Annotated in this window: 42 protein-coding genes and 3 pseudogenes (1 of these 45 running past the window's edge); 16 read left to right on the top strand and 29 right to left on the bottom strand. The window is 60.9% G+C overall.

Translation table 11 applies throughout. From position 1 onward, the window contains the following. On the bottom strand, positions 1–271 hold a 271-nt coding region (locus AEQ63_RS06075; RefSeq protein ID WP_152972332.1), incomplete at its 3' end, for a hypothetical protein. Between the two features lie 393 nt (positions 272–664). On the opposite strand from AEQ63_RS06075, the gene AEQ63_RS06080 reads away from it, so the two are divergent. After that, the gene (locus AEQ63_RS06080) at positions 665–1183 is read left to right on the top strand and encodes a GNAT family N-acetyltransferase (protein WP_064362158.1); all 519 of its coding nucleotides are present in this window, start codon (positions 665–667) and stop codon (positions 1181–1183) included. Between the two features lies 1 nt (position 1184). Here AEQ63_RS06080 and AEQ63_RS06085 read toward each other — a convergent pair whose 3' ends face one another. After that, positions 1185–1877 (bottom strand): aspartate/glutamate racemase family protein, encoded by a 693-nt coding sequence (locus tag AEQ63_RS06085; RefSeq protein WP_064362160.1) that lies wholly within the window; start codon positions 1875–1877, stop codon positions 1185–1187. 136 nt (positions 1878–2013) lie between these two features. On the opposite strand from AEQ63_RS06085, the gene AEQ63_RS06090 reads away from it, so the two are divergent. From AEQ63_RS06090 to AEQ63_RS06100, 3 genes are all read left to right on the top strand, one after another. Continuing rightward, on the top strand, positions 2014–2505 hold the full coding sequence (locus AEQ63_RS06090) for a hypothetical protein (RefSeq protein WP_042609846.1): 492 nt from the start codon (positions 2014–2016) through the stop codon (positions 2503–2505). Between the two features lie 408 nt (positions 2506–2913). Beyond that, positions 2914–3888: a hypothetical protein gene (locus AEQ63_RS06095; RefSeq protein ID WP_064362161.1), complete on the top strand. Its 975-nt coding sequence runs from the start codon at positions 2914–2916 to the stop codon at positions 3886–3888. A gap of 129 nt (positions 3889–4017) precedes the next feature. Continuing rightward, a complete protein-coding gene (locus AEQ63_RS06100; protein ID WP_064362163.1) occupies positions 4018–4695 on the top strand; it encodes a DUF3313 domain-containing protein in 678 nt (225 codons plus the stop codon). Between the two features lie 158 nt (positions 4696–4853). On the opposite strand, the pseudogene AEQ63_RS28925 reads toward AEQ63_RS06100, so the two are convergent. Beyond that, positions 4854–4940: pseudogene (locus AEQ63_RS28925) on the bottom strand (YciI family protein); the annotation flags it as partial. Positions 4941–5183: 243 nt separating this feature from the next. Here AEQ63_RS28925 and tpx point away from each other — a divergent pair. The 7 genes from tpx to AEQ63_RS06135 all read left to right on the top strand — a co-directional run bounded on the left by tpx (position 5184) and on the right by AEQ63_RS06135 (position 18450). Continuing rightward, entirely contained in the window at positions 5184–5684 is a 501-nt protein-coding gene (gene tpx / locus AEQ63_RS06105) for a thiol peroxidase (RefSeq protein WP_039760445.1), read from the top strand. Between the two features lie 174 nt (positions 5685–5858). Beyond that, a complete protein-coding gene (locus tag AEQ63_RS06110; RefSeq protein WP_064362164.1) occupies positions 5859–7163 on the top strand; it encodes an MdtA/MuxA family multidrug efflux RND transporter periplasmic adaptor subunit in 1305 nt (434 codons plus the stop codon). Next, positions 7160–10261 carry an MdtB/MuxB family multidrug efflux RND transporter permease subunit gene (locus tag AEQ63_RS06115; protein WP_042609850.1) on the top strand — a complete coding sequence of 1034 codons (3102 nt, stop codon included), beginning with the start codon at positions 7160–7162 and terminating at the stop codon, positions 10259–10261. Before AEQ63_RS06110 ends, AEQ63_RS06115 begins: the two co-directional genes overlap by 4 nt. Positions 10262–10403: 142 nt before the next feature. Beyond that, the gene (locus AEQ63_RS06120) at positions 10404–13511 is read left to right on the top strand and encodes an efflux RND transporter permease subunit (RefSeq protein ID WP_064362166.1); all 3108 of its coding nucleotides are present in this window, start codon (positions 10404–10406) and stop codon (positions 13509–13511) included. Further along, positions 13508–14977, top strand: a complete 1470-nt coding sequence (locus AEQ63_RS06125; protein ID WP_064362168.1) for an efflux transporter outer membrane subunit — start codon at positions 13508–13510, stop codon at positions 14975–14977. Before AEQ63_RS06120 ends, AEQ63_RS06125 begins: the two co-directional genes overlap by 4 nt. 401 nt (positions 14978–15378) lie before the next feature. Then, positions 15379–17460 carry a putative bifunctional diguanylate cyclase/phosphodiesterase gene (locus AEQ63_RS06130; protein ID WP_064362171.1) on the top strand — a complete coding sequence of 694 codons (2082 nt, stop codon included), beginning with the start codon at positions 15379–15381 and terminating at the stop codon, positions 17458–17460. 243 nt (positions 17461–17703) lie between these two features. Beyond that, positions 17704–18450: an SDR family oxidoreductase gene (locus AEQ63_RS06135; RefSeq protein ID WP_064362173.1), complete on the top strand. Its 747-nt coding sequence runs from the start codon at positions 17704–17706 to the stop codon at positions 18448–18450. A 125-nt stretch (positions 18451–18575) separates the two neighbouring features. Here the strand turns inward: AEQ63_RS06135 and mapR are convergent, their stop codons facing one another. From mapR to AEQ63_RS06150, 3 genes are all read right to left on the bottom strand, one after another. After that, positions 18576–19985 (bottom strand): GntR family transcriptional regulator MpaR, encoded by a 1410-nt coding sequence (gene mapR, locus AEQ63_RS06140; RefSeq protein ID WP_064362175.1) that lies wholly within the window; start codon positions 19983–19985, stop codon positions 18576–18578. Between the two features lie 238 nt (positions 19986–20223). Beyond that, positions 20224–21654 (bottom strand): cytochrome c oxidase accessory protein CcoG, encoded by a 1431-nt coding sequence (gene ccoG, locus AEQ63_RS06145; RefSeq protein WP_064362177.1) that lies wholly within the window; start codon positions 21652–21654, stop codon positions 20224–20226. A 195-nt stretch (positions 21655–21849) separates the two neighbouring features. Then, entirely contained in the window at positions 21850–22098 is a 249-nt protein-coding gene (locus AEQ63_RS06150) for a DUF3203 family protein (protein WP_064362179.1), read from the bottom strand. 124 nt (positions 22099–22222) lie between these two features. Here AEQ63_RS06150 and AEQ63_RS06155 point away from each other — a divergent pair, with 124 nt between their 5' ends. Continuing rightward, on the top strand, positions 22223–22735 hold the full coding sequence (locus AEQ63_RS06155; RefSeq protein WP_042609858.1) for an MgtC/SapB family protein: 513 nt from the start codon (positions 22223–22225) through the stop codon (positions 22733–22735). Positions 22736–22856: 121 nt separating this feature from the next. Here the strand turns inward: AEQ63_RS06155 and AEQ63_RS28735 are convergent, their stop codons facing one another. Further along, positions 22857–23015 carry a hypothetical protein gene (locus tag AEQ63_RS28735; RefSeq protein ID WP_165839195.1) on the bottom strand — a complete coding sequence of 53 codons (159 nt, stop codon included), beginning with the start codon at positions 23013–23015 and terminating at the stop codon, positions 22857–22859. A gap of 217 nt (positions 23016–23232) precedes the next feature. Between AEQ63_RS28735 and AEQ63_RS06160 the strand changes: the two genes are divergently transcribed. From AEQ63_RS06160 to glgB, 3 genes are all read left to right on the top strand, one after another. Next, entirely contained in the window at positions 23233–25230 is a 1998-nt protein-coding gene (locus AEQ63_RS06160) for an alpha-1,4-glucan--maltose-1-phosphate maltosyltransferase (RefSeq protein ID WP_064362180.1), read from the top strand. A gap of 178 nt (positions 25231–25408) precedes the next feature. Further along, a complete protein-coding gene (gene treS, locus AEQ63_RS06165; RefSeq protein WP_064362182.1) occupies positions 25409–28750 on the top strand; it encodes a maltose alpha-D-glucosyltransferase in 3342 nt (1113 codons plus the stop codon). 2 nt (positions 28751–28752) lie between these two features. Further along, on the top strand, positions 28753–30984 hold the full coding sequence (gene glgB / locus AEQ63_RS06170; RefSeq protein ID WP_064362184.1) for a 1,4-alpha-glucan branching protein GlgB: 2232 nt from the start codon (positions 28753–28755) through the stop codon (positions 30982–30984). A gap of 116 nt (positions 30985–31100) precedes the next feature. Here the strand turns inward: glgB and AEQ63_RS06175 are convergent, their stop codons facing one another. The 19 genes and pseudogenes from AEQ63_RS06175 to AEQ63_RS29255 form a co-directional block, all read right to left on the bottom strand. Beyond that, positions 31101–32153: an autotransporter outer membrane beta-barrel domain-containing protein gene (locus tag AEQ63_RS06175; RefSeq protein WP_064362186.1), complete on the bottom strand. Its 1053-nt coding sequence runs from the start codon at positions 32151–32153 to the stop codon at positions 31101–31103. Positions 32154–32532: 379 nt separating this feature from the next. Further along, a complete protein-coding gene (locus tag AEQ63_RS06180) occupies positions 32533–33315 on the bottom strand; it encodes an endonuclease/exonuclease/phosphatase family protein (RefSeq protein ID WP_016774637.1) in 783 nt (260 codons plus the stop codon). 188 nt (positions 33316–33503) lie between these two features. Continuing rightward, positions 33504–34262 (bottom strand): PIG-L deacetylase family protein, encoded by a 759-nt coding sequence (locus AEQ63_RS06185; protein ID WP_042609864.1) that lies wholly within the window; start codon positions 34260–34262, stop codon positions 33504–33506. 178 nt (positions 34263–34440) lie between these two features. Next, a complete protein-coding gene (locus tag AEQ63_RS06190) occupies positions 34441–35100 on the bottom strand; it encodes a glycosyltransferase (protein WP_042609865.1) in 660 nt (219 codons plus the stop codon). Next, positions 35097–35696, bottom strand: a complete 600-nt coding sequence (locus tag AEQ63_RS06195; protein WP_064362188.1) for an SAM-dependent methyltransferase — start codon at positions 35694–35696, stop codon at positions 35097–35099. Before AEQ63_RS06195 ends, AEQ63_RS06190 begins: the two co-directional genes overlap by 4 nt. Next, positions 35693–36451 (bottom strand): PIG-L deacetylase family protein, encoded by a 759-nt coding sequence (locus AEQ63_RS06200; protein ID WP_042609867.1) that lies wholly within the window; start codon positions 36449–36451, stop codon positions 35693–35695. The genes AEQ63_RS06195 and AEQ63_RS06200 overlap by 4 nt, the downstream gene beginning before the upstream one ends. Next, a complete protein-coding gene (locus AEQ63_RS06205) occupies positions 36448–37446 on the bottom strand; it encodes an acyl-CoA dehydrogenase (protein WP_064362190.1) in 999 nt (332 codons plus the stop codon). The genes AEQ63_RS06200 and AEQ63_RS06205 overlap by 4 nt, the downstream gene beginning before the upstream one ends. A gap of 1 nt (position 37447) precedes the next feature. Next, positions 37448–39607, bottom strand: a complete 2160-nt coding sequence (gene glgX / locus AEQ63_RS06210; protein WP_064362192.1) for a glycogen debranching protein GlgX — start codon at positions 39605–39607, stop codon at positions 37448–37450. A 242-nt stretch (positions 39608–39849) separates the two neighbouring features. Further along, positions 39850–40197 carry a DUF2934 domain-containing protein gene (locus AEQ63_RS06215; RefSeq protein ID WP_064362193.1) on the bottom strand — a complete coding sequence of 116 codons (348 nt, stop codon included), beginning with the start codon at positions 40195–40197 and terminating at the stop codon, positions 39850–39852. A 21-nt stretch (positions 40198–40218) separates the two neighbouring features. Continuing rightward, a complete protein-coding gene (locus AEQ63_RS06220) occupies positions 40219–42993 on the bottom strand; it encodes a malto-oligosyltrehalose synthase (protein WP_064362195.1) in 2775 nt (924 codons plus the stop codon). Beyond that, positions 42990–45068: a 4-alpha-glucanotransferase gene (gene malQ / locus AEQ63_RS06225; RefSeq protein WP_064362197.1), complete on the bottom strand. Its 2079-nt coding sequence runs from the start codon at positions 45066–45068 to the stop codon at positions 42990–42992. Before malQ ends, AEQ63_RS06220 begins: the two co-directional genes overlap by 4 nt. Beyond that, complete coding sequence (treZ, locus tag AEQ63_RS06230; protein WP_064362199.1) at positions 45065–46867, bottom strand: malto-oligosyltrehalose trehalohydrolase; 1803 nt, start codon at positions 46865–46867, stop codon at positions 45065–45067. The genes malQ and treZ overlap by 4 nt, the downstream gene beginning before the upstream one ends. A 17-nt stretch (positions 46868–46884) precedes the next feature. Beyond that, the gene (glgA, locus tag AEQ63_RS06235) at positions 46885–48471 is read right to left on the bottom strand and encodes a glycogen synthase GlgA (RefSeq protein ID WP_042609874.1); all 1587 of its coding nucleotides are present in this window, start codon (positions 48469–48471) and stop codon (positions 46885–46887) included. A gap of 590 nt (positions 48472–49061) precedes the next feature. After that, entirely contained in the window at positions 49062–50015 is a 954-nt protein-coding gene (locus AEQ63_RS06240; protein ID WP_064362201.1) for a D-2-hydroxyacid dehydrogenase family protein, read from the bottom strand. A gap of 12 nt (positions 50016–50027) precedes the next feature. Next, a complete protein-coding gene (locus tag AEQ63_RS06245; protein ID WP_064362203.1) occupies positions 50028–51074 on the bottom strand; it encodes an alpha/beta fold hydrolase in 1047 nt (348 codons plus the stop codon). A gap of 86 nt (positions 51075–51160) precedes the next feature. Further along, positions 51161–51595: a YqaA family protein gene (locus AEQ63_RS06250; protein WP_064362205.1), complete on the bottom strand. Its 435-nt coding sequence runs from the start codon at positions 51593–51595 to the stop codon at positions 51161–51163. Further along, on the bottom strand, positions 51595–52041 hold the full coding sequence (locus tag AEQ63_RS06255) for a DUF411 domain-containing protein (RefSeq protein WP_042609878.1): 447 nt from the start codon (positions 52039–52041) through the stop codon (positions 51595–51597). Before AEQ63_RS06255 ends, AEQ63_RS06250 begins: the two co-directional genes overlap by 1 nt. Positions 52042–52253: 212 nt before the next feature. Continuing rightward, positions 52254–52781, bottom strand: a pseudogene (locus AEQ63_RS29250) (methyl-accepting chemotaxis protein); the annotation flags it as partial. Positions 52782–53114: 333 nt separating this feature from the next. Beyond that, a pseudogene (locus AEQ63_RS29255) lies at positions 53115–54245 on the bottom strand (HAMP domain-containing protein); the annotation flags it as partial. A gap of 353 nt (positions 54246–54598) precedes the next feature. On the opposite strand from AEQ63_RS29255, the gene AEQ63_RS06265 reads away from it, so the two are divergent. Beyond that, positions 54599–55126 (top strand): hypothetical protein, encoded by a 528-nt coding sequence (locus tag AEQ63_RS06265; protein WP_042609880.1) that lies wholly within the window; start codon positions 54599–54601, stop codon positions 55124–55126. 45 nt (positions 55127–55171) lie between these two features. Here the strand turns inward: AEQ63_RS06265 and AEQ63_RS06270 are convergent, their stop codons facing one another. The 3 genes in view from AEQ63_RS06270 to AEQ63_RS06280 are tightly spaced (at most 44 nt apart) and all read right to left on the bottom strand, a layout consistent with a single transcriptional unit that may run on beyond the window. Continuing rightward, the gene (locus AEQ63_RS06270; protein WP_064362209.1) at positions 55172–56107 is read right to left on the bottom strand and encodes a GNAT family N-acetyltransferase; all 936 of its coding nucleotides are present in this window, start codon (positions 56105–56107) and stop codon (positions 55172–55174) included. Further along, complete coding sequence (locus tag AEQ63_RS06275; RefSeq protein ID WP_177330589.1) at positions 56076–57386, bottom strand: phenylacetate--CoA ligase family protein; 1311 nt, start codon at positions 57384–57386, stop codon at positions 56076–56078. The genes AEQ63_RS06270 and AEQ63_RS06275 overlap by 32 nt, the downstream gene beginning before the upstream one ends. Before the next feature lie 44 nt (positions 57387–57430). Further along, positions 57431–57671, bottom strand: partial view of an aldehyde dehydrogenase family protein gene (locus AEQ63_RS06280; protein ID WP_064362211.1) — the 3' portion only. Its footprint extends 2162 nt past the window's final position; 241 of the gene's 2403 nt are visible here — the last part of the coding sequence; the start codon falls outside the window, past its right edge — the gene reads right to left on this strand; its stop codon occupies positions 57431–57433.

Consider the following 57671-nt stretch of genomic DNA (forward strand, 5'->3'; position numbering starts at 1 on the left):
TTTGCAGCTCGGTGCCGACCGCATCCTCATCAACGATTTCCAGCGCTATCTGCAGATCGGAGTCCCGCAAGATGCGCAACGAGTCGCGGTTACCCATCGTCCCCCAAGGCCCGGCCTGGCAGAGCAGCCCCTGACGAGGGAAGTTGAGCTTCGCCGCGGCGAGATTGATGCCCCACCTCAGGGGCGTCGACGACACTGGACCCGTACGGCCGGGGATTTTGAGTTCCTGTAGCAGCTGCGGGGCGTCGTTGATTGGGTCGTTGTCGGACATGCTGGCCACTCCGTGGGCTTGAGCGATGGAGTGATTGAACGGCTAAAAGGGAGATTGCGCACCTGTCAGATCTGACAGGTGCGGGCGGAAATCCGACGGGTGGTGCACTTATCGAGCAGGCTCGCCTGCGAAGGCATGGGCGGTTGCAGCGACTTACTCGGCGCCTGTCCCGAGCAAGGTTGTGTAGCCTGAAAGGCGAGTCGGCAGGTGTCTTTGAACATCGGAGTTTAAGAGGAAAAAATTGGCGACCGTACGGCAGACGGTTTCTGCCGGGCAAGAGGCGTTGGTGGTGAGGCCGCTATCGCGAGCAGGCTCGCCACCAAATTTCATCTCGCCAGATTCCGGATCAGCGGTTTAGAGTGACCAGCCATACCTTGATCACGGACCGATCCCATGGCAGACCCGACCCCCACCGTCCACCTCGAACGCTCCAGCGATTTCCACCTCGAAGGCATCACCGCGCTCTACAGCGACCCCGCCGTCGCGCGGCAGGTGCTGCAGATGCCGTTTCAGTCGGTTGAAGTCTGGCGCCAGCGATTGCAGGCCGACAACGAGCGCGTACTGAAGCTGGTGGCGCTGCACCAGGGTGTTGTGGTCGGCAATCTTGGCCTGGAGGCCTGTTCAAGGATGCGCCGCGCCCACGCCGGCAGCATCGGCATGGCCGTCGCAGTGGCATGGCAGGGCAAGGGTGTCGGTTCGCAGTTGTTGGCGGCGGCGCTGGATGTTGCCGATAACTGGATGAATCTGCACCGCGTCGAACTCACCGTGTATGCCGACAACGAAGCGGCCATCGGTCTCTACCGCAAATTCGGTTTCGAGACCGAAGGCCTGTTCCGCGACTACGCCGTGCGCGACGGGCAATGGGTCGACACTCTGAGCATGGCCCGTCTGCGCAGTCGTTCGAAAGACTGACTCAGTCGCCCAATGCGAACGCCACCGCCGACTGTGCATGCAACTCGGTGGTGTCGAGCAAGGGCAGGGCGCTGTGTTCGGGTTTGATCAACATGCCAATTTCCGTGCAGCCGAGGATGATCGCCTGGGCGCCACGGGCGGTGAGGGATTCGATTACCCGCTGATAGATTTGCTGCGACTGTTCATTGATCACGCCGACACAGAGTTCGTCGTAGATGATCCGGTGCACATCCTTGCGCTCTGTTTCGTCCGGCACCAAAACGGTCAAGCCTTGGGCAATCAAACGCTGCTTGAGGAAGTCCTGTTCCATGGTGAACGCGGTGCCGAGCAGCCCGACCGTGCGCGCATCGATTTCGAGTGCAGCCTGTGCGGCCGGTTCGGCAATGTGCAGGAACGGAATGCTGATCGCCGCCTGAATCTGTTCGGCGACCTTGTGCATGGTGTTGGTACACAGCACCACGCATTCGGCGCCACCGGCTTCAAGCCTGCGCGCGGCATCCACCAGAATTGCTGCCGCATCGTCCCAGCGCCCGGCGTGCTGGGCCTGTTCGACCGGGCCGAAATCAACGCTGTACATCAACAGCTGCGCAGAGCGCAAAGGGCCGAGACGATCACGGACTTGCTGATTGATGAGTCGATAATATTCGACGCTGGATTCCCAGCTCATGCCGCCGATAAGGCCGATGGTGCGCATGCGGTGCTCCTGTGTTGATGGGGCTTTGCGGTGAGTGTCGTTTGGATCGGGAATTTGATCCATCGAAAATTTACGCCTGCCGTTGCCACGCATCTGCCATGCTCGGTGTCCGCAGCACTCTTCAAGGAACACCGCCATGAACGACGTACAGCAACTGGGCGAAATGCTTCGTCACTATGCCGAGAGCGAAGCGCACAAGAAGCAACTGTTCACTACGCAATCGGCCGCGTGGGCCACTCGGATTGGTGCGTTGTTCGACCAGATCGAGCAATGGCTTGAGCCGGTCAAGGCGCCGAATCTGCTGGAGGTGAGCCGCGAGACCTACGTCGCGTCCGGGCCGAGCGTGCCAGTGGAGACCTCGACCTTCATGACAGAGAAGCTGAGCATCGTGATTGCCGGTAAGCCAGTGGAGTTCGTGCCGGATGTGATGGGCAGCGGCGGGCAGATTTCGCTGGCGGTGATGGGGCTCACGGCGGCGCGGTACGGGAGTATTTCGCTGGTCGGTTTGGCGGATGGCGCGTGGCAGTGGCGCAAGACCAATGGGCTCAAGGATCCGGATACGTTTGCCTTCGACGCCAATTTCCTTGCCCAGCAATTGCAGGGGTTGATTCCTCGGGATCGCGGTTAAGATCAAGAGCTTTACTTCCTCACCCCAGCCCTCTCCCCCAAGGGGGCGAGGGGGAAAGGGGGCAGACCGAGTGCTGTTCAAAACCAGAGTTCGACGCGATATCCCAGGTCGATGTAACTCGAACAAACACCCGGGTCAGTCCCCTCTCCCTCTGGGAGAGGGCTAGGGTGAGGGCAGTCCACTGACACACCTCACATATCCGGATTCACCCACCCCGGCTTCACTTCCTCCGACGCCGCTTTCGCGAGCAGGCTCACTCCTACACGGATTGACGCGAATACCGGGGAAACCCTTAGGTTCGCTGCTAATGCGGCATTTCTCCTTGGGTCACTGATGGCCTTTTGGTAGAGTCGCCGTCGCCAGCGGGTTTTCGGCTGGACGATGGAACCGAAGAAGGGAGTCTTATCAGTGAGTCCGGGCAAAAAAATCCTCGGTCTCACGGCGTCGCTTTTGCTGCTGACGCTGTGGGCCAGTTACTTTTATGTATTCAAGGAAAACCGCAACGGCCAGCTCGGCAGTGTCGGCGAAAGCACCGCGTGGTGCGGCACACCTCCGACCAGCGAAGCGGCGTTGCTGGGCAAGGATCAACTGACCTTGCGCGTCACCAACAACCTGCGTGGCGAATTCATGGTCGGCGGTTCGGTGGTGGTCTCCGAACGCACCTTCAACCGCTACGACCTGGGCCGCAACGAACTGCGCCTGCGTCTGGAGCCGCTGCAATGGTCCTTCGGCGTCACGCCAATCTTCCTTGAGCAGGTCAAGGTGCAGCCACTGAGCCGCAACCTCTCGTCCACCAACAAAAGCGCATTCGCCGAGCTTGAGCCACGACCGATCGGCGTACAGGCCCAGACCGCCGCCTTCCCGTTCGACACCTATCGCTACGGTTACAAACCGGTGCTGTATTACCTCAAGGGCAGCGAGCGCGTCGACCTGCGCTTCAAGAACATCACCACCCTGATGGAGATGTCCAACACTTTCACGCCGATCCAGAAGTACAACCGCGCCGATTACATCAACGAAAAAAACTCGATGATCCGCGACGAGGATTACAAACCTTACGGGGCGCACGAATGCGCGTTCAGCGTCGAGCGCAAAGGTTCGTTCAAGGTCGTGGTGTTGTTGCTGCTGCTGGTGCTGTGCCTACCGCTGATGCTGGTGTTCTACCGCGATGAGCCGGGAATCGACTTTCTCGCGACGCTGGTGGGAATTGCGGTGGTGCGCACATTGCTGATCGGGCCGGTGGAGGATTTCCAGCTGTACAACATCGACTTTCTGTTCGGTGCGGCGATTTTGCTGGCAGGGACGGTGTCGCTGGTCAAAGCGATGCGTGCCAACAGCCGGCGGGAGATGGCGCTGCGCAGTGGAGAGACATCGTCCTGGTAATACCGGTTGGCGAGGCACACGCGCCGACGGATGTGAACTTTGTAATTGGCCATCGCATTTGCCAGGGTTTTGGCTATACCTGTATCTCCCCTATGCAAAATGTCTTGGCCTTCTCAAAGGAATTACAGCATGAAGCTAGCCGTCATGATGGGCACGCTGTGCATTGCCACCCTCGGCGTGGTGGGTTGCTCCAGCAAAACCGTCGAGCCTGACCAGTATTCCGGCTTTCTCAAGGATTACAGCCAACTGAAGGAGGCCAAGTCACCTTCAGGTGCCGAGGTGATGCGCTGGATGGACCCGAAACTCGACATCAACAAATTCACCAGCGTTTACGTGGAGCCGAGCCAGCTGTATCCAAAGCCGCAAGCCACCGAGAAAATCCCCCAGCAGACGCTCAATGGCATCACGAGTTATTACGATCAAGCGCTCAAGCGCGAACTCGGCAAGTCGCTGCCGTTGGCCGCAGGCCCCGGGCCGGGTGTGATCGTGGTAAGGCCGGCGATTACCGCGGTCAGCAGCAAGACCGAAGGCCTGCAAGTCTATGAGGTGATCCCGATTGCACTGGTCGCCGCAGCGGTGAGCACGGCCAGCGGTATCCGCGACCAGGAAACCACCCTGGCGACCGAAGCGGTGTTCATGGACGGCGCGACCAATCAGGTCATCGCGCAGGTGGTGCGCAAGGGCACCGGCGAACCGCTGGAAAACGCTTCCCAGGTGATGAAAGCCGATGACATGAAAGCGGTGATCGATGGCTGGGCGAGCGACCTGCATCAGTCGTATTTGAAACTGAAGTCGGAAGCCAAATGATGCCGCGGGGCTGATGGCCTCTTCGTGAGCAGGCTCACTCCCACAGGGATTGGTGCCGGGGTCGGGACTATCGGTACGACACCGGACAGTGTGGGAGCGAGCCTGCTCGCGAAGGCGGCCTGGCAGACAACGAATAACTCAGCCGACTGCCAACCATTTCAGCTTTTTTTCGCTTGCTCGCGGATGCGCTCTTCCTGCTCGCGCAAATCCGGCGTCAGTAAGTCGCCAAAATCCTCAGCCGAAATATAAATCCGCTTTTCTGTAGGAGTGAGCCTGCTCGCGATAGCGTCGTGTCAGCCAATGTAGATGGCACTGATAGACTGCTATCGCGAGCAGGCTCACTCCTACAGGGGATCTCTAGCGGGTTGTATACAATCGTCAGGGCCAGCACCCAACAATTTCCAACAGGGCATAGGTCGTCAGCCGATTTCGTGGTTAACTTCCGCTTCTTGCACGCTTTCCAATCACCCATCAGAAGGACTCAAGTCATGGCTCAAGTCACCCTCAAAGGCAATCCGGTTCAAGTCAATGGCCAGTTGCCACAAGCCGGTTCCAAGGCGCCAGCCTTTTCCCTGGTAGCCGGCAATCTGTCCGACGTCACCCTGCAAGACTTCGCCGGCAAGCGCAAAGTCCTGAACATCTTCCCAAGCGTCGACACCCCGACCTGCGCCACCTCCGTGCGCAAGTTCAACGCCCAGGCCAACGACATCAGCAACACCGTGGTGCTGTGCATCTCCGCTGACCTGCCGTTCGCCCAGGCACGCTTCTGCGGTGCCGAAGGTCTGGAAAACGTCCAGAACCTGTCGACCCTGCGTGGCAGCGAGTTCATCGAAAACTACGGCGTCGCCATTGCTGACGGCCCGCTGAAAGGCCTGACCGCTCGCGCGGTTGTGGTGCTGGATGAAAACGACAACGTCCTGCACAGCGAGCTGGTCAAGGAAATCGCTGAAGAGCCTAACTACGAAGCGGCACTGTCCGTTCTCAAGTAAGGCTTTTACAATTGTTAACGGCCTGGCCCTGTCCAGGCCGTTTTCATTTGTGTATCAGGGTTTTGCCTTACACCTTGAAACGTAAGTGGAAGGTAAATTGCCGGTAAAGCTGCTTTGCTTAAATCCACTCAGTGCTTATCGTTCAGCCTCCCGTAATAGAAGCCCACGCGCCCAATGGTCAATAACTCCATGCAATCGTCCCCCCGCAAGTCCCGTCGCTGGCTGATCAGCCTGCTTGTCCTGTTGGTGATCGCCGTCCTGTGCTGGAAATTCTGGCCCGCCGGCTCTGCTGACAAGGCGGGCGGCGACAAGGCGACGGCCGGGCATACCGGGCGCTCGGGGATGGCGCGCCCAGGTTTCGGCGGGGGTACCGGGCCGATTCCAGTGCGCGTGGCGCCGGCGGTGAAAGGCGACTTTCCGCTGTATTACAAGGCGCTGGGCACGGTCACGGCGCTGAACACCATCAATGTTCGCAGCCGGGTGGGCGGTGAACTGGTCAAGATCCATTTCGAAGAAGGCCAGATGGTCAAGGCGGGCGACTTGCTGGCCGAGATCGATCCGCGTCCTTACCAGAACGCCTTGCTCCAGGCTGAAGGCACGCTGCTGCAGAACCAGGCCCAGCTGAAAAACGCTCAGGTCGACGTCGAGCGCTATCGCGGTCTGTATAAAGAAGACAGCATCGCCAAACAGACCCTCGACACTGCCGAAGCGCTGGTCGGCCAGTACCTGGGCACGGTCAAGACCAATCAGGCGGCGGTCAACGACGCCAAGCTCAATCTCGAATTCACCAAGATCCGCGCGCCGATTTCCGGCCGCGTCGGTCTGCGTCAGGTCGACGTCGGCAACCTCGTCGCGGCCAACGACACCACCTTCCTCGCAGTGATCACCCAGACGCAACCGATCAGCGTTGCCTTCACCTTGCCGGAAAACAGCCTCGACACCGTGCTGGCCCGTTACCGCAGCGGCGCCAGGCTGCCTGCCGAAGCCTGGGACCGTGGCGACACCAAGTTGCAGGCCACCGGCGTGCTGCAAAGCCTCGACAACCAGATCGACGTGGCTACCGGCACGCTCAAGTTCAAGGCTCGCTACGATAACCGCGACCAGTCGCTGTTTCCCAACCAGTTCGTCAACGTCCACCTGCTGGCCGACACGCTGAAAGGCGTGGTGCTGGCACCGTCGGCCGCTATTCAGTTCGGTACCAACGGCACCTTTGTCTATGCGCTGGACGGCGACAAGAAAGTCACCATTCGCCAACTGAAAATCGGTGCCAGCGACGGTGACAATACCGTGGTCACCGAAGGTCTCGCCGCTGGCGATCGCGTGGTGCTCGAAGGCACCGACCGCCTGAAGGAGGGCAGCGAAGTCGAAGTAGTCAATGACAGCAGCGAAGTGCCAACCTCGCCGACCGAACACCTGCAAGGCAAGTCCGCCGCCAATCCGGACGCGACCAGCGCTGACAAGGCCAAGAAGGGCGCATGAACATCTCGCGGCTGTTCATCCTCCGTCCGGTAGCCACCACCCTGAGCATGCTGGCCATTGTTCTGGCCGGCCTGATCGCTTATCGCCTGCTGCCGGTTTCGGCCTTGCCGCAGGTCGATTACCCAACCATCCGCGTCATGACCCTGTACCCGGGCGCCAGCCCTGACGTCATGACCAGCGCCGTCACCGCGCCGCTTGAACGCCAGTTCGGGCAAATGCCCGGTCTCACGCAAATGGCTTCGACCAGCTCCGGCGGCGCTTCGGTGCTGACCCTGCGTTTCAGCCTCGACATCAACATGGACGTCGCCGAACAGCAGGTGCAGGCCGCGATCAACGCTGCGACCAACCTGCTGCCGACCGACCTGCCGGCGCCGCCGGTGTACAACAAGGTCAACCCGGCGGACACCCCGGTGCTGACCCTGGCCATCACCTCGAAAACCATGTTGCTGCCCAAGCTCAACGATCTGGTCGATACGCGCATGGCGCAGAAAATCGCCCAGATCAGCGGCGTCGGCATGGTCAGCATTGCCGGCGGTCAGCGTCAGGCCGTGCGGATCAAGGTCAACCCCGAAGCGCTGGCGGCCAACAGCCTCAATCTGTCGGACGTGCGCACGCTGATCGGCGCTTCCAACGTCAACCAGCCGAAAGGCAACTTCGATGGCCCGACCCGGGTGTCGATGCTCGATGCCAACGACCAGCTGACCTCGCCCGAGGACTACGCCAACCTGATCCTGACCTACAAAAACGGCGCGCCGTTGCGGCTCAAGGACGTCGCGGAAATCGTCGATGGTGCTGAAAACGAACGTCTCGCCGCGTGGGCCAACCAGAATCAGGCGGTGCTGCTGAACATCCAGCGTCAGCCCGGTGCCAACGTCATCGAAGTGGTCGACCGCATCAAGGCCTTGCTGCCGAGCATCACCGACAACCTGCCGGCCGGCCTCGATGTCACTGTGCTGACGGATCGCACCCAGACCATCCGCGCCTCGGTCACCGATGTGCAACACGAACTGCTGATCGCCATCGCGCTGGTGGTCATGGTCACGTTCCTGTTTCTGCGCCGCGCCAGTGCGACGATCATCCCGTCAGTGGCCGTGCCGCTGTCGCTGATCGGCACCTTCGGCGTGATGTACCTCGCCGGGTTCTCGGTGAACAACCTGACCCTGATGGCGCTGACCATTGCCACCGGTTTCGTGGTCGACGACGCCATCGTCATGCTCGAGAATATTTCGCGCTTCATCGAGGAGGGCGACAGTCCGATGCAGGCCGCGCTCAAGGGCGCGAAACAGATCGGTTTCACCCTGATTTCCCTGACCCTGTCGCTGATCGCCGTACTGATTCCGCTGCTGTTCATGGCCGACGTGGTGGGGCGACTGTTCCGCGAGTTCGCTATCACCCTGGCCGTGGCGATCCTGATCTCCCTGGTCGTGTCGCTGACCCTGACGCCGATGATGTGCGCGCGCCTGCTCAAGCGTGAACCGCAAGAACACGAGCAGGGCCGGTTCTATCGTGCCAGCGGTGCGTTCATCGACTGGATGATCAACGAATACGGACGGATGCTGCGCTGGGTGCTCAAGCATCAGCCGCTGACCTTGCTGGTCGCGATCGGCACACTGGCGTTGACCGTGTTTCTTTATGTGATCGTGCCGAAGGGCTTTTTTCCGGTGCAGGACACCGGGGTGATTCAGGGCATTTCCGAAGCACCGCAGTCGATATCCTTCGCGGCGATGGGCGAGCGCCAGCAGCAACTGGCGAAGATCATTCTCGAAGATCCCGCGGTGCAGAGCCTGTCGTCCTACATTGGTGTCGACGGCGACAACGCTACGCTCAATAGCGGCCGTTTGCTGATCAACCTCAAGCCCCATAGCGAGCGTGATCTGAGCGCCGGTGAAGTGATCACGCGCCTGCAACCGCAACTGGACAAACTGGTCGGCATTCGGCTGTTCATGCAGCCGGTACAGGACCTGACCATCGAGGATCGGGTCAGCCGCACCCAGTACCAGTTCAGCATGTCGTCGCCGGATTCCGAACTGCTCAGCCAGTGGAGCGGTCGTCTGGTCGAGGCGTTGGCGCAGCGGCCGGAGTTGACCGACGTTGCCAGTGATCTGCAGGACAAAGGCTTGCAGGTCTATCTGGTGATCGACCGCGACGCCGCTTCGCGCCTTGGCGTGTCGGTGGCGAACATCACCGATGCGCTGTACGACGCGTTCGGCCAACGACAGATTTCGACCATTTACACCCAGGCCAGCCAGTACCGCGTGGTGCTGCAAGCCCAGGCGGGGGAGAAGATCGGCCCGCAGGCGCTGGATCAGATTCACGTCAAGACCACCGATGGCGCGCAGGTACGCCTGTCGAGTCTGGCGCACGTCGAAGAGCGTCAGGCGCAATTGGCGATCACCCACATCGGCCAGTTCCCGGCGGTGATGATGTCGTTCAACCTCGCGCCTGGCGTGGCGTTGGGGCATGCCGTGGACATCATCGAGCAGGTCCAGCAGGACATCGGCATGCCGGTCGGCGTGCAGACTCAGTTCCAGGGCGCGGCGCAGGCGTTCCAGGCGTCGCTGTCGAGCACCTTGCTGCTGATTCTGGCGGCGGTGGTGACCATGTACATCGTGCTTGGCGTGCTCTACGAGAGCTACATCCATCCGATCACCATTCTCTCGACCTTGCCGTCCGCCGCGGTGGGTGCCTTGCTGGCGTTGCTGCTCAGCGGCAACGATCTGGGGATGATCGCGATCATCGGCATCATCCTGCTGATCGGTATCGTCAAGAAGAACGCGATCATGATGATCGACTTCGCCCTCGACGCCGAACGTACCCAGGGCATGGCCCCGGCGGAGGCGATCTATCAAGCGGCGCTGCTGCGCTTCCGGCCAATCCTGATGACCACGCTGGCGGCGTTGTTTGGCGCGGTGCCACTGATGCTGGCCACCGGTTCCGGGGCTGAGTTGCGTCAGCCGTTGGGTCTGGTGATGGTTGGCGGTTTGCTGGTGAGCCAGGTGTTGACGCTGTTCACCACGCCCGTGATCTACCTGTACTTCGACCGCCTCGGAAGGCGCTTTGGCAAGGCCAAGGCTGATGGTGAAGAGGTCGCGGTATGACTGGCGGAACGCAAAACTTGTGTAGGAGTGAGCCTGCTCGCGATGAGGCCGGCACCTGCACCATCACGGTAGACAGACACACCGCTATCGCGAGCAGGCTCACTCCTACAGGGGATTCGCGTGAAGTTGGGGATCGCGTTCGATGAATCTTTCAGGCCCTTTCATCAAGCGCCCAGTCGCAACCATGCTTCTCTCTCTGGCAATCATGTTGCTCGGCGGTGTCAGTTTCGGTCTCTTGCCGGTATCGCCGTTGCCGCAGATGGATTTCCCGGTGATCGTCGTCCAGGCCAGTCTGCCGGGCGCCAGTCCCGAGGTGATGGCTTCGACGGTGGCGACGCCGCTGGAGCGGTCGTTCGGTGCGATTGCCGGCGTCAACACCATGAGCAGCCGCTCCAGTCAGGGTTCGACGCGGGTCATTCTGCAATTTGACCTCGACCGCGACATCAACGGCGCGGCGCGGGAAGTGCAGGCGGCGATCAATGCTTCGCGCAATCTGCTGCCAAGCGGAATGCGCAGCATGCCGACCTATAAGAAGGTCAACCCGTCGCAGGCGCCTATCATGGTGCTGTCGCTGACTTCGGATGTGCTGGAAAAGGGCCAGCTCTACGACCTGGCCTCGACCATTCTTTCGCAAAGCCTTTCACAGGTGCAGGGTGTCGGTGAAGTGCAGATCGGCGGCAGTTCGCTGCCTGCGGTGCGCATCGAACTCGAACCGCAGGCGCTGAACCAGTACGGCGTGGCCCTCGACGATGTGCGCAAGACCATCGCTGACGCCAACGTGCGCCGGCCCAAGGGCTCGGTCGAGGACGGTCAGCGTTTGTGGCAGATCCAGGCCAACGACCAGTTGGAGAAAGCCAAGGATTACGAGTCGCTGATCATTCACTACGCCGACGGCGCCGCGCTGCGGCTCAAGGACGTGGCGAAAGTCAGCGATGGCGTCGAAGACCGTTACAACAGCGGTTTCTTCAACGATGACGCGGCGGTTTTGCTGGTGATCAACCGTCAGGCCGGCGCCAACATCATCGAGACGGTCAACGAGATCAAGGCGCAATTGCCCGCCCTGCAAGCGGTGCTGCCGGCCAGCGTCAAACTCAATCTGGCCATGGATCGCTCGCCGGTGATCAAGGCCACGCTGCACGAAGCCGAGATGACCTTGCTGATCGCCGTCGCCCTGGTGGTGTTGGTGGTGTACCTGTTTCTCGGTAACTTCCGCGCCTCGCTGATCCCGACCCTGGCGGTGCCGGTGTCACTGGTCGGCACGTTTGCAGTGATGTACCTCTACGGTTTCTCGCTGAACAACCTGTCGCTGATGGCCCTGATTCTGGCCACCGGTCTGGTGGTGGACGACGCCATTGTGGTGCTGGAAAACATTTCCCGGCACATCGACGAAGGCGTGAAACCGATGCAGGCCGCGTATCTCGGCGCCAAGGAAGTCGGCTTCACCCTGTTGTCGATGAACGTCTCGCTGGTGGCGGTGTTTCTGTCGATCCTGTTCATGGGCGGGCTGGTCGAAAGCCTGTTTCGCGAATTCTCCATCACCCTGGCGGCGGCAATTGTGGTGTCGCTGGTGGTTTCCCTCACACTGACTCCGATGCTCTGCGCGCGCTGGCTCAAGCCACACACGCCAGGGCAGGAAAACCGTCTGCAACGCTGGAGTCAGAAGACCAACGACTGGATGGTCGGCAAATACGCCACCAGCCTCGACTGGGTGTTGCGTCATCGGCGTCTGACCTTGCTCAGCCTGCTGCTCACCGTTGGCGTCAACGTTGCGCTTTATATCGTGGTGCCGAAAACCTTTCTGCCGCAGCAGGACACCGGCCAGTTGATCGGATTTGTGCGCGGCGACGACGGTTTGTCGTTCAACGTCATGCAGCCAAAAATGGAAACCTTCCGCCGCGCCGTGCTCGAGGATGAAGCGGTGGAAAGCGTGGCCGGGTTCATTGGCGGCAACAACGGCACCAACAACGCTTTCATGATCGTGCGCCTGAAACCGATCAAGGAGCGCCAGCTGTCGGCGCAGAAAGTCATCGAGCGTCTGCGCAAGGAAATGCCCAAGGTGCCCGGGGCGCAGTTGATGCTGATGGCCGACCAGGACCTGCAATTTGGCGGCGGCCGCGAGCAGACCAGTTCGCAATACACCTACATCCTGCAAAGCGGCGACCTCGCCGAGCTGCGCAAGTGGTTTCCGAAAGTGGTCACCGCGTTACGGGCCTTGCCCGAGCTGACCGCCATTGATGCCCGCGAAGGTGCCGGGGCGCAGCAGGTGACGTTGATTGTTGACCGGGATCAGGCCAAACGCCTCGGGGTCGATATGAACATGGTCACCGCCGTGCTCAACAACGCCTACAGCCAGCGGCAGATTTCGACGATCTACGACAGCCTCAACCAGTATCAGGTGGTGATGGAGGTCAACCCGAAATACGCCCAGGATCCGGTGACACTCAAGCAGGTCGAGGTGATTACCGCTGACGGCGCGCGGGTGCCGCTGTCGACGTTCGCCCATTACGAAAACAGTCTGGAAAACGACCGGGTCAGCCACGAAGGCCAGTTTGCTTCCGAGAGCATTTCTTTTGATATGGCCGAAGGCGTGACCGTGGAGCAGGGCAGTGCTGCCATTGAACGGGCGATCGCCAAAGTCGGCCTGCCGGAAGATGTCATCGCGAAAATGGCCGGTACCGCTGACGCCTTTGCGGCCACACAGAAGAGCCAGCCGTTCATGATCCTCGGTGCATTGCTGGCGGTGTATCTGGTGCTCGGTGTGCTGTATGAAAGCTACATTCATCCACTGACCATTCTCTCGACCTTGCCTTCGGCCGGGGTCGGCGCGTTGCTGTCTATCTATGCACTCGGTGGCGAGTTCAGCCTGATTTCCCTGCTGGGAATATTCCTGCTGATCGGCGTGGTGAAGAAAAACGCCATTCTGATGATCGACCTCGCGCTGCAACTGGAGCGGCATCAGGGCCTGTCGCCCCTGGATTCGATTCGCAGCGCCTGCCTGCAACGCCTGCGGCCGATCCTGATGACTACGCTGGCGGCGATCCTCGGCGCCTTGCCGCTGCTGCTCGGCCGCGCCGAGGGGGCGGAAATGCGCCAGCCGCTGGGCCTGACCATCATTGGCGGCCTGGTGTTCAGCCAGGTCCTGACCCTTTACACCACCCCGGTGGTTTACCTCTATCTCGACAAGCTGCGCCATCGCTTCAACAAATGGCGTGGCGTGCGCACTGATGCCGCTCTGGAAACTCCGCTATGACTGACCGTTCGCTTATCCAATTGGCCACCGCACGCGGCTCGCGCCTGTTGAGCCTGTCGTTGTGCGTGGCGCTGCTCAGCGCTTGCGCCGTCGGCCCGGACTACCAGCGTCCGCAAACCGCCGAAATCGCTCAGTTCAAGGAAGCCGAAGGCTGGCGTCAGGCCAACCCGAGCGACTCGCTGGCTCGCGGTGCCTGGTGGGAGTTGTACGGCGATCAGCAGCTCAACGCCTTGATCGAGAAACTCAACAGCGCCAACCAGACCGTCGCCCAGTCCGAAGCGCAGTTCCGTCAGGCGCAGGCTCTGGTGCGCAGTGCGCGCGGGGCGTTTTACCCGAGTGTCGACCTGAGTCTGGGCAAGAACCGTTCGAGTCAGGGCACCGGCAGCAGCAGTTCGAGCCTGAGCAGTTCCTCAAGCGGTATTCGTGACACTTATAACGCGCAACTGGGCGTCAGTTGGGAAGCCGACGTGTGGGGCAAGCTGCGCCGTGGGCTGGAGGCCGATGAGGCCAATGCCCAGGCGAGTTTTGCCGATCTGGCGGCGATGCGTCTGAGCCAGCAATCGGAACTGGTGCAGAATTACCTGCAACTGCGGGTCATCGATCAGCAGAAGCGCCTGCTCGAGGCCACCGTTGCCGCGTACGAACGCTCGCTGAAAATGACCCAGAACCAGTACCGCGCCGGGGTTTCCGGGCGCGATGCGGTGGCGCAGGCGCAAACCCAGTTGAAAAGCACCCAGGCTGATCTGGTCGATCTGATCTGGCAGCGCGCACAGTTTGAAAACGCTATCGCGGTGCTCACCGGCGAAGCGCCAGCGAACTTCAGCATTGCCGAAAGCCAGAGCATCCCGAACCTGCCGCAAGTACCGCTGAGCCTGCCTTCGCAGCTGCTGGAACGCCGTCCCGACATCGCTGCGGCCGAGCGCTCGGTGATCGCCGCCAACGCCAACGTCGGCGTGGCGAAAGCTGCGTATTACCCGGACCTGACCCTGAGTCTGAGCGGCGGCTACAGCAGCAGCACGTCGAAAAACCTGGTCAGCCTGCCGAACCGTTTCTGGTCGGTCGGCCCGCAGCTGTCGTTGCCGTTGTTCGACGGCGGCATTCGTTCCGCCGAGGTCGACCGCAGCGAAGCGGCCTATGACGAAACGGTCGCCCGCTACCGCCAGACCGTGCTCGACGGCTTCCGAGAAGTGGAAAACTACCTGATCCAGCTCAAGGTGTATGAAGACGAAGCAGCGGTGCGCCAGGAAGCACTGGACGCCGCGCGCGATTCCCTGCGCCTCACCGAAAACCAGTACAAGGCCGGCCTGATCGCCTATATCGACGTGGTGGTGGTGCAGGCCACGGCGCTGAGCAACGAACGCAGTGTGCTGAATATCCTGCAGAACCGACTGATCGCCAGCGTGCAACTGATTGCCGCACTCGGCGGCGGTTGGGATGGCCAACTCGACGTCAGCGATAACCGCTGAACGTGTAGGAGCGAGCCTGCTCGCGAAAGCGGTGGGTCAGTCGAGCGAGATGTTGGATGTGCTGACGTCATCGCGAGCAGGCTCGCTCCTACAGGGGATCTGTGCCTGGCGCGGGATTACCGGTAACACAGGCCAATGTAGGAGTGAGCCTGCTCGCGATAGCGGTAAGTCAGCCAGCACATCATCGACTGACCCACCGGCTTCGCGAGCCGGCTCGCTCCCACAGGGGTGAGCTTAAAGCCCACCCCAGAGCCTTGTAGGACGATCGAACAAGCGTTTCATCGGCTTGATGGCAATTTGGTTACTTTGTCAGTGCGTTCTTCTGCGCAATCAGTACAATCGCCGCATTTGCCCGACCGAGAATGGAAGCAGTACGGTTTCGGCTCGTTACGAGAACGTCCATGCTCATCGGCAGTTACTCCTTCACCCTGGTTCTCATCTCGTTGTGCGTGGCCATTCTGGCTTCCTACACGGCGCTTGACCTGACCGGACGCATCGCCACGGCGAAAGGTAGGGCCGTGCATTTCTGGACGGCGGGCGGGGCGTTGGCGATGGGCGTTGGCGTGTGGTCGATGCATTTCATCGGCATGCTCGCCTTCAAATTACCGATCGACCTGGGCTATGACTTCGCCCTGACCGCGTTGTCGTTATTGATCGCGGTGCTCTCTTGCGGCTTTGCCTTATGGCTGGTCAGCCAGCCGAAGCTGCCACTGGCGCAACTGGCTTTCGGCGCCTTGATCATGGGGGCGGGCATCAGCGCCATGCATTACACCGGCATGGCCGCGCTGCGCATGACCCCGGGCATCGATTACGACCCGACGTTGTTCAGCGCCTCTTTGCTGATTGCCGTCGGCGCTTCGGCAGCGGCGTTGTGGATTGCCTTTCGGTTGCGCCAACAGTCGCCCTATGTGCGACTGATTCGCGCCGGCGCAGCGGTGATCATGGGTGTGGCGATTGTCGGCATGCATTACACCGGCATGGCGGCGGCGCAATTTCCCGATGGCAGTTTCTGCGGCGCGACGGTTAATGGTTTGAAGGGCAACGGTCTCGACAGTCTGGTGGTGGTCACTACGCTGGCGGTGCTGTCGATTGCCTTGCTGACCTCGATTCTCGACGCCCGTCTCGAAGCGCGCACCGCTGATCTGGCGCACTCCCTGACCGTAGCCAACCGCGAACTCACCCAATTGGCCTTGCACGATCCGCTCACCGGCCTGCCGAACCGCATGCTGCTCGATGACCGGATCAATCAGGCGATCAGAAAAGTCGAGGAACAGGGCGGCTGCTTCGCCTTGATGTTCATCGATCTCGACGGCTTCAAACCGGTCAACGACGCGTTCGGCCATCACATGGGCGACCAGTTGCTGCGCGAAGTCGGCGTGCGCCTGCGTGAAGACTTGCGCAGCCAGGACACTCTGGCGCGGATCGGTGGCGATGAATTTGTCCTGCTCGTGCGGCTGAGCGAGCGCAACGATGCTCTGGGTCTGGCCGCACGCCAGGTGGGCCTGATCGGCCGCACGTTCCGCGTTGCCGAACATGACCTGCAGATTTCCGCCAGTGTCGGCATTGCTTTGTATCCGGGCAATGGTGACAACGCTCAAGAGTTGCTGATGAACGCCGACGCGGCGATGTACCACGCCAAGGGCGGCGGCAAGAACGGCTACAGCTTCTTCGATGCGTCGATGAACACCAACGCGCGCAAACAATTGCAACTGTTGCAGGACCTGCGCGCGGCCATCGAGCACAACCAGTTCTGCCTGCATTACCAGCCGAAATTCGACGCCGCCAACGGTCGCCCGGTCGGTGCCGAAGCGCTGCTGCGCTGGGCGCATCCACTGCATGGCATGTTGATGCCGGACAAGTTCATCGATCTGGCGGAGAAAACCGGGCTGATCATCCCGATGGGCGAATGGGTGCTCAACGAAGCCTGCCGGCAGATGCGCGAGTGGTACGTGCTCGGTTACACCGACTGGCGCATTGCCGTGAACCTCTCGGCATTGCAGTTCTGTCATGCCGGGCTGGTGCAGAGTGTGGCCGAGGCCTTGGCGACCCACCATTTGCCGGCCAACAGCCTGACCCTGGAAATCACTGAAACCACCGCCATGAGCGACGCTGACGCGAGCATGACCGTGCTGCAAGAGCTGTCGGACATGGGGGTCGACCTGTCGATCGACGACTTCGGCACCGGTTATTCCAGCCTGATGTACCTAAAGCGCCTGCCGGCCAATGAGCTGAAGATCGACCGTGGTTTCGTCCGTGATCTGGAGCACGACAGCGATGACGCTGCGATCGTTTCGGCGATCGTCGCGCTGGGACAGGCCCTGGATCTGCGGATTGTCGCCGAGGGCGTCGAGACCGGCGCGCAGCAGGATTTCCTGACCAAATTGGGCTGTGATTCGCTGCAGGGCTATCTGCTCGGCCACCCGATGCCGGCGGAGCGCTTCATGCAGGACATCGTGCGCGGGCAAAGGCTGGCGGTGGTCTGAGACCACAGACAGATCTGCCGACAAGACTGTTTGTGGCGAGGGAGCTTGCTCCCGCTGGGTGCGTAGCGCCCTCAGAATTTTGTGCGCGCTGCGCACTCAAGCGGGAGCAAGCTCCCTCGCCACAATGTCGTGAACCTGCAGACGGGATCAAGATTCGGTCCATTGGCACAGCCCATGCAAAACCCGTCATTCGCAGTTATTCTTGGCATCGACTGTTACGTGTGCACGTGGGAGAAGGCCAGCATGGATAAAGTCATTGTCATCACCGGTGGCGGGCGCGGAATCGGCGCTGCCACGGCTTTGTTGGCAGCCGCACAGGGCTACCGGATCTGCATCAACTATCAGTCGGATGAACAGGCCGCACACAGCGTGCTCGAGCAGGTTCGAGCCTTGGGTGCCCAGGCCATTGCGGTTCGCGCCGATGTCAGTATCGAAGACGAAGTGATCGCGATGTTTCAGCGCGTCGACAGTGAGCTGGGCCGGGTCACCGCACTGGTCAACAACGCCGGCACCGTGGGCCAGAAGTCGCGGGTCGACGAAATGTCCGAATTCCGCATCCTCAAAATCATGAAAACCAACGTCCTGGCGCCGATCCTCTGCGCCAAACACGCGATCCTGCGCATGTCGCCCAAACATGGCGGGCAGGGCGGAAGTATCGTCAACGTCTCCTCAGTCGCCGCACGCCTCGGTTCGCCGAACGAGTACGTCGATTACGCCGCGTCCAAAGGTGCGCTGGACACGTTCACGGTGGGTCTATCCAAGGAAGTCGCCGGCGAGGGGATTCGCGTTAATGCCGTGCGTCCGGGCTACATCTATACCGACTTCCATGCCTTGAGCGGCGATCCGGATCGGGTCAGCAAGCTTGAGTCGGCGATTCCCATGGCCCGGGGCGGGCGGCCGGATGAAGTGGCCGAGGCGATTGTCTGGTTGCTGTCGGACAAGGCTTCGTATGCGACCGGGACGTTTGTTGATTTGGGGGGTGGGCGCTAGGGCTTTGGGTTTGTGTTGTCTGGTTTGGCGCCATCGCGAGCAGGCTCACTCCTACAAGGGAATCGCATTTCAAATGTAGGAGTGAGCCTGCTCGCGATAGCGATGGCCCGGCCAACACATAATCATCAAAACGACCGCACAATCCGCCCCAACGTCTCCATGGCCTTCTCCGATTCCTCGGTCCACGGGCTGCCGTAGTTCAAGCGAATACAATTCCTGAAGCGCTGGGTCGGCGAGAAAATCGGCCCCGGCGCGATGCTGATGCCTTGTGCCAACGCCATTTGAAACAATTTCAGCGAATCCATCTGCTCCGGTAATTCCAGCCACAGAAAATAGCCGCCCGCCGGTTGGCTGACACGGGTCTGCGCCGGGAAGTAACGGGCAATCGCTGCGAGCATCGCGCGCTGCTGTTCTTCCAGGGCATAACGCAGCTTGCGCAGGTGCCGATCGTAGCCGCCGTGTTGCAGATAGTCGGCGATCGCCGCTTGCGCCGGCATCGACGCGCACAGCGAGGTCATCAACTTCAGCCGTTCGACTTTCTGCGCATAACGCCCGGCGGCGACCCAGCCAACGCGATAGCCGGGGGCGAGGCTCTTGGCGAACGAGCCGCAATGCATGACCAGTCCTTCGGTGTCGAAGGCCTTGGCCGGTTTCGGCGCCTGTTGGCCGTAGTAGAGTTCGGCGTAGACATCGTCCTCGATCAACGGCACCTGATGCTGACGCAGCAGATCGACCAGTTCCTGTTTTTTCGCCTCGGGCATGCTCGCGCCCATCGGATTCTGGAAACTGGTCATGCACCAGCAGGCCTTGATCGGATGACGTTCCAGGGTTTGCGCGAGCACGCCAAGGTCGATGCCGTCACGCGGGTGCACGGGGATCTCCACCGCTTTGAGCTTCAGACGCTCAAGCACCTGCAGGCTGGCGTAGAACGCCGGGGCTTCGATGGCCACCAGATCACCGGGTTCGGTCACCGCTTGCAGGCAGAGGTTCAGCGCTTCTAGCGCGCCGTTGGTGATGAGCAGTTCTTCCATCGGCAGCATCAGCCCGCCGACCATGTAGCGCAGGGCGATTTGCCGACGCAGTTGCGGGTTGCCCGGCGACATGTCGGTGACGACCATGCGCGGATCCATCTCCCGCGCGGCGCTCGCCAGGGAGCGCGACAGACGCTGCAGCGGGAACAGGGTCGGACTGGGGAATGCCGAGCCGAACGGCACGGTATTCGGGTCCTTGATCGAGTCGAGTACCGAGAACACCAGTTCGCTGACGTCGACTTCGGTGGATTCGTTGACCTGGCTGCTGATGACCGGCTCGGAGAACGTGTTCGACGTATGGGCGTTGACGAAGTACCCGGAACGCGGCCGGGCGCGGATCAGGCCGCGGCGTTCGAGCAGGTAATAGGCCTGGAACACCGTCGACGGGCTGACCCCGTAAGTCTGGCTGGCATAGCGCACCGACGGCACGCGCTGGCCGGGACCGAGCACGCCAGAGCGAATCAGTTCAGCGATGTCGTCGGCGAATTTTTCGTAGCGTTTCATCGGTGGGCCTTGGTGGACTTAATTGTGTGGGGTGCCAGGGAAGGAGCCCTCACCCTAGCCCTCTCCCAGAGGGAGAGGGGACTGATTGGGGGATGCTGATGAAATACGCCGACCTGACAGTGCTTCGCCGAATCCATAATCGACTCGGTCTTTCAGGTCGATGCATAGCGACAGACACTTAGGTCGGCTCCCTCTCTCTCCGGGAGAGGGCTGGGGTGAGGGCAGCAATGCCGGCTCCTCAACGATTCATCGGCGCCACAAACCGGCTCTTCGCCACGCTGTAAACCTGCGGCTGGTCACTGTCTTCAATCCTGAAACTCAACGTCTGCGAACTACTGGACGGGCGCTCTGAAGTCATCGCCACCGACACCGGCACATCGACAATCTCTCCCGGCGCCAGGCTCAGTTGCGTTTTGCCCTGCAATTCAAACCCATCGCCATCCACCAGACTCAACCGATACTCCTGGCGCTGCTGAGTCTTGTTGATCACCTTGAGCGAGTAGATATTCTCGATCTGCCCCTGAGCATTCTCACGAAACAACCCGCGATCCTTGGTCACGTCCAGTGACACCATCGGACGCTCGATCAAGGCCAGCACCAACGCTCCAATCATCACCACCAGCACCGCCGTGTAGCCAATCAGACGCGGACGCAGCAGATGGGTCTTGCCGCCCTGCAGTTCGCGCTCGGAACTGTAGCGGATCAAGCCGCGCGGGTAATGCATTTTGTCCATGATCGAGTCGCAGGCATCGATGCACGCCGCGCAGCCGATGCATTCCATTTGCAAACCGTCGCGGATGTCGATGCCGGTCGGGCAGACCTGCACGCACAACTGGCAGTCGATGCAGTCGCCCAGGCCTGCTTCGACCGGGCGCACGTCACGCTTGCGCGGGCCACGGTTTTCGCCACGGGCGGCGTCGTAGGCAATGGTCAGCGTGTCCTTGTCGAACATCACACTCTGGAATCGCGCATACGGACACATGTGCATGCACACCGCTTCGCGCAGCCAACCGGCGTTGATGTAGGTGGCGGCAGCGAAGAACAGCACCCAGAACAGGCTGACGCCACCGATTTGCAGGGTCAGCAGTTCTTCGGCCAATGGCCGGATAGGAGTGAAGTAACCCACGAAGGTCAGGCCGGTCATCACGCTGATTGCCAGCCACAGCGTGTGCTTGGCCGCGCGGCGCGCCAGTTTGTTGAGACCCCACGGCGCGGCTTGCAGTTTGATCCGCTGGTTGCGCTCGCCTTCGGTGATCTTCTCGCACCACATGAAGATCCAGGTCCACGAACTCTGCGGGCAGGTGTAACCGCACCATACCCGCCCGGCGAACACGGTAATCGCGAACAGACCGAACGCGGCGATGATCAGCAGCGCCGAAAGCAGAATGAAATCCTGCGGCCAGAATGTCGCGCCGAAAATGTGGAATTTGCTTTCCGACAAATCCCACAGCACCGCCTGGCGGCCGCCCCAGTTGAGCCAGACAGTGCCGAAGAACAACACAAACAAAAAACCGGCGCCGCTTATACGCAAGTTGCGGAACAGACCGGTGAAACTGCGGGTGTGGATCTGCTTGTCGCTGGATTGGGCAATTGCCCTCAGCGGGCGCGCGGGAACGTTTTTTATCGTCGGCGATGCTTCTACGGTTCGGACGGGGATTTGCTCGCTCATGGTCGTTCGCTCATCAGCCTCCATCAGGCCGATGCACTATGAGCGCCGATCTGTTAGCAGAACAGATTCAGGTCTGGCAATAAAAAGCGGATCAGATGAGTTTTGGGGCATGGCCTGCGACAACTTGAAGCATCAGGCCGGGCGCGGCGCAAACGCCTGACGCAGGCGTTTGCGCCGAGTATTGAGCGAGATCAGTCAAACCACCGACTCAGTGTCATCAGCCTTCAGGTGTTTGCGTCCGTCCCTGGCCCCGGCGACGGTCAAGGCATCAGCCTCGGCTTCAGTGATGTAGGTGCGTCTACCTTCGATGTCCACGTAGGACATGGCTTTTTCGCTATCGGTCATGACTTCGAGGGTGTCGCAGATGCGGATTTCCTCGCCGTGTTCGACGGTGAAAAAACACACTTTCTGCTCGGGGTTGGATTCATCGATTCGCACGGGCATGTCGGCAGTCCTTTTTTGCAGGGAGGTCTGCACGTTAGGACGCGCAGCGTGCCGATCGTTCTGCGCAACCGATTAATGGTCGCTGTTGTCCATCGATTATCGAACCAATAACAAGGGAAGCGCGATGGAAGACTGGTGGGATGAAGTGTGGGCAACGATGCAAGCCGAATTTGCCGACATCGGTGATGCCTCGCAATTGACGCGGATCACCGTACGTCTGGTGATGGCGGCATTACTCGGTGGGATTCTCGGATTTGAGCGTGAACATAAAGGCAAGGCCGCCGGGGTGCGCACGCACATGCTGGTGGCCTTGGGGGCAGCGCTGTTTGTTCTGGTGCCGCAGACCTCGGGCGCGGAATCCGATGCGATGAGTCGCGTGTTGCAGGGTGTGATTGCCGGGATCGGCTTCCTCGGCGCCGGCACGATTCTGAAAAATCAGCAGGGCGATGAAGCTCATGTCAAAGGCCTGACCACAGCTGCCGGTTTATGGATGACGGCGGCGATCGGCGTGGCGGCGGGGCTGGGCAAGGAAGCGACGGCATTGCTCAGCACCATCCTGGCGCTGGCGATCTTCAATGTGATGCCGCACGTGGTGAGAGTGTTCGAAAAGGATGTCGACAAGAACGACCACCTCTAGCCAATCGCTCGGTCCCGTGTAGGAGCTGCCGAAGGCTGCGATCTTTTTCATTTGCAGCGCGGCAAAAATAGATCGCAGCCTTCGGCAGCTCCTACAGGGATGGCAGAGAGACATGCAGTGGTCAGAGGATAACCGGTGGCATGGTGCTCGGTGGTTCTTCCTTTGGCGGTGGCGTGGTGCCGGGCGGTTCTTGCTCGGGCACCGGTGGCGGCTCGGTCTCGGGCAGGGTGGGTTTGTCGATGTTCGGATCGGGCGTGTGGGCCGGGATCGGGATGCTCATCTGGTGACCTCCTTATGGCACATGGCGTGAGACGTGCTTAAGTGAGTTGACCCGGCCACGGCAAATTCGATCCGCAGCTTTGTCTTGTTAATTTCATCTGAACTTTTCCCCGCGCCGGTTGCTCGGAACCTAAGTGAGTTCATGACAGGGCCGGAGCTTTGTCGCGAATACTGTTCCGGCACAAGAGCGTCCTTGGGGCGTTAAGGAGAGATGCTCAATGACTGCTGAAAGACCTTCAGAGCTGAGTTACAACCCGCACATGCCGCTGTCGCAGGCATTACTGCTGCCACGTATCGTCATCGAAAACACCATGCCGACCCTCGACGGCGGCCAGTTTGCCGTCAAGTCGATTGCCGGGCGCGAAGTGGTGGTGACCAGCAAGGTGTTTGCCGACGGCCATGACAAGCTCGCCGTACGCATCCGCTGGCGCGAGGAAGGCCAGGAAACCTGGCAGACCGAGGTCATGTCCGATCAGGGCAACAACACCTGGCAAGGCCAGTTCCGTCCCGAGGAGCAGGGCCGCTATCTATATTGCATCGAAGCGTGGATCGACCATTTCGCCAGCTTCCAGTACGAACTGGAGAAGAAGCACAACGCTGCGGTGCCGGTGTCTCTGGAGCTGCAGGAAGGCCGGACCATGGTGCAACAGGCCGCCGAGCGCAGCGAAGGTCAGCTCAGCGAGCAGCTGGCGGCGCTGCACCATGAATTGTCCGGCCTGCTCGAAACCGAGCAGGTCGCGCTGTTTCTGCACTCGCGCAGTGCGGATTTGATGGCTCAGGCCGACCACCGCGCCTATCTGAGCATCAGCGCAGAATTTCCCATGGACGTCGAGCGCGAACTCGCCGAGTTCGCTAGTTGGTACGAGCTGTTTCCGCGCTCGATTACCGACGACCCCAAGCGACACGGCACGTTCAACGACGTCCACTCGCGCCTGCCGATGATTCAGGACATGGGCTTCGACGTGCTTTATTTCACGCCTATCCACCCCATCGGCCGCGCCCACCGCAAGGGCCGCAACAACTCCCTCACCGCCGGGCCGGACGATCCAGGCAGCCCGTACGCGATCGGCAGCGAGGAGGGCGGTCACGAGGCGATTCACTCGCAGCTCGGCACCCGTGAAGATTTCCGCCGGTTGGTGGCTGCTGCTGCCGATCATGGGCTGGAAATCGCTCTCGACTTCGCCATCCAGTGTTCCCAGGATCACCCGTGGCTCAAGGAACATCCGGGATGGTTCAACTGGCGCCCGGACGGCACGATCAAATACGCCGAAAACCCGCCGAAGAAATACCAGGACATCGTCAACGTCGACTTCTACGCGCCGGATGCGATTCCGAGCCTGTGGGTCGAGTTGCGCGACATTGTCGTCGGCTGGGTCAAGGAGGGCGTAAAAATCTTCCGCGTCGACAACCCGCACACCAAACCACTGCCGTTCTGGCAATGGCTGATTGCCGATGTGCGCACGCTGTATCCGGAAGTGATCTTCCTCGCCGAGGCCTTCACCACGCCGGCGATGATGGCGCGTCTGGGCAAGGTCGGTTACTCGCAGAGCTACACCTATTTCACCTGGCGCAATACTAAGGCCGAACTGGCGGAGTATTTCACCGAGCTGAATCAGTCGCCGTGGCGCGAATGCTACCGGCCGAATTTCTTCGTCAACACCCCGGACATCAACCCGGCGTTCCTGCACGAGTCAGGCCGTCCCGGTTTCCTCATCCGTGCGGCCTTGGCAACGATGGGCTCGGGGCTGTGGGGTATGTATTCGGGTTTTGAGCTGTGCGAATCGGCGCCGGTGCCGGGCAAAGAGGAATATCTGGATTCGGAGAAGTATGAAATCCGCGTCCGCGATTTCACCGCCCCGGGCAACATCATTGCCGAGATCGCCCAGCTCAACCGTATTCGTCGGCAGAACCCGGCGCTGCATACGCATCTGGGCCTGAAAATCTACAACGCCTGGAACGACAACATTCTGTACTTCGGCAAGCGCAGCGCTGATGGCAGCAACTTCATTCTGGTCGCAGTGAGCCTCGACCCGCATAACGTGCAGGAAGCGAATTTCGAACTGCCGTTGTGGGAAATGGGTCTGCCGGACGACGCCACCACCCACGGCGAAGACCTGATGAACGGCCATCGCTGGGACTGGCACGGCAAGTACCAGTTCATGCGCATCGACCCGGCGTATCAGCCGTTCGGGATTTGGCGGATCAGCGCTACGTAGTACATGACGCATCTGTGGAGAGGGAGCTTGCTCCCGCTCGACTGCACAGCAGTCGCAAAGCCCGCAGGCGCCGTAAGTTCGTATCAATGCATTGGGGGTCGCTACGCAACCCAGCGGGAGCAAGCTCCCTCGCCACAGGGTTTCTGCTGTGGCTTTCAGAATTCAACAGGAGTTCCACATGGCGAAGAAACCCAAGGCAGCCGCCTTCATCAAAGACCCGCTCTGGTACAAGGACGCGGTGATCTATCAGGTTCACGTCAAATCGTTTTTCGACTCCAACAATGACGGGATCGGCGACTTTCCCGGGCTTATCGCCAAACTCGATTACATTGCCGACCTCGGCGTCAACACCATCTGGTTGCTGCCGTTCTATCCCTCGCCACGCCGCGACGACGGCTACGACATCGCCGAATACCGCGGCGTGCACAGCGACTACGGGACCATGGCCGACGCCAAGCGTTTTATCGCCGAAGCGCACAAGCGCGGGCTGCGGGTGATCACCGAGCTGGTCATCAACCACACTTCCGACCAGCACCCGTGGTTCCAGCGTGCACGCAAAGCCAAGCCCGGTTCAGCGGCGCGGGACTTCTATGTCTGGTCCGATGACGACCAGAAATACGACGGCACGCGGATCATTTTCCTCGACACCGAGAAGTCCAACTGGACTTGGGATCCGGTAGCCGGCCAGTATTTTTGGCACCGTTTCTATTCCCACCAGCCGGATCTGAACTTCGACAACCCGCAAGTAATGAAAGCCGTGCTGTCGGTGATGCGTTACTGGCTGGACATGGGCATCGACGGTCTGCGCCTCGACGCGATTCCGTACCTGATCGAGCGCGACGGCACCAACAACGAAAACCTGCCCGAGACCCACGATGTCCTCAAGCAGATCCGTGCCGAGATCGACGCCAACTACCCCGATCGCATGCTCTTGGCCGAGGCCAACCAATGGCCGGAAGACACTCAGCTGTATTTCGGTGACACCGATGCTGCTGGGTTGAATGGCGACGAATGCCACATGGCGTTCCACTTCCCGCTGATGCCGCGCATGTACATGGCACTGGCCCAGGAAGACCGTTTCCCGATCACCGACATCCTCCGCCAGACCCCGGAAATCCCAGCGAACTGCCAGTGGGCGATTTTCCTGCGCAACCACGATGAGCTGACCCTGGAAATGGTCACCGATCGCGAGCGCGATTATCTGTGGAATTACTACGCGGCTGACCGTCGCGCGCGGATCAACCTCGGCATTCGACGTCGTCTCGCGCCGTTGATGGAGCGCGACCGCCGCCGTATTGAGCTGCTCAACAGCCTGCTGCTGTCGATGCCCGGCACGCCGACCCTGTATTACGGCGACGAAATCGGTATGGGCGACAACATCTACCTCGGCGACCGCGACGGTGTGCGGACGCCGATGCAATGGTCGATCGACCGCAACGGCGGTTTCTCCCGCGCTGATCCGGCGAGTCTGGTGCTGCCGCCGATCATGGATCCGCAGTACGGCTATCAGTCGGTCAACGTCGAAACCCAGTCCGGCGATCCGCATTCGCTGTTGAACTGGACGCGGCGCCTGCTGGCGGTGCGCAAGCAGTCGAAGGCGTTCGGCCGTGGCACGTTGAAAATGCTCTCGCCGAGCAACCGTCGCGTGCTGGCTTATACCCGCGAATACACCGACGCCGACGGCAAGCACGAGATCATTCTGTGCGTGGCCAACGTCTCGCGCAGTGCGCAAGCGGTCGAACTGGATCTGTCGGCTTACGTCGGCATGGTGCCGGTGGAAATGCTTGGCGGTAATGCGTTCCCGCCGATCGGCCAGTTGAATTTCCTCCTGACCCTGGCGCCGTACGGCTTCTATTGGTTCGCCCTGGCAGCGGAAAACCAGATGCCGAGCTGGCACGTCGAGCCGGCGCAGAGCCTGCCGGACTTCACTACGCTGGTGCTGAAAAAACGCATGGAAGAACTGCTCGAAGCGCCGTCGCGTACGACGCTGGAGCAAAGCATCCTGCCGAGCTGGCTGCAGAACCGTCGCTGGTTCGCCGGCAAGGACGCGGCCATCGAAAAGGTCAATCTGGCTTACGGTGTGCGCTTCGGCGATGCCCAGCATCCGGTGCTGCTGAGCGAAATCGAGGTCACCAGTGGCGGCCAGACCAATCGTTATCAACTGCCGTTCGGCTTCATTGCCGAAGACCACGTCGGCCCGCCGTTGCCGCAGCAATTGGCGCTGTCGCGTGTACGCCGTGTGCGTCAGGTTGGCTTGATCACTGATGCATTCAGTCTGGAAACCTTTGTCCGCGCGGTGCTGCAAGGCATGCAGAACAACACGGTATTGGAGTCGATCGAAGGCGAAATCCGCTTTGAACAGACCCCGCATCTGGAAAAACTTGGCCTTGGCGCCGAGTCGGATGTGCGCTACCTGTCCGCCGAGCAATCGAACAGTTCGGTGGTGATCGGCAACAGCCTGGTGCTTAAGCTGATACGCAAAGTCGCTTCTGGCGTACACCCGGAACTGGAGATGAGCGCTTACCTGACCGAGGCCGGGTTTGCCAATATCTCTCCACTGCTCGGTTCGGTGATTCGCCGTGACGCACAGGGCGAAGATAACCTGCTGATGATCGCCCAGGGCTATTTGAGCAATCAGGGCGACGCGTGGGAATGGACGCAAAACAACCTCGAGCGGGCGCTGCGCGACGAACTGGCCGACGCCATGTCCGAGCAGGAGCAGCATTACAACGCCCTGGGCGAGCTCAAGGACTTCGCCGGCATGCTCGGCCAGCGTCTTGGCGAGATGCATCAGGTGCTTGCTGCACCAACCGACAACGCCGACTTTGCTCCGCAGGTGTCGTCGAGCAAGGACATGGCCGCGACAAGCAAGGACGTCACCGCGCAGGTTGAACATGCCTTGAAATTGCTTAAGCAGCATCAAGGCGAGTTGAACGCCGCGGATCAGAAACTGGTCAAGCGTCTGCTCGATGAGAAGAAAACCATCCTTGCCCATGTGCAGGACCTGGCGAAGAAAGCCACCGGTGGTTTGCGCATTCGCGTGCACGGCGACTTGCATTTGGGTCAGGTACTGGTGATCAAGGGCGATGCCTACCTGATCGACTTCGAGGGCGAACCGGCGCGGCCGTTGAGCGAGCGTCGCGGCAAGCACAGCCCATACAAGGACGTCAGCGGTGTATTGCGTTCGTTCGATTATGCAGCGGCGATGACCATCAACGTGCACAACGTTGATAACAGCACTGAAGCTGAAACAGCGCGCAAACGCGTCGCTGAGCGTTATCTGCGCGAGGCACGCGAGGCATTTGTGCAGGCATATCGCGAGGCGGCAGCTAGTCTTGAGCATGCCTGGCAGGATCCTCAAGGCGCCGACGCCGCGCTGGCGTTGTTCGGCCTGGAAAAAGCCGCTTATGAAGTGGCCTACGAAGCGGAAAACCGCCCAACGTGGCTGCCCGTGCCGTTGCACGGCTTGTATGGATTATTGACTGGGCTTAAACCCTTTTCCGATCTTGGTGGAGAGTAGTCATGAGTTTCTCGAACAAGGAACAGGGTGTGGTAAAGGAAGCATTGTTACCCTCGGCACGCGACATCGATGCCTTGGTGCGCGCTGAACATCACGACCCGTTTTCGATCCTCGGCCCGCACGGCGATGGCGCCGGCGGGCAGTTCATCCGGGCTTATCTGCCGGGCGCGCTGAGTGTCGCGGTGCTGGACAAGGACAGCGGGGAGGAAATCGGTCCGCTGCAGATGACCGAAACGCCGGGGCTGTTTGTCGGCCATTTCGATAAGGCGCGCCGGTACCTGTTGCGCACGCGCTGGGCCGGTGGCGAGCAGGTTGCCGAAGATCCGTACAGCTTTGGCCAGTTGCTCGGCGAGATGGATTTGTATCTGTTCGCCGAAGGCAATCACCGCGACCTCAGCGCCTGCCTCGGTGCGCAACTGAAAACCATTGATGGTGTTGACGGTGTGCGTTTTGCCGTGTGGGCGCCGAATGCCCGCCGGGTGTCGGTGGTCGGTGATTTCAACGTCTGGGACGGGCGCCGTCACCCGATGCGCTTGCGCCATCCTTCCGGCGTCTGGGAGTTGTTCCTCCCGCGCCTCCAAGCGGGGGAGTTGTACAAGTACGAAATTCTCGGTGCCCACGGCATTCTGCCGCTCAAGGCCGACCCGATGGCGCTGGCTACCAGCCTGCCGCCGGACACCGCGTCAAAAGTCGCCGCGCCGCTGCAGATCGACTGGCAGGATCACGACTGGATGAATGCCCGCCAGGATCGCCAGCAGCGCTCCAGGCCTCTGTCGATCTACGAGTTGCACGCCGGTTCCTGGCAGTGCGAACTGGATGATCTGGGTGAAGTGGCGCGTCAGTACACCTGGCCGGAACTGGCTGAGCGGCTGATTCCTTACGTCAAAGAGCTGGGCTTCACTCACATCGAATTGATGCCGATCATGGAGCACCCGTTCGGCGGTTCCTGGGGCTATCAGTTGCTCTCGCAATTTGCCCCGAGCGCGCGTTACGGCACGCCGGATCAGTTCGCCGCGTTCGTCAATGCCTGTCACCAGGCCGACATCGGTGTGATTCTCGACTGGGTGCCGGCGCATTTCCCGACTGATACCCACGGTCTGGCGCAGTTCGACGGCACCGCGCTGTACGAATACGGCAACCCGCTGGAAGGCTTCCACCAGGATTGGGACACGCTGATCTACAACCTCGGTCGCACTGAAGTGCACGGCTACATGCTCGCCTCGGCGCTGCACTGGCTGAAGCACTTCCATATCGATGGCCTGCGTGTCGATGCGGTGGCGTCGATGCTGTATCGCGACTATTCGCGCAAGGCTGGCGAATGGGTACCGAACCGTCACGGTGGGCGCGAGAACCTCGAAGCCATCGACTTCCTGCGTCATTTGAATGATGTGGTCGAGCTGGAAGCGCCCGGTGCGCTGGTGATTGCCGAAGAGTCCACCGCATGGCCCGGGGTCAGCCAAAGCACCCAGCAGGGCGGCCTCGGCTTCTCCTACAAATGGAACATGGGCTGGATGCACGATTCGCTGCACTACATTCAGCAGGATCCTGTGTATCGCGCCCATCACCACAACGAGTTGAGCTTTGGTCTGGTCTACGCCTGGTCCGAACGCTTCATCCTGCCGATCTCCCACGACGAAGTGGTGCACGGCAAGCACTCGCTGATCGACAAGATGCCCGGTGATCGCTGGCAGAAATTTGCCAACCTGCGCGCCTATCTGAGCTTCATGTGGACTCACCCGGGCAAGAAGTTGTTGTTCATGGGCTGTGAGTTTGGCCAATGGCGCGAGTGGAACCACGATCAGCAGCTGGACTGGTACCTGCTGCAGTACTCCGAGCACAAAGGTGTGCAGAAACTGGTCGGCGATCTCAATCGGCTGTATCGCGAAGAGCCGGCGTTGCACGATCAGGACGACGCGCCGCAGGGCTTCCAGTGGTTGATTGGTGATGATGCGATCAACAGCGTCTACGCCTGGCTGCGCTGGAGCAAGGACGGTTCGCCAGTGCTGGTGGTTGCCAACTTCACACCGGTACCGCGCCAGTCGTATCGGGTCGGGGTACCGTTTGCCGGGCGCTGGACCGAGTTGTTCAACAGTGACGCTGACATTTATGCCGGCTCAAATTACGGCAATGGCGGCGGAGCGTTGACCGAAGAAGTGCCTAGCCATGGTCAATCGATGTCGCTGGAACTGAATTTGCCACCGTTGGCAGTGTTGATCCTCAAGCCTCAGGGCTAGCAACTGTGGGAGCGAGCCTGCTCGCGAAGGCGCCATGTCAGTCAACGATGATGTTGAAGGTGGCAACGCTTCCGCGAGCAGGCTCGCTCCCACAACGTTTTTCAGCGTTCAGCAGATCACCAGCGCATCCGCACCCCAAGGCTGCCGATGATGCCGTTCAGGTCATTGTCATCCACATCGCTGCTGTAATCGGCGCTCATGTACAGGCTTACTGCCGGTGTGACCCGCGCCACCAGTCCCAAGCCCAATTCCACTGTTGATGATTTGCGGCTGCTGCTGATCTTGTCGACCTGATCCAGCGTCACCGTGCTGCCGGTGTACACCGTGTGCCAAAGGTTGGTGCGCACATACGGCTCTACCGGTAAGCCATTCAAGTCATAACTGCCTTTCAATCGCGCACCGACGCGGCCACTCCACGCGGTCAGGTCGGTCGAAGAGGCATTGCCCGCGCCTGCATACGGAGCATCGAGGCTGATGCGTTGGTTGATCAATTGCGCCTGCGGTTCTACCACCCAGTTCTCACTCAAACCAATCGGATAGCCACCCTCGACCGAAAACGTCATCGCACTGCCTTCGGCGGCCTGCCGATTACCTTGCGGCGTACGACTGAAACCGCTGACGCGACCGCCGCTGGCCGACAGGTCGACGTGCCAACCCTGCGCGCCCACAAGACTGTAATAAGCACCCAGGCTCTGACCTTGCAGGCTCAGGCTGTCAGTGCTGCGGTCCGCGAGGGCGCGGCGGTTCAATGCACCACCGGCACTCAGTTGAATCTGATCGTCACCGCCGATCAGGCCCAGGGTCTGGGCCGCGCCATTGGCGCTTTTCAAGGTGATCACCGCCGGACCTTTGAACTCGCCGCCGGGCATCGCGTAGCCAGAGGCCAGCGCATCGGTCTGCGCGCGGCGAGCGCTTCTGCCGTACAGTTCATCCCACGCGGAGGGCGCCAGATCTTCGGTGATCAGGCGTGAACTTTGCTGACGCAACGGCAGTGGTCCGGGCGTTATCACGGTTACCGGCAACGTCATCACAGGCATATCGGCGCGATACCACGTGGTTTCATCCGCCGCAGATCCCGCATGCGCCTCCATGGATGAGCACAGCAACAGCGAACCTGACACTGTGCAAAAGGTGATTTTCAATTCGTGTGGGGTCAGTGAAGTTTTCATGGGGGTCTACCTTGCAAGCGCATGCGTCATCTCGAGTCTGGCGTCTCTCCTACCCCGAACGAGGGGCGACCGAATAGAGCGGGGCGAACCGCGGCTGCTCGATTTCGCGAGTGCCGGAAGGTCAGCCCCAGTAGTGATTCCGGGGGTAGTAAGGTAGAGATAAGAAGAGTGACGCCTGCGCGTCAAGAAAATGCACGGTGAATGGCGTGCATAAATCAGCCTTCGCAAGCGTTTGTTTTTCTGCACATAACTAAGTGATTGTTTGCATGGAAAAACGCTTGCGAAGTGGTCGGCTGACGGTTTTCTGCCGCCGACGAAAGGTCATCCCGACCAAGGATAGCCGGAAGGAACTGTCAGATTCCTGCTGTCAAAAATGCACCTAAAGATGCACTTCAACCGCCAGAGGAAGGTGATCCGAGAGATGCGTCCATGGTTTGTTGCCGAGAATCCTCGGATCATGGCTGCTGGCATTGCGCAGATAAATCCGGTCCAGGCGCAGCAGTGGAAAACGTGCAGGATAGGTTTTCGCCGGACGCCCATGATGGCGCTCGAAGGCTTCGTGCAAATAGTCGCGACGGGCGAGGGCAGCGTTGCCCTGCAACTGCCAGTCATTGAAGTCGCCGGCAATGATCACCGGCGCGTCGTCCGGCAGTGATTCGAGCAACTGGCAAAGCAGCTGCAACTGCAACTGCCGATGGCTTTCCAGCAAGCTCAAATGCACACAGATCGCATGCACCTCGGCATGCCCGGGCACATCGAGGATGCAGTGCAACAACCCGCGACGTTCCGGGCCGGTGATCGAGACATCGAGATTGCGGTATTCGCGGATCGGGTATTTCGACAGCAGCGCGTTGCCGTGATGACCATCGGGATAAACGGCGTTGCGCCCGTAGGCAAAATCGCTCCACATGCTGTCGGCGAGGAATTCGTATTGCGAGGTCTGCGGCCAGTCGTTGTAGCGACTCGAATGACGTTCGTGTTCACCCACCACTTCCTGCAGAAACACCAGGTCGGCCGAGGTGCTGCGCATGGCTTCGCGCAGCTCCGGGAGGACGAACCGCCTATTCAGTGCGGTGAAGCCTTTGTGGGTGTTGACCGTGAGTACCCGCAGGCGATGAATGACTGGCGCGTCGACCGCTTGACGCTTGGGATCGCTGGACACGTTCACTCCTCTGAATTGGGCCATGCCTGTTCATGCGACTGGTTGGAGGGGGTGGCAGTTCCGTTTTCTGAGCGACGCCAGGCAATGTAGGAGTGAGCCTGCTCGCGATGGCGCAGTGTCAGTCAACCCTGCATCAACTGACAGATTGCTATCGCGAGCAGGCTCACTCCTACAGGGGGATATGGTGTCTAGACAAAGACGATTTCATAAGGCAAGCGCATTCTTTCCAGCAGCACCGGCGGCAGCAGCGGCGCAATGCCGATGGCCGGTTCGCCCTTGAGCTGGCTGGCATAGGCGTGGGTGGCGTGGCTCTTGCGCGCCACGGTCCAGGTGTCGAGGCGCAGCTTGCGCGCACGCTCCCACGGGATCATGCGTTGCTCGCGCTCCGGCCAGTGCCAGGCCCACACCGGCACGTCGTGATAGGTCGCCCCGGCTTTGAGTGCCGCGTCGAAACTGGCTCGGCCAACCACCTCATGATCCGCCGGACCATCCTCGCGCCAGGTGCTGAACACCACGTCGCCCGGCCGCAGGTAACGGCCGATGAATTCAGTCAGTTGGCTTTGCTGATCACTCAGCGCGTTGTCGGTAAATCCGCCGCGCACCCACTTCAGGCTGTGCATCGGCAAACCGAGGCGGCGCAGGGCTTCGACGCTTTCCTGCGGGCGGAAGACGCTCAGGCGTTGTTCCGACCATTGCCGCGAGCCGGGATGGCTGGCGCTGCCGTCGGTGATGGAGAGCAATTGCAGCGGGTGGCCAAGACTGGAGAGTAACTGCAGCAAACCGCCGCAGGTGACCACTTCATCGCCCGGATGCGGGGCGATCACCACGGCGCGGGCGCCGGCGGGAACCAGACTGTGGGTGTTGATGACGGGAATATTGTCGAGCTGCGGCGCGCTGTTCCAGATCTGTGCTGGCAGGCCGTGTTCGTTGAGCAATGACGGTTTCATGAGTGCGACGTCCTTGTGGTGTCTCGCCCTCAGTCGTGAGCAGCCAATGCTGGTCACGGCCCGTGAAGGCAAAAGAATAGCAACGGTGCAGTGCTCCAACCCTTGGATTACTGCGAGGCAGAGTATTGCTCAAGACAGCGGATTCGTCGCGTCACAGATCAATCTGAACCGTATTTTTTTATTCCAGCTGTGCCAGATTGCGCAGAAAGTCACCGAATCCGCCCTTCGCCCGACTGTCGAGACGGGCGCTGGTGTGCACCTGTGGGCGGTGACTCCAGGCGATGTTGGCACCGCTGCGCTCCAGCGCGCGCACCAGTTGCACGTCCTCGTCACAGGTCAGCGGTTTGAAGCCACCCACCAGACGATAGGCCTCGGCACTGACGCCGAGGTTGGCCCCATGAATATGTCGATGGCCATCGCGAGCCTGATAGTGGCGGTGGTAGCGAATCTGCGCCGCTTCATCGAACGACTCATGCCAATGCTCGACGGTGACCGTGCCACACACCGCGTCAGCCTCCAGCCCCAGTTGCGCCGCCAGCCAGTCATCGGCGACGCGGCTGTCGGCGTCGGTGCAGGCGATCCAGCGTGCACCGCGCTCCAGTAGCAGGCGCGCACCGGCGGCGCGGGCTTCGCCAACGTTGCGTGCTTCGATCTGCAGGCTCAGCACCGGATAAGCACTGACGATCTGCGCCGAACCATCGCTGCAACTGTCGAGCACCACGAGGATTTCCACCGGCTCGCCGGCCAGTTGCGCATGTTCGCCAGCCCGCAGGGCGGCGCGCAGACATTCATCGAGCAGCGCCTCTTCGTTGTGCGCGGGAATCACAATACCGATCAACGCAAGCCCTCCAGCGCCGCCACCGAGCGTGGCTCGCGGCTCCACAGTTCGAGAATGAAATCCGCTTCCTGATGCAGTACCAGACGCGGCAATGCCAAATGATCGTGGATCTGATCGTGTACCTGACGCGCATTCAGCGGGCAGCCATCAATCGGCGGGCGCCAGTGGCAGGCCAGCAATTGGCCGTCGGCCGTCAGCGATTCACTGATGCGGCGGATCACTTCTGTCAGATCGTTCTCATCGAGGTAGTAGCCGATTTCGCTAAATACAATCAGATCGAATTTTTCCTCCGGCCAGTCACCCGGGAGACGGCCCAGGCGGACTTCGGCATGCTCGAAGACACTCAAGCGAGTACGCGCGAGCTTCACTGCCGCGCTTGCAGTGTCGCAGCACAGCAGGCGGTCGCAACGTGGTGCCAGTTCCGCACTCAGTTCGCCATTGGCGCAACCGGGTTCGAACACCGCCCGGTAGCGCGGACGGGGCAGGGCGGCGAGGGTGATCGCGCGTTTGCGCTGCTCGTACCAGCGCTGACGGAATGCCCAAGGGTCGTCATTGCCGGCGAACAGTCCATCGAAATAGCGGTCATCGACGCTCACAGGAACACCACTTCAAAAGGTTGCAACAAACGATCGAGCACATAAGGCGCGAGCACTGGCCCGAGCCCGACGTCGCGATCACCTTCCAACTGGCTGGCGAACGCATGCGCCGCGTGGCGTTTGCGGGCGATGTGCGTCGGTGACAGCAGAATCTTGCGCGCCCGATCCCAAGGCACCGAGGCGTCCTCCGGGGTCGCCCAGTGCCACGTCCAGACCGGCAGTTCATGACAGGCAGCCCCGACGCGGCGCGCCGCTTCGACACTGGCGCGACCTACGGCCTCGTGATCGCTGTGGCCATCCTCGCGCCAGGTGGTGAAGACCACGTCACTGGCATGCAGATAACTGGCGATGAAGTCGCTCAATCCGGTTTCCTGAGCCGCCACTTGGGTGTCGGTAAAACCGCCGCGCAGCCATTTCAGACTGTGCATCGGCAAACCGAGGCGACGCAGGGCTTCGGCCGATTCCTGCGGACGCACCACGCTCAAACGCTCGACCGGCCAGCGTTGCGAGCCGGGGTGACTGGCGCTGCCATCGGTGACCGAGATCAACTGCAAAGGACGTCCGGCTGCCGCCAGCAACTGCATGATGCCGCCGCAACCGAGCACTTCGTCATCCGGATGCGGTGCGACGATCACCGCCCGCGATCCCAGCGGTACGAGGTCAAGGATGTCGATGGCGGGCAACTCGGCCAGGCGCCGCGAACCCTGCCATTGCTGCAGCGAAGTGCCCTGGCCGACGATCGGGTTGTCCTTCATAACGCCCAGACCTCGCGGGATTGACCGGCAATCTGCTGGCCCAGCGCAGCAAGGTCGCGTTCGGCGTGACTCTGGCGCAAGAACACCGGCAAGTCCGCACTCAATCGCGCAAAATGCCGATCCTGACAAAACGGCCCGGCCCCCAGCGCCCGACCGACTTCGCGCATGACCTGTTCGGCAGACTGTTCGACCACCGCGCGGGCGCGACGAGCAAGCAATTCAGCGTCGGCCTCGGGTTGCGCATCGATTTGCAGCGCGCTGAAGCGCAACACATCGGCAGCCGCTTGCAGTGCTGTGTCAGTGGCGCCGAGGTGGGCGAGGGCATGGGGTTCGTCGCGTTGGGCGCAATGCTGACGCAGCGCTTCGGCAATCCGTCGCGAAGCGCCATACCAGCACGCGGCGATGCCGATGCCGCCTTGCCAGAAACCCGGCCGTTGCAGGTAATCACCGGGATTGCCGATGGCCTGCGCTTCGGCGTTGTCGAACAGCACTTCGACGCTGCCGGTGGCTGCCATGCCCACGGCTTGCCAGCCTTGATCGGTAATTGTCACGCCCGGTTGATCGAGCGCGACTGCAACCAGTTGCTGTTGATCATCAGCGTCCCACGCAGTGAGCAAGGCGTGACTAAGCACCGCCGCACCAGAACACCAGGCCTTGCGCCCATTCAGCGCGACCATATGCCCGGCCGGCGTGACTCTCACCCGCGCTTGCGGCGGTTCGGCAGCCCACATTCCCCACGTGCTGCCGGGCGTTGGCGTTCCGCCCAATTGCTCGATGATCGCCAGCGCGTCGGTGTGACCCTCGTAAAGTTTGCACAGCCCCAGATCGTGTCCGCCCACTTCCGACAGACGCTGAAAACGCTCCAGCGTGTGACCGCTGCCGGGTAACGGCAAGCGGTCGAGGCCGGCCTCGACCATTGCCCTCAGGCAACGGCCGAGGGCATTGGTGTCGGCGTAATCTGGCGGACGGCGGGCCAGATAATGTTGAAAGTCCATATCAATCTTCTTCGTCACGTTGCAGTTCGAACAACAGCAACGAACGCCCGGTCACCGAATATTCATGGCCGAAGTCGAAGCGTTCCTGGCCGCGAATCGACGGTTGATTGGTGTCGATCATGCAGGTCCAGAAGCCGCCGTCCGGCACTTCCGGCAGTGTGAAGTTGACGATGTCGTGATGCGCGTTGACCACCAGCAACAGGGTCGCATCAGCGCCCTTGCGACGAATCCCGGTTTCCTGCGCGCGGCCATCGAGGAGCATGCCGAGGCAACGGTTGTGCGCGTCGTGCCAATGCTCGGTGGTCATCTCGGTGGCGTCCGGTGCCAGCCAGGTGACGTCCTTGACGCCGATGTCTTCGTTGTATTCGCCGACCAGGAAGCGGCCGCGACGCAGGATCGGATAAGTCAGGCGCAGCTTGATCAGGCGCTTGACGAACTTGAGCAGGGCCTTGCCGTCCTCGCTCAGATCCCAGTTGACCCAGCCGATTTCGCTGTCCTGGCAATAGGCGTTGTTGTTGCCGTCCTGGGTACGCGCGAACTCGTCACCGGCAACGATCATCGGCGTGCCCTGAGCGAGCAGCAGGGTGGCGAAGAAGTTGCGCATCTGCCGGTGGCGCAGCGCATTGATTTCCGGGTCGTCGGTCGGGCCTTCGACGCCGTGGTTCCACGACAGATTGTTGTTGCTGCCGTCCTGATTGTTCTCGTCGTTGGCTTCGTTGTGCTTGTCGTTGTACGAGACCAGATCGTTGAGGGTGAAACCGTCGTGGGCAGTGATGAAGTTCACCGACGAATACGGCCGGCGCCCGCGCTGGTTGAACATCTCGCCGGAGGCAGTCATGCGGCCGGCGAAATCAGCGAGCTGAGCGTCGTCACCCTTCCAGAAGGCGCGCACGGTGTCACGGAACTTGTCGTTCCATTCGACCCAGCCCGGTGGGAAGTTGCCCACCTGATAGCCGCCGGGGCCGCAGTCCCACGGCTCCGCGATCATCTTCACCTGGCGCAGCACCGGGTCCTGACGGCAGGCAACTAGGAAGCTGTGGCGTTCGTCGAAGCCATCGTGGTAACGGCCAAGAATGGTCGCCAGGTCGAAGCGGAAACCGTCGACGTGCATCTCACTGGCCCAATAGCGCAGGGAGTCGGTGACCATTTGCAGTACGCACGGGTGACTCAAGTCCAGGGTGTTACCGGTGCCGGAGTCGTTGATGTAGTAGCGCTTGTCATCCGGCATCAACCGGTAGTACGAGGCGTTGTCGATACCGCGCATCGACAGGGTCGGGCCTTGCTCGTTGCCTTCGGCCGTGTGGTTGTACACCACGTCGAGAATGACCTCGAGGTTGGCATCGTGCAGATGCGCGACCATCTCCTTGAATTCGGCGATCTTGCCACTGGCCAGATAGCGTGGGTCCGGAGCGAAGAACGCGATGCTGTTGTAGCCCCAATAGTTCGTCATGCCTTTTTGCAGAAGGTGCTGATCGTTGACGAAGGCATGGATCGGCAGCAGCTCGACGGAGGACACGCCAAGTTTGCGGATGTGCTCAAGCACGTCGTCGACCATCAGGCCGCCGAAAGTGCCGCGCAGGTTTTCCGGTACCGACGGGTGACGCATGCTGATGCCGCGCACGTGGGTTTCATAAATGATGGTCTTGTCCCACGGCACGCTGACCCGGTGGTCGTTGCCCCAGGTGTGCGCCGGGTCGATGACCTTGCACTTGGGCACGAATGGCGCGCTGTCGCGTTCGTCGAAACTAAGGTCGGCGTCGGGGTGGCCGATGGTGTAGCCGAACAGCGCTTCGGACCATTTCAGCTCACCCACCAACTGCTTGGCATACGGGTCGATCAGCAGCTTGTTGTGGTTGAAGCGATGGCCGTTGGCCGGGTCATACGGCCCGTAGACGCGGTAGCCATAGATCAGCCCCGGATGCGCGTCCGGCAGGTAGCCGTGGTAGATCTCATCGGTGTATTCCGGCAGCTCGATGCGCTCGAGTTCGACTTCGCCGGCGTCGTCGAAAATGCACAGCTCGACCTTGGTGGCGTTGGCGGAAAACAGAGCAAAGTTCACCCCCAGACCATCCCAGGTCGCACCGAGCGGGAAGGGCAGGCCTTCACGGATTCTCGACGGCTCGGCGTGCGCAACGGGTTCGGCTTTCTTTGGACGGGTCATGATTGCTCCTGCAAAAAAACGGGAATTCTGGTGGGCTACGTTCCCCTGTAGGAGTGAGCCTGCTCGCGATTGCTATTTCGGATTCAACATGGATGTCGACAGACATACCGCAATCGCGAGCAGGCTCACTCCTACAGGGTTATGTGTTGGTTTCCCCCGGAGGGGTTTTCTTCAGGGCGCAAAGACCCCTTATGGCGAGCAAGCTCGCCACACAGTTGTTCAGTTCAATAATCGGGTCTAGGTCAGTTCGCCGGAGGCTTCTTCGCAACTCGCGGCTTTTTCTCGGCAGACTTTTCGCCCGGCGGGACTACCTTGGGCGTGGCCGCAGGCTTGGCTTTCGCCGCTGGTTTTGCTTTGGCAGCAGCCGGCGTTTTGCCGTCGAGCGCTTTGGCCTCGGTGTTCTTCGCCGCTGGGGTCTTGCCGGCAACCTTGCTGCCAGCCGCTTTCGGTGGCTTCTTCGGTGCAAGCGCCTCGGCCTCGGCCAGTTTGCGCGCCATCTCCCAATGACGTTCTTCCTGGCCTTCAGGCTTACCTTCCGACTCCCAGATCTGATAGGCGAATTCGCGAATGCGTTTATCGTCGGTGCTCATCGCAATGCTCCTGAACTGAACTCATGCTTGTGTTAAGTGTTGGATAAAGAGATTGACCGGGACATCCCCCAGCGCTTCGCTGACATTCAGCTCCCTGTTTTGTGTGACTACGCTGCTGGCAAAAAGTCCCTTCAGGTTTGCATCCGGAGCGGCAGACGGTAAAACCACCCGCGTATCGCCCCAGCGCAGCGCATCGACCTGCGGGATGGCACTGTTTTCCAGCAACGTCGCGCAGCGCACCGGCACTACTACGATGGCCCGCACGCCCTCGTGCTCACGCGCGAACGCCAGCACGTTGTGCGCCTGACTGCCCAGCACTTGCAGTGGCTGGTAGTCGCCACGGCGGAACAGCTCGCTGTGGTCCCTGCGCAGGTTCAGTACTTCGCCGATCAGGGCTTGCTTGACGCGCCCGTCGCGCCACTCTTTCAGCAGTTGCGCATTCGGCACTGATGCCTGCAAAGACTGCTCACGGGCGGCGTAATCCACCGGCCGACGGTTGTCCGGATCGACCAGACTGAAATCCCAGTACTCGTTGCCCTGATACAGATCCGGTACCCCCGGCACGGTCATGCGCAGCAAGGTTTGCGCCAGCCCGTTGAGCGCGCCGGCAGCGGCGATGCTGTTGACCGTCTTGCTCAGCGCCGCGCGCAGCAACTCGCCTTCGTCGCCGGTCAGCAGTTTTTCCGTGAAGGCTTGCGCGGCGTTTTCATAGGCTTCGTTCGGCGCGCTCCAGCTGCTTTGCAACTTGGCTTCGCGCAGTGCTTTCTGTTGCCATTGCCAGATACGCTTCGCGTACTCGGCGAAACCTGCCTTGTCATCGTCCTGCAGATCCAGCGGCCAACTGCCGAGCAATGCCTGATAGAGGATCAGTTCGTCGCCCGCGGACGGCGCGTCATCTTCAATACGTACCGGACGGGCGAGGGCGCGCCACAGTTCGACCTGATCGGCGTACCAATGGCTGCGTTCGCTGAGCACGGCGAGCCGCGCGCGCGTGTCTTCGCCGCGCTTGTGGTCGTGAGTGGCGGTGGCCAGCAGGTTGTCGGGAAACTCCGCCATGCGCTGCTGATTCACTTCATGGAACTCGCTGACCGGCGCGCTGAATTGCTCGGTGTTGTAGCCGACGTCATTGCGCGACAGCAGCACCGCCGAGCGATACAGCGCGGTGTCTTCCACGGCCTTGGCCGCTGCCGGCGAGGTCAACTGCTGGAAGCGCACGCAGGCATGCTTGAGGATCTTGCGCGACCGTCCGCGCGGCTTACGCCGCCACGGCGTGCCGCCAAGCCAACTGGCGACCGAATCGAGCACCGGCCAGTCGGCCTCGCTGAGGGTCTGCCGCGCACCGTCCATGGCGTGCTGGAAAATCGCTTCGTCCTGTTCCGAGCGGCCGAGGGCGCTGATGTAGGTGCGGTAAACCGGGAAGTGCACGATCAGTGCGTGCAGCACGCGGCGGATCGCGCCCAAGGTCAGATCGCGAGTCATCAAGTCATCACGGGCGACCTGGTGCAGCGCCTGGGCGACGCTTTCGAAGTCACTGGCCAGCGAACCGTTGAGGATCTGCTGACGGGCCAGTTGCGCTTCTTCGATGAACGCGGCGGGGCGCTCGGTGCGGCGCTGCCAGAGTTCGCCGAGTACATGTTCACCGTCCGGGTCGTGTTGCAGCAGCGACAGCTGATTCATGAACTCGTAACCGGTGGTGCCGTCAACGCTCCAGTCCCGGCGCAGGGTTTCGCCCTCGCCGAGGATCTTCTCGACATAGATGGGCAGATGACGTCCCGGTGCCAGATGATCAAGGCGCCGACGCAATTTGCGGCAATAGCCGCGCGGGTCGGCGAGGCCGTCGATGTGGTCGATGCGCAAGCCGTCGACCAGACCTTCTTCAACCAATTGGAAGATTTTGCCGTGGGTCGCTTCGAACACCGCCGGACGCTCGACGCGCAGGCCGCCAAGTTCATTGATGTCGAAGAAACGCCGCCAGTTGATGTCGTCTGCCGCCGTGCGCCAACTGGCGAGGCGATAGCTTTGCCGTTCAAGCAGTTCGTGAAGCTTCTGGAAGCCTTCTTCGCGGGTGGAATCGTACTGAGCGAGGTTGCTTTCGATGGTGGCCAGAACACGCGGATCGCTGGCCAGCTCGCGCAGCTCCTGCTTCAGCGGGATCGCCAGTGAGTGGGCATCGGTCTGGTAACTGAGCGTACTGAAGCGATCGGCCAGGGACTTGAGCGTGTCGTCGGATTTGAGCAACTCGCCATAATTGTTCGGGCAGATCGGGAAGTGATGGTCGTAATGCTCGACGTAGAAACTGCCGGCCTGCGGGTTGAATTTGAGCTTGAGCGTGCCGTCCTGTAACGCCACGCCGTAGTCGCTACCGAGGAAGGGCAATAGCAACTGGCCTTCCATCAACGGATCCGGCGAGTGCCACTGGATGTCGAAGAATTCGCCGTACGGGCTCAGGCGTCCCCATTCCAGCAAGTCGAGCCACCACGGATTGTCGTTGCCACCCACGGCCATGTGGTTGGAAACGATGTCGAGGATCAGCCCCATGTTGTGCTCGCGCAGGGTGCTGACCAGTCGGCGCAATGCCGGCTCGCCGCCCAGCTCAGGGTTGACCTGGGTCGGGTCGACCACGTCGTAGCCGTGCATCGAACCGGCTCGCGCCGCCAGCAGCGGCGAAGCGTAGATATGGCTGATGCCGAGTCGGGCGAAGTACGGCACCAGTGGCACCGCTTGTTCGAGGGTAAATCCTTTGTGAAATTGCAGGCGCAAGGTGGCGCGCAGTGGCTGGATTTGCTGTTGATTCATTGGTCACGCTCAGTGGCTTGAAGGCGCGCGCAAGCCAGCAGTTCCAGGCGGCGGGCGGCATCGGGGCCGTCCAGCAACGCTTCGCTGGGACCGGGCAAGCGTCGCGACCAGTTCGGGTGTGAATCGGTAGTGCCGGGCAGATTCGCCTGTTCATCGATCCCCAGGGCATCTTCCAGCGGCAACAGCACCAGCGGCGCGCGGGTGTGGCCGAGGAAACGCACGCTGGCATCGACCACTTGATCGGCTTCGTGGGATTCTTCGCGAAAATTCTGTGGGTCCTGGCGCAGCGCATCGCGCAGGCCTTCGCGTTCGCGCTCGCGGTGCCGGCGCCAGTCGATTTCGCCGTTGGCATCGACCAGTCCGAGGCGCGCATTCCAGTCGATATCGCGACCATGCCACCAGCCGTTGAGCGTCGGCAGGTCGTGGGTGCTGGTGGTGGCCAGCGCGTCATCCGGCCAGTCGAGGATCGGTTTGAAGCGAGTGTTGTCCTGTTCGAACAACAGCACGCGCATGCCGAGAATCGAACGTGCGGCGAGTTTTTCCCGCAGGCCTTCCGGCACGGTGCCAAGGTCTTCGCCGAGCACGATGGCCTGATGACGATGCGACTCGAGGGTCAGCAGGCGCAGCATGTCGTCGAACGGGTAATACAGATAGGCACCGTCGGCCGGATGAGCGCCGTTGGGGATCACCCACAGACGCTGCAGCCCCATGACATGGTCGATGCGCAGACCTCCGGCGTGGGCGAAGTTGGCGCGCAACATGTCGATGAAGGCGCGGAAACCGTTACGGATCAGGCCTTCGGGCGAAAACGCGGAAATGCCCCAACCCTGGCCGCTGCGATTGAGGATGTCCGGCGGCGCCCCCACGGTCAGCGAGGCGAGCAGTTCGTCCTGAAAACTCCAGGCCTGACTGCCAGCGCCGTCAGCACCGACAGCGAGGTCGGCGATCAGGCCGATGCCCATGCCGGCACTGCGCGCGGCGGTTTGCGCGCGTTCCAGACAACGATGGATCAGCCATTGGCAGAACGCGAAATAGCCGATGCGCTCGGCGTATTCCTCGGCGAAAGCTGCCAGCGCAGAGCCGCGCGGGTCGTGCCAGTGCTCGGGCCATTCGCGCCAGTCGAGACTTTCGCCACGGGCGGCGCGCATTTCCTGAATCGCTTCGAAGCGGCAATGGTTTTCCAGCGCTTCGCCGCCGGCGTGGCGAAAACTGGCGAAGTCGGCGTGCAGCGGATGCTCGCCAGCGACGAAACCGTCATACAAGGCTTGCAGCAGTTTCTGCTTGGCTTCGGCGGCAGCGGGCCAGTCGATCAGCTTGAGATTTTCCAGCTGCTCGAACTGCGTGGCCAGGCCGCTGGCGTCGATCGCGTCACGCAAGGCGCGTTCGCCGAGAATGCTCCCCGGCGCGGCGTACAGTGAATTGAGAAACAGGCGACTGGAGGGCGAGTAGGGGCTGTAACGGCCAGTGTCGGCGCTGAACATCGCGTGCATCGGGCTGATCGCCAGGGCATCGGCACCACGTTCGCCGGCCACACGCACCAGTTCTTCCAGTGCCTGCGTGTCGCCGAAACCACCATCGCCGGGACGACGCAAGGCATACAACTGCGCGCTCAGACCCCAGGCGCGGGGGATAGGACTATCGACGGCATCGCCGACGCTGAAGCAACGCTCGGGCGCCACGGCCAGGGTGAAATACTGATCGCCGATGTGCACTTGCTGGTAACCGACCGGAATCAGACCGGGCAGCATCGCTTCGTTGTCCAGCTTGAGGTTCATCTGCGAGCCATCTTCAAGATGAATCTCGCAGGGCGTCTCCGGTGAGAAATAGCGACTCAGATTCAAGGCAACGCCCACGTCGCAAGTCAACAGGGGCGGCAAATGGCGGTCCTGCTGGACCTCTTGCAGTTCCAGCAGGCTGGCATCGATTTCTTGCGCGGTGCTGGCCGGGTGGCCGAGTCCGATCAGGACGTTGCGCAGCACAGCAGGAGCGACTTTCTGTTGACGCCCGTTGGCGTCGATCCAGTCGACGGCGAGGCCGGCTCGGCTGGCGAGTATTTCCAGTTGCGCATCGCTCATAGGCGCTCTCCGTTCAGGGGGTGCAAAGGGGGTGCGGCCGTGAGGCTGACGAGCGCGGTGTACGCCGGCAGTTGGTTCGGGTCCGACAGTTCGATGGCGGCTGGCTGTTGAAACAGCCACTCGGTATCGGTCTGTGCAGGGTTGACCACTGGCGTATCACTGAGGTTCAGGTCAATTCGCAGCTCACTGCCATCGCCCAGCCGCCAGCGTGCGCTTACTGCGCCGTAGCCGAGCATTTGCGCACCCAGCGCCTGGGTCCCGGAGAGATTTGGAATGATGTACTGGTGACGCAACTTCAGCAGTTGCCGGTAGAGCTCCTGGGGATGCTGTTGTAACGGTGTGCCGCTGCCGACCAGTCGCGGCTGCGAGGCGTGGAAGGTGTTCTCGGCATTCGGATCGGGGATCTGCTCGCGCTTGTGCGGATCGGTAAACGCGCTGAACGCGGCGAATTCGTTGCGCCGACCTTCACGCACCAGTTCCGCCAGTTCACCGTGGTGGCTGGTGAAAAACAGAAACGGTTGCTCGGCGGCGAATTCGTCGCCCATGAAGATCAGCGGAATCATTGGCGACAGCAGCAACAACACGGTGGCCGCTTGCACCGCACGCGGGTCGGCGAGCTGATGCAGACGCTCGCCAAAAGCGCGATTGCCGATCTGGTCATGGTTCTGCAAAAACAGCACGAACGCGGTGGAGGGCAGATGTTCGCTCGGCTCGCCGCGCGGTTCGCCATGACGGGTGATGTGGCCCTGGAACACGAAGCCCTGACTCAGGCAGCGAACCAGTTGCTCGGTAGGTTGCGCGGCATAGTCGGCGTAATAGGCATCGGTTTCGCCGGTCAGTAGCACGTGCAAGGCGTTATGACCGTCATCGTTCCATTGCGCGTCGTAATCGGTTTCCAACAGGCTCGACTGGTTGAGTTCGTTCTCGACGGTCAGCCAGACGTGGCGGGTCGGGTCGATCTGCTGGCGAATACGCCGGGCCAGATCGCTGAGAAAGTCCGGGTCTTCAATCGCGTGCACCGCGTCCAGACGCAGGCCGTCGAAACGGTACTCGAGCAACCACATCAAGGCGTTTTCAATAAAGAACTCACGCACTTCCGGGCGGCGGAAGTCGATCGCCGCACCCCAGGGCGTGTGCTTGTCCTCGCGGAAAAAGCTCTTGGCGTAGCGATGCAGATAGTTGCCGTCAGGCCCGAAGTGGTTGTAGACGACGTCGAGAATCACCGCCAGGCCATGGCCGTGGGCGGTGTCGATCAGGTGTTTGAGTTGTTCGGGCGTGCCATAGGAGGCTTGAGGCGCATAGGGCAGCACCCCGTCATAGCCCCAGTTGCGATCACCGGGGAATTGCGCCAGCGGCATCAGTTCAATCGCGGTAATACCCAGTGCCACCAGCCGCGCGAGGTGCTGTTCGACTTCGGCAAAACCACCGAGCGCACCGACGTGCAACTCGTAGATCACCGCTTCGCTCCACGGCCGACCATTCCAGGTCGTGTGCCGCCATTGATAGGCATGCGGGTCGACCACCACACTGTGGCGGTCCAGGTCACCATCCTGCGCTCGGGAGGCCGGGTCCGGCACCTCCAGCTCGCCATCGATGCAGTAGCGGTAGCGGCTGCCCGCCGGGCAGCTGGCCTTGATCACAAACCAACCGTCGCCCTGTGGCAGCATCGGCAACGATTTTCCATCTTCCAGTTCCACACTGACGTAGAACGCGTCAGGCGCCCACAACGCAAATTGCGTGTGCTCGGCATCCAGCATGATCGCGCCGTGGGGCCAGGTTTCTTGGGTCCTTGACGGCATTTTTTGCAACTCCCTGGTTATTTGTGGCTGGCTTTACCCAACGCCTTGGCGACCAGTTGTTCGTAAAGTTCGGCGTAGGGTTCAACTGCTTTGCTCCAGTTGAACGGTGCGGCCATGGCCCGGCAACGCATGGCATTGAGCAGTTCCGGGAAGGCGAAGACCTTGAACGCGCGGCTCAGGGCTTCTTTATAGCTATCAACCGTGGATTCATCGAAAAGGAAGCCGGTGACGCCGTTTTCAATGGTGTCGGCCAGACCGCCGGTGTTGCGCGCGACCGGCAACGAGCCGAAACGCTGGGCGTACATCTGGCTCAAGCCGCACGGCTCGTAACGCGATGGCATCAGGAGGAAATCGCTGCCGGCGAACATGCGCCGGGCATCGGTTTCATTGAAGCCGATGCGCACGCCGATCTGGCCTGGAAAACGCAGGGCCAATTCGCGCATGGCTTGTTCTTCTTCCGGCTCGCCGCGACCGATGATCGCGATCTGGCCACCGTTCTGCACGATGAACTCGGACACCGCTTCGGTGAGGTCAAGGCCTTTCTGATAGACCAGACGCGAGACCACGGCGAACAGTGGACCGGTGGAATCGTGCAGGCCAAACAGCTCACGGACGTGGGCGGCATTGACCGCTTTGCCTTCCCAGTCGCCGATGGCAAAAGGGGCGAACAGGTGCGGGTCAGTCGCCGAGTCCCAGCTCTCGTCAATGCCATTAGGAATGCCGCTGAGCAGACCTTGCTGAGTCTTGGCAGCGAGGAAACCGTCGAGGCCGCAGCCGAAGTCCGGGGTGGTGATTTCCTGGGCATACGTGGCGCTGACGGTGGTGATGTGGCTCGAATAGGCCATGCCGGCCTTGAGGAACGACATCTTGCCGTAGAACTCCATGCCTTCCTGTTGCAGGGCGTGGGCGGGAATCCCAAGCTCCGGGCAGGAACCGAGGCTGGTCACGCCCTGGTAGGCAAGGTTGTGAATGGTGAACAGAGTCGGCGTGCGCTGCCCGCGCCAGTGCATGTAAGCGGGCGCGAGGCCAGCAGGCCAGTCGTGCGCGTGCACCAGATCCGGGCGCCAGTGGATTTGTGCGAGGTTGGCGGCGATGTCGGCAGCGGCCAGACCCAGACGGGCGAAGCGAATATGGTTGTCCGGCCAGTCGCGGCCGTTGTTGGCGCCGTATGGGCCACCTTCACGCTCATAGAGTTCAGGGCAGATCAACACGTAGATCACCAGGCCATCGGGCATGTCCATGCGCCCGATCTTGCAGGGTGGCAGCGCGGCGTGGCCACCCAGTTCGCCGATGATGTGAATCGGGTTTTCGCTGTGCACCACCTGCGGGTAACCGGGAATCAGCACACGCACGTCATGCAGATGAGCCATGGCCCGGGGCAGGGCAGCGGAGACGTCACCGAGACCGCCGGTCTTGACCAGATCGGCGATTTCGGACGTGACGAACAACACTTTCTTCTTGTTGGGGTTCTGGCTTGCTACCGGAGCAAGCGCTTTGGTGCCGGGTACGTTGATCTGTCGGCTGCCGGGAACACTGACGGTGCTCGATTCTCCAAGCGACTGGTGAGCACGCTCTCCCTGAATATCCAATGCCGCACTGATCATATGTATCTCCCGTGTGTGATCTGATTCTTGTCTCGAACAAGCTGTTTCGTGGCCAAGTCCTGTGGCCGGGCGCAAAGGCGCCACGCATCGGTGAGCAAATGCTGACCCAACACGCGCAAGCAGAATGGGTGGTGAGGCCGTTGCAAGGATTACACCAGTCGCTTTCGCCCAGTTGTTCTGATGACCTGTGGCGTGAAGCAAAAGTTTCGACTTTTTTTCGTCGGTATGACCGAGTGGTTTAACCACTGAAAAATCAGTCTAGGCCAGATCCTAGAGCGGGTAAGGGCAAATGGGTAAATTGTTCGACAATCGGTTGTGTCGGGATGTAAGTGAGGGTTTAGCGGAGGGAATGCTCCGACGAAGGGCATGTTTTTCGTCTGGAGTGGGCTAAAACGGTGACTGGGTAGTCACGATTTTGTGCTAGGGGATGGGGTTCCTGCACTGTTCTGGTGCAGTCAGTTTGATTCTTTGGGGCAGTGAGGACGATATCGCGAGCAGGCTCACTCCTACAGGGGAACGCATTTCAAATTGTAGGAGTGAGCTTGCTCGCGATGGCGTCGGCCGAGTCACAGGTGCGCTTGGAGCTGATATCAGTTCAACAGACGGAGCGGCTCTCCCGCCGCCCAACCCTGAATATCCTCGATCATCTGCCGGAAAAACTGCTCATAGTTCTGCCGGCTGACATAGCCCACATGCGGCGTGGCGAGGACGTTGTCCAGCGTGCGAAACGGGTGCAGGGCCGGTAGAGGCTCTTGATCGAATACATCCAGCGCCGCCCCGGCGATGCGCCGTTTCTGCAATGCCTTGATCAGCGCAGCTTCATCGACGATCGGCCCGCGCGCGGTGTTGACCAGCAGTGCAGTCGGTTTCATCCAGTCCAGCGCCTGGGTATCGACCAGACCGCGACTGCGCTCGCTGAGCACCAGATGCACCGACAGTACGTCGGCCTGTTCGAACAGTTGCTGCTTGCTGACGTAAGTCACGCCGGCCTGTTCAGCGCGTTCGGCGGTGAGGTTTTCGCTCCAGGCAATCACCCGCATGCCGAACACCTGACCGAACTGCGCGACCCGCTGGCCAATGCTGCCCAAGCCGAGAATGCCTAGGGTCTTGCCATGCAGATCACCGCCCAGCCCCTGTTGCCACTGGCCGGCGCGCAGGGCGTTGGCTTCCTTCACCAGATCACGGGTGGCCGCCATGATCAGCGCCCAGGTCAGCTCCGGCGCGGCGTGTTTGTAGCTGTCGGTGCCGCAGACCTTGATGCCCAACGCTGCTGCGGCAGGCATGTCCAGCGCGGCATTGCGCATGCCGCCGGTGACCAGCAACTTCAATTCAGGCAAGCGTCCAAGCAGATCGGCGTCGAATCGCGTGCGTTCGCGCATCACGCAGATCACTTGATACTTGCCCAAGCGCTCGGCCAGCGTGGCGTTGTCGGCCGGGTAATCGTGCACAAAGGTTACTTCACCGATACCGTCGAGCACTGACCAGTCGACCACATCGCGGGCCACGTCCTGCCAGTCATCGATCACTGCAATCTGCACCGTCATCGCCTTACCTCATCAAGGAACGGAAGGAGTCTTGCCCAGCCAGCCGAGCAGCGCCTGATGGAATTTTTCCGGTTCTTCCATTTGCGGCGCATGACCCATGCCCGGGAATTCAATCAGCGTCGACTGTGGAATCAGCTTGGCGACTTGTTTGCCCAGCACCTCGTAGTGGCCGATTCGGGCTTTCACTTCCGGCGGCGCGAGGTCCTTGCCGATTGCGGTGGTGTCGGATGTGCCGATCAGCAGCAGGGTCGGCATCTTCAGGTCCTTGAACTCGTAGTACACCGGCTGGGTGAAGATCATGTCGTAGATCAGCGCCGAGTTCCATGCGACCTGGGTCTTGCCCGGGCCTTTGCTCAGGCCGGCGAGCATGTCGACCCAACGATCGAATTCGGGCTTCCAGCGGCCATCGTAATAAGTGGTGCGCTCATAGTCGCGAATGCCCTTGGCCGTGACCTTCAACTCGCGCTGGTACCACTGATCGACGGTGCGATACGGAACGCCGAGGGCTTTCCAGTCTTCCAGGCCGATCGGGTTGACCATCGCCAGTTGATCGACCTGTTCAGGGAACAGCAGCGCATAACGGGTGGCGAGCATGCCGCCGGTGGAGTGGCCGAGCAGAGTGGCTTTCTGGATGCCCAGCGCTTTGAGCAATTGCTGGGTGTTGGTGGCCAGTTGCTGGAAGCTGTATTGATAGTGCTCAGGTTTGCTGGAGGTGCAGAAACCGATCTGGTCCGGGGCGATGACCCGGTAACCGGCATCGCTCAAGGCCTTGATCGAACTGTCCCAGGTCGCCGCGCAGAAATTCTTGCCGTGCATCAGCACCACGGTGCGACCGTTGGCCTTGCCATTGGCGGCGATGTCCATGTAGCCCATTTGCAGTTTCTGGCCCTGGGATTCGAAGGCGAAGTGTTTAAGCGTGTAGGGATACTGGAAACCCTGGAGTTCCGGGCCGTAGGCCGGCCCTTCGGCGGGGGCGGTTTCAGTGGCGGCGTGCGCCATTAACGGCAACGCAGCGCTGAGGACGAGGCCGGGCAGCCAGCGGGAAAGCGTGACGGACATAAGCACAAACTCCTTGAAAATTGGCCGACTGTGAAAGGCCGGGATTACGCCGACGTTAAACAAAGGCAATCACACGCAGGGTTGGTTCAACCGAGCCAGCCCAGCGTGAGCAAAGCCAGCACGCCATAGCGCGCGCCTTTAGCCAGCGTGACGATCAACAGAAAACGTCCGAGTGGTTCGCGCATGACGCCGGCAATCAAGGTCAGCGGATCGCCGATCACCGGCAGCCAGCTGAGCAGCAGCGACCAGTGCCCGTAGCGCTCGTAATGTTTGCGCGCCTTGGCCATGTGTCGAGGGCTGACCGGAAACCAGCGCCGACCCTGAAAGCGCTCGATGCCACGACCCAGCCACCAGTTGACCAGCGAGCCGAGCACATTGCCCAGCGTCGCCACCCCGAGCAGGCCCCACAGCCAATAGCGCTCGCTGACGATCAGCCCGACCAGCAATGCCTCGGACTGCAATGGCAGCAATGTCGCCGCCCCAAACGCCGCAAAGAACAGGCCGAAGTAAGCCGCCCCCATCAACGGGCCGGGTAGTCCGCCACCACCACATCAGCGCCGTCCTTTTTCAGGCCGATGACCTGGTACGCGTCACTCATGCCATCCATTTCCATCCCCGGCGAGCCCATTGGCATGCCCGGCGCGGCAACCCCGAGCAGATCGTCGCGCTTGCTCAACGCGAGCACCTGATCGGCCGGTACATGACCTTCGACGAATTTGCCGTTGATGATTGCCGTGTGACAGGACGCCAGACGCGGTGGTACGCCGTGCTGCTGTTTGAAGCGGCTCATGTCGCTTTCGACGTGATCCTGGACTTTGAAGCCATTGGCTTCGAGATGGCTGATCCACTTTTTGCAGCAGCCGCAATTGGCATCGCGGTGCACTTCGATCGGGATCAGTTCGGCGGCTTGCGCCAGGGAGGAGATGAACAGGGTGCTCAGGGCGAGCAGACGCAGTTGGCTTCGCATGGAAAGGGCTCTCGACTCGGGTGGCGGTCAAAAAGAACCCATTTTGACCGGTTTTTTCGCCCCGGCATCAACTGAGTGTTTCCAGTTGCTACAAGACACGCTAACCAGTGTAGGAGCGAGCCTGCTCGCGATAGCGGTATTCCAGTCGACAAAATTCTTGACCGATAAACCGCCATCGCGAGCAGGCTCACTCCTACAGGTATGCGGTTGGCTTAAATAACCTTGAACCGTCCCATGATCGCACTCACGCGGCTGTTGGCTTCCAGCAATTGCCGGGTATTCAGCTCGCTGGCCTGGCCGCTCTGCACCAGTTCATCGACCATGTGGCGGATCTGCACCATGCTGCGATTGATCTCTTCGGTCACTGCGCTTTGCTGTTCGGCGGCGGTGGCGATCTGGGTGCTGAGGCTGTTGATGTGGCTGACCGAACCGGCCATTTCGTCCAGCCCGGAGTTGACTCGAGCCGTGGCGTCAGCGGCGGACTGACAGCTGGCCTGGGTGTTTTCCATGGCGCTGACCGAAGAGCTCACGCCTTGGGTCAGGCGGGTCAGCATTTCGTTGATTTCCGAGGTGCTGGCCTGGGTTCGGGCGGCGAGGGCACGGACTTCATCCGCTACCACCGCAAAGCCACGACCCTGTTCACCGGCACGCGCCGCTTCAATGGCCGCGTTGAGGGCGAGCAGGTTGGTCTGCCCGGCAATCGCGCCGATCACGCCGAGGATTTCGGTGATGCGCTGGGCGTCCTGCTGCATGTTTTCAACTTTGTGTGTAGCGCTGGCCACTTCGTCGATCAGCGCGACTACGCTGTTGGTCGCTTCACCGACCACGACGCGCGAGCGATCGGCGTTCTCGTTGGCACGTTGAGTGAACGCAGCGGTTTCAGCGGCATTCTGCGCGACACTTTCGGCGGTCGAACTCATTTCGGTGATCGCGGTGACAGTCTGGTCGGTTTCCGAGGCGTGACGCAGCAGAATCTGGCCGGTATGTGCCGAGGTGCGCTGCAGGTTGTCGAGGCTGGAAGCCATGGCGCCGGTGGCCTGGGTGACTTCGCCGATCATGTTCTGCAGATAGGCGATGAAGGTGTTGACCGAGTGACCGATGGCGCCCAGTTCGTCTTCGGCGCGAATGGTGATGCGGCGGGTCAGGTCGGCGTCGCCGCTGGACAGCGAATCGATGTTGGCCTTCAGTGCCTTCATGCGCTGCACCAGTTTACGAATCGCGTAAACCTGCAACAGCACCAGCAGGATCACCAGCGGAATCTGGATCAGGCTCAAGCTGTGGAGCACGTCGTCGCGCTGGGCAGTGAGCATTTTGGTCGGCAGGGCGGTGGCGAGGAACCACGGTGTGCCCTCGATAGGGCGCATGAAAAATGTAGCGTCTTCACCGTTGTTATCGAACTCGACACGTTGCGCTTTATCCCGATTCTGCAAGCCGGTCTTGATCTGATTGACGAAAGTCGAGCTGGCCGCCAGTTCGCTGATGTTCTTCAACACGATCGGACCGCTGATGCGCGAGCTGTTACTGATGATCTTGCCGTCAGCCTCGACGATGAGCATCTCGGCGTTGAGGTCTTTTTCCTTGCGCGCCACCAGATCGTTGAAGAAGCCCAGCGTCACGTCGATGGTCGAAACGCCCCAGGCACTGCCGTTCTTGTAGATGGCCATGGCGCAGTTGGTGCGCGGCTCGGCACTGGCGTCGTCTTTATAGGCCGCGGCCCAGGCGCATTGGCCGCGCGGGGTGGCCATGCCGCCCTTGTGCCAGCTCTGGTCGTAGTAGTTCGGTGCGGCGTCGCTGTTCCAGAAGGTGTTGACCTTCAGCTGGCCCGAGGCGTCGCGGTGCCAGAAGGTACTGAATTTGTTGCGCCCGGCTTCACGCTGGCCCGGCAAAGGCCAGATGCCGCCGCCGAAGACTTTCAGCTCGCCGTACTGATCCACCAGGCCCGGCAACACCGTGTCGATGGCGGCGCTGTCGAGCAGCGGGATGGTCTGGGTAATGCTGCGTTGCTGCGCCTGTACCTTGTTCAGTTCGCCCTGGATCTGTACGGCGACCTCGGCGATGCGGTTGAGCACGACCTTCTCTTCGGTATCGCGCAGGGTAGGCGCCACCAATTGACTGATGCCGACCACGGTCAGCACTGACAACAACAGGATAAACAGAACCAGAAACAGCGTGTAGCGAGCCTGAATAGTGCGCAGTGCGGGCATGGAACTGATCCTTGAGCGGCGTTGTTGTTGGCGGAGAGGAACAAAACAGGGCGGGGTTCACAGCGTATCGTCGTTTCGGGCGGAAGCTTTAGCTGCTCGCCCGCCGAAACCACCCGGGGCGATGACCGGTTGGTATCAGCTTGGGTACACAACCACGGCGCACGACATTTGTTGCATCCCCGTGACCGCTCTAACGCAACGTTTGCTGGTAGTCCTCTTTGTATCGGGAATGTACGAAAGTTGTAAAAAAGCACACAAAAATGTTGGTACTGTCATGTTGCCAGCCGATACTTGCGCGCATTCGAATGGCTGGTACAAGGACATTTCATGCTCATCGCACAAGGAATCTTCGCATGACAATCGGTTATACCGGCGCCTGGGAAAGCAAGGCGGGCGTTATGGTCCGCGACACCGGCGCCAAAAAGCAGGTTTCGCAGAGCGTCAAAGTGCAGCAGATGCTGACGCTGGTCGGTAACGACCCGAACGCGCTGAACGTCGCGGAGATGGACAAACAGGGTCTGCGCAAGCAGATCAAGGGATTCGACCCGGCCAACGTGTCCGTCAAGCAGTTGGGTAACCTCAGCGAATTCCTGCGCGGGCGTGGCCTGATCTCCGAGATCACTTCGATCACCTTGCTCAATGCTGGCGACAAGTTCGATCGTTTCGGTGTGCAGAAAGACCCGGAGGCCAAGTTCAATGCTCTGGAGTATTTCGCCACGCAGCTCGATGCCATCCAGACCAACAGTCTGAACGGCAACTATTACGGCAAGAGCCTGATTCCCGAATTCAAAAAAGCCATTTACGTCCTGCAGAACCTCAAGACGTACGGCGAAGGCAATGCTGCCGTGCCGTCCGACAAGGGCATCAAAGCCAAGGCATAAGCCCGCCCGCAATGAGCAGGCTCATGCCGGTTCACCAGCGCACGATCACACCGGCGGTAAATCACGGCCCGTGATTTGCCGTTGCGTCTGCTCATGCAGTGCTTGCATGTGCGGGCAATGCAAGTCCAGTTTGCGCGGACGGTAGCCGCGATGAAACAACGCCAGCCAGCCGCCCTGGTTATCTTGCGCCGGCGCCAGACCGGTGAAGGCAAAACCGATGGCGCTCAGGCTGTGCAGATCCACGGCGAACTGTCGGGACAGTTGCAGACGGATCGAAATCAGCCAGTGCCTGGGCAGCGTTCTCAATTGGTTCAGCAGTTCCGGGTCGAGTTTTTCCAGCAACATTTCATGGCGACTGCCGTGCTGCTCAACCTGAAACGCGGCTCCGCGCCAGCGCACTGCGCTGGCGCCGGCACCGAACACAGCCATCAGATGCTCCATGAATGCACGACAACTGGCTGGCCACGCCTGCTCCGGCAGGGGCCGCTGATAGCCGTCGATGGCGCGGACCCCCAGTACGACCGACTCCGGTTTCTTGCTGCCGAAAGGCGAGCGGACAAAATCAGGCAACAGGCCGGTGTTATGGAATCCCAGATTCAGCGCCATGCGCTGGGTGTACGGGTGATGGGTCACCTGTTTGATGGACACGCTGCGACAGCCCAAAGCCTGCGCATGAGTCAGCAGTTGCTCGCCCAGGCGTGTCGCGATGTTCTGACAGCGAGTGTCAGGATGGACGGCGCTCAACGCCAGTTCAGCGTCGTGCGAGGTTTCGCTTTGCCTGTACAAGGTGGCATGGCCGCGAATCCGTTCACCCTCGACCGCCACCAGCGAGTGCCAGCGTTTTTTGGCATGGTTCTGACTGATCAGGCAGGGCAGATACACATCGCTTTGTACGTAATGATCGCCGTACACCTCGCGAAACAGCTCGCTGACGGCCGTGGCGTCGCTCTCACGGTAATTGCGCAGGATCAACGGTTCCATCGCGCACCTCCCTGTCATGTTGGTCATAGCAGCGATGATCGACGATTCGCAGGCTTTTACCTGCGCGAGGATGGCGCACGAGATCCTGGTAGCCGCAGCTGTGGATACGCAGCTCCAGCAGTCGAGCGTCTCGCAGTGGGGTTATCTGCGGGTAAAGTTCGATCAAACGAGCCTCGAGTGTCACGTCGATGCCGGCGGATCGTTCGTTCGCCACGTATTTCAACGTCAGCACATCCCTGTCGTCGGCCTGTTCAATCACCAATTGCCAATCGTCGCTGCCAGTCGTGCACCTCACGGTGTCGCTGATTTCATCCGTCATCAGCGACAGGATCCCGACCCGCACGCGATGGCTGCTACAGCTGCGGCCCCTCAGCGCGAATTTGCGTTGCGCCGTGCCCACCGGTTCGCGCCAGCACGCCAGGTCGCCCACCGGATAGCGGATCAGCGGCATCAAACGGCGATGGAGGTTGGTCAATACCAGCACACCGGTTTTGTCACAGTCCTCGATCCGTGCCCCTGTGTGCGGGTCGATGATCTCCAGCAGGACGTGGCCGTCAGGCGTGCGGTGTTCGCCTTCCATGCAGTCACGGTGGCTGGCACCGATAAATCCACCGTCGACGCTGGCGTAGCCAATGGAGGCAATGCGCGCGTTGGGCAGCACTTGCCGGAGCAGTTGCCGTTGCGAGGCGAACAGGCTCTCCCCGCCGTACAGCACGCTGTCAATCATCGGCAATACCCGCTTGCGTTGCTTGAGCCAACCGGCAAAGGTCAATAGCTGCGCGGGCGGGCCGGCCAGCACGTTGATCCGGTGTTGCCCGATGGCATCGGCCAGCCTCGCCGGGTCAACGTCACCGGTAAACGGAAACTCGGTGACAGCCGGTGTAACGTGGGCCAGGGAATCGTGGATAAACAGGAAACTGGCATAGAGGTCGCCGGCGAAAAACAGATTGGCTACTCGGTCGCCGGGGTTGAATTGCGCGCTGAGACTGCGGCCGAAGTCCTCGGCCGTGCGTTGCCATTCAGCGCGCGTGTAGACCGACAGTCGGCCGCCACCGGTTGACCCGCCGGTCTTGAAGACCAGCGCAGCCCGTACGGGGGCAGTCAACACTGCCCATTCATCAAGGTTCTCGCTGCCAGTCCAGAATCCTGCAGGATCGAGCACAGGCCATTCGCTCAGTCGGTTGAGCGCCTCTGGAACCTCGGCGAGACAATTCTTGTAGTAGGGCGAATGCTGACGGACAAAGCCCATCAATTCGCCAATCGGGTGGTTTTTTTTCACGATGTCTTCTTCTTGTTTCGAATAAGCCAGCTCACGTTCGAACGTCAGCGGCGAGAGTCAATGACCAACGGCGTCTTGCCGCTGTATTTGTTCTGAATGAAAGCCACGGGCGAGCATTGTTCTATGTGCAGAACCAGTATTCCGGTGTCGACGGCGTTCATCAGGGTCGAATTATTGGCGAGCCGTGCCCTGACCGCGTCGGCTGCAAGTTCGCTGTGCACTTGCAGCCGCTCGATGCCCTCGGCGCTGTGATCCAGACGCAACTGAAACGGAACTTGCAGTCGT

The sequence above is a fragment of the Pseudomonas sp. RIT-PI-o genome, from assembly GCF_001297215.1.
Classification (GTDB): Bacteria; Pseudomonadota; Gammaproteobacteria; order Pseudomonadales; family Pseudomonadaceae; genus Aquipseudomonas; species Aquipseudomonas moraviensis_A.

Coding starts and splice junctions, on each gene's coding strand:
- AEQ63_RS06215 (WP_064362193.1), bottom strand. CDS start 40,197: ATGAGCACCGACGATAAACGCATTCGCGAATTCGCCTATCAGATCTGG.
- AEQ63_RS06240 (WP_064362201.1), bottom strand. CDS start 50,015: ATGACGGTGCAGATTGCAGTGATCGATGACTGGCAGGACGTGGCCCGC.
- glgA (WP_042609874.1), bottom strand. CDS start 48,471: ATGATCAGTGCGGCATTGGATATTCAGGGAGAGCGTGCTCACCAGTCG.
- AEQ63_RS06115 (WP_042609850.1), top strand. CDS start 7,160: ATGAACATCTCGCGGCTGTTCATCCTCCGTCCGGTAGCCACCACCCTG.
- AEQ63_RS06255 (WP_042609878.1), bottom strand. CDS start 52,041: ATGCGAAGCCAACTGCGTCTGCTCGCCCTGAGCACCCTGTTCATCTCC.
- glgB (WP_064362184.1), top strand. CDS start 28,753: ATGAGTTTCTCGAACAAGGAACAGGGTGTGGTAAAGGAAGCATTGTTA.
- tpx (WP_039760445.1), top strand. CDS start 5,184: ATGGCTCAAGTCACCCTCAAAGGCAATCCGGTTCAAGTCAATGGCCAG.
- glgX (WP_064362192.1), bottom strand. CDS start 39,607: ATGACCCGTCCAAAGAAAGCCGAACCCGTTGCGCACGCCGAGCCGTCG.
- treS (WP_064362182.1), top strand. CDS start 25,409: ATGGCGAAGAAACCCAAGGCAGCCGCCTTCATCAAAGACCCGCTCTGG.
- AEQ63_RS06250 (WP_064362205.1), bottom strand. CDS start 51,595: ATGGGGGCGGCTTACTTCGGCCTGTTCTTTGCGGCGTTTGGGGCGGCG.
- AEQ63_RS06130 (WP_064362171.1), top strand. CDS start 15,379: ATGCTCATCGGCAGTTACTCCTTCACCCTGGTTCTCATCTCGTTGTGC.
- AEQ63_RS06150 (WP_064362179.1), bottom strand. CDS start 22,098: ATGCCCGTGCGAATCGATGAATCCAACCCCGAGCAGAAAGTGTGTTTT.
- AEQ63_RS06160 (WP_064362180.1), top strand. CDS start 23,233: ATGACTGCTGAAAGACCTTCAGAGCTGAGTTACAACCCGCACATGCCG.
- AEQ63_RS06220 (WP_064362195.1), bottom strand. CDS start 42,993: ATGAATCAACAGCAAATCCAGCCACTGCGCGCCACCTTGCGCCTGCAA.
- AEQ63_RS06265 (WP_042609880.1), top strand. CDS start 54,599: ATGACAATCGGTTATACCGGCGCCTGGGAAAGCAAGGCGGGCGTTATG.
- AEQ63_RS06090 (WP_042609846.1), top strand. CDS start 2,014: ATGAACGACGTACAGCAACTGGGCGAAATGCTTCGTCACTATGCCGAG.
- AEQ63_RS06135 (WP_064362173.1), top strand. CDS start 17,704: ATGGATAAAGTCATTGTCATCACCGGTGGCGGGCGCGGAATCGGCGCT.
- AEQ63_RS06205 (WP_064362190.1), bottom strand. CDS start 37,446: ATGGACTTTCAACATTATCTGGCCCGCCGTCCGCCAGATTACGCCGAC.
- AEQ63_RS06080 (WP_064362158.1), top strand. CDS start 665: ATGGCAGACCCGACCCCCACCGTCCACCTCGAACGCTCCAGCGATTTC.
- AEQ63_RS06185 (WP_042609864.1), bottom strand. CDS start 34,262: ATGAAACCGTCATTGCTCAACGAACACGGCCTGCCAGCACAGATCTGG.
- mapR (WP_064362175.1), bottom strand. CDS start 19,985: ATGAAACGCTACGAAAAATTCGCCGACGACATCGCTGAACTGATTCGC.
- AEQ63_RS06175 (WP_064362186.1), bottom strand. CDS start 32,153: ATGAAAACTTCACTGACCCCACACGAATTGAAAATCACCTTTTGCACA.
- AEQ63_RS06125 (WP_064362168.1), top strand. CDS start 13,508: ATGACTGACCGTTCGCTTATCCAATTGGCCACCGCACGCGGCTCGCGC.
- AEQ63_RS06120 (WP_064362166.1), top strand. CDS start 10,404: ATGAATCTTTCAGGCCCTTTCATCAAGCGCCCAGTCGCAACCATGCTT.
- AEQ63_RS06245 (WP_064362203.1), bottom strand. CDS start 51,074: ATGTCCGTCACGCTTTCCCGCTGGCTGCCCGGCCTCGTCCTCAGCGCT.
- AEQ63_RS06270 (WP_064362209.1), bottom strand. CDS start 56,107: ATGGAACCGTTGATCCTGCGCAATTACCGTGAGAGCGACGCCACGGCC.
- treZ (WP_064362199.1), bottom strand. CDS start 46,867: ATGCCGTCAAGGACCCAAGAAACCTGGCCCCACGGCGCGATCATGCTG.
- ccoG (WP_064362177.1), bottom strand. CDS start 21,654: ATGAGCGAGCAAATCCCCGTCCGAACCGTAGAAGCATCGCCGACGATA.
- AEQ63_RS06100 (WP_064362163.1), top strand. CDS start 4,018: ATGAAGCTAGCCGTCATGATGGGCACGCTGTGCATTGCCACCCTCGGC.
- AEQ63_RS06085 (WP_064362160.1), bottom strand. CDS start 1,877: ATGCGCACCATCGGCCTTATCGGCGGCATGAGCTGGGAATCCAGCGTC.
- malQ (WP_064362197.1), bottom strand. CDS start 45,068: ATGAGCGATGCGCAACTGGAAATACTCGCCAGCCGAGCCGGCCTCGCC.
- AEQ63_RS28735 (WP_165839195.1), bottom strand. CDS start 23,015: ATGAGCATCCCGATCCCGGCCCACACGCCCGATCCGAACATCGACAAA.
- AEQ63_RS06200 (WP_042609867.1), bottom strand. CDS start 36,451: ATGAAGGACAACCCGATCGTCGGCCAGGGCACTTCGCTGCAGCAATGG.
- AEQ63_RS06110 (WP_064362164.1), top strand. CDS start 5,859: ATGGTCAATAACTCCATGCAATCGTCCCCCCGCAAGTCCCGTCGCTGG.
- AEQ63_RS06155 (WP_042609858.1), top strand. CDS start 22,223: ATGGAAGACTGGTGGGATGAAGTGTGGGCAACGATGCAAGCCGAATTT.